Annotated in this window: 54 protein-coding genes (2 of these 54 only partly in view); 32 read left to right on the forward strand and 22 right to left on the reverse strand. The window is 70.4% G+C overall.

Annotated elements, in window-relative coordinates; all coding sequences use genetic code 11:
* Positions 1–52, reverse strand: the 5' portion of a protein-coding gene (locus Ato02nite_RS16495) for an SDR family oxidoreductase (protein ID WP_213007407.1). Its footprint begins 1,403 nt before the window's first position; the window shows 52 of its 1,455 coding nt (coding positions 1–52); its start codon is at positions 50–52; the stop codon falls past the left edge of the window.
* Between the two features lie 77 nt (positions 53–129).
* Here Ato02nite_RS16495 and glyA point away from each other — a divergent pair, with 77 nt between their 5' ends.
* From glyA to Ato02nite_RS16565, 14 genes are all read left to right on the forward strand, one after another.
* The gene (gene glyA, locus Ato02nite_RS16500) at positions 130–1,419 is read left to right on the forward strand and encodes a serine hydroxymethyltransferase (RefSeq protein WP_281419747.1); all 1,290 of its coding nucleotides are present in this window, start codon (positions 130–132) and stop codon (positions 1,417–1,419) included.
* Positions 1,420–1,508: 89 nt separating this feature from the next.
* Positions 1,509–1,919, forward strand: a complete 411-nt coding sequence (locus Ato02nite_RS16505) for a hypothetical protein (protein ID WP_213007472.1) — start codon at positions 1,509–1,511, stop codon at positions 1,917–1,919.
* A gap of 210 nt (positions 1,920–2,129) precedes the next feature.
* Positions 2,130–2,363 (forward strand): AtpZ/AtpI family protein, encoded by a 234-nt coding sequence (locus tag Ato02nite_RS16510; RefSeq protein WP_203801020.1) that lies wholly within the window; start codon positions 2,130–2,132, stop codon positions 2,361–2,363.
* Positions 2,364–2,378: 15 nt separating this feature from the next.
* Positions 2,379–3,173 (forward strand): F0F1 ATP synthase subunit A, encoded by a 795-nt coding sequence (atpB, locus tag Ato02nite_RS16515; protein ID WP_213007409.1) that lies wholly within the window; start codon positions 2,379–2,381, stop codon positions 3,171–3,173.
* 74 nt (positions 3,174–3,247) lie between these two features.
* Positions 3,248–3,472 (forward strand): ATP synthase subunit C-like protein, encoded by a 225-nt coding sequence (locus tag Ato02nite_RS16520; RefSeq protein WP_213007410.1) that lies wholly within the window; start codon positions 3,248–3,250, stop codon positions 3,470–3,472.
* 32 nt (positions 3,473–3,504) lie between these two features.
* The gene (locus Ato02nite_RS16525) at positions 3,505–4,062 is read left to right on the forward strand and encodes a F0F1 ATP synthase subunit B (RefSeq protein WP_213007411.1); all 558 of its coding nucleotides are present in this window, start codon (positions 3,505–3,507) and stop codon (positions 4,060–4,062) included.
* A complete protein-coding gene (locus Ato02nite_RS16530) occupies positions 4,062–4,883 on the forward strand; it encodes a F0F1 ATP synthase subunit delta (RefSeq protein WP_213007412.1) in 822 nt (273 codons plus the stop codon). The genes Ato02nite_RS16525 and Ato02nite_RS16530 overlap by 1 nt, the downstream gene beginning before the upstream one ends.
* A 91-nt stretch (positions 4,884–4,974) precedes the next feature.
* Complete coding sequence (gene atpA, locus Ato02nite_RS16535; RefSeq protein WP_213007413.1) at positions 4,975–6,624, forward strand: F0F1 ATP synthase subunit alpha; 1,650 nt, start codon at positions 4,975–4,977, stop codon at positions 6,622–6,624.
* 3 nt (positions 6,625–6,627) lie between these two features.
* Positions 6,628–7,557, forward strand: coding sequence for a F0F1 ATP synthase subunit gamma (locus Ato02nite_RS16540; protein WP_213007414.1), 930 nt, complete (start codon positions 6,628–6,630; stop codon positions 7,555–7,557).
* Positions 7,557–8,999: a F0F1 ATP synthase subunit beta gene (gene atpD / locus Ato02nite_RS16545; protein WP_246607055.1), complete on the forward strand. Its 1,443-nt coding sequence runs from the start codon at positions 7,557–7,559 to the stop codon at positions 8,997–8,999. Before Ato02nite_RS16540 ends, atpD begins: the two co-directional genes overlap by 1 nt.
* Positions 9,000–9,165: 166 nt before the next feature.
* Entirely contained in the window at positions 9,166–10,257 is a 1,092-nt protein-coding gene (locus Ato02nite_RS16550) for an LCP family protein (RefSeq protein ID WP_213007473.1), read from the forward strand.
* 79 nt (positions 10,258–10,336) lie between these two features.
* Positions 10,337–10,618, forward strand: coding sequence for a F0F1 ATP synthase subunit epsilon (locus Ato02nite_RS16555; protein WP_213007416.1), 282 nt, complete (start codon positions 10,337–10,339; stop codon positions 10,616–10,618).
* Positions 10,619–10,627: 9 nt separating this feature from the next.
* Complete coding sequence (locus Ato02nite_RS16560; protein WP_213007417.1) at positions 10,628–11,101, forward strand: DUF2550 domain-containing protein; 474 nt, start codon at positions 10,628–10,630, stop codon at positions 11,099–11,101.
* A gap of 3 nt (positions 11,102–11,104) precedes the next feature.
* Positions 11,105–11,887: a PhzF family phenazine biosynthesis protein gene (locus Ato02nite_RS16565; RefSeq protein WP_213007418.1), complete on the forward strand. Its 783-nt coding sequence runs from the start codon at positions 11,105–11,107 to the stop codon at positions 11,885–11,887.
* On the opposite strand, the gene Ato02nite_RS16570 is transcribed toward Ato02nite_RS16565, so the two are convergent.
* Complete coding sequence (locus Ato02nite_RS16570; protein WP_213007419.1) at positions 11,878–12,279, reverse strand: VOC family protein; 402 nt, start codon at positions 12,277–12,279, stop codon at positions 11,878–11,880. The two genes, Ato02nite_RS16565 and Ato02nite_RS16570, sit on opposite strands and share 10 nt — an antisense overlap.
* Positions 12,255–12,827 (reverse strand): cob(I)yrinic acid a,c-diamide adenosyltransferase, encoded by a 573-nt coding sequence (locus tag Ato02nite_RS16575; protein WP_213007420.1) that lies wholly within the window; start codon positions 12,825–12,827, stop codon positions 12,255–12,257. Before Ato02nite_RS16575 ends, Ato02nite_RS16570 begins: the two co-directional genes overlap by 25 nt.
* A 42-nt stretch (positions 12,828–12,869) precedes the next feature.
* Between Ato02nite_RS16575 and murA the strand changes: the two genes are divergently transcribed.
* Positions 12,870–14,156 carry a UDP-N-acetylglucosamine 1-carboxyvinyltransferase gene (gene murA, locus Ato02nite_RS16580; protein WP_213007421.1) on the forward strand — a complete coding sequence of 429 codons (1,287 nt, stop codon included), beginning with the start codon at positions 12,870–12,872 and terminating at the stop codon, positions 14,154–14,156.
* 17 nt (positions 14,157–14,173) lie between these two features.
* On the opposite strand, the gene Ato02nite_RS16585 is transcribed toward murA, so the two are convergent.
* Positions 14,174–14,530, reverse strand: a complete 357-nt coding sequence (locus tag Ato02nite_RS16585) for a hypothetical protein (protein WP_213007422.1) — start codon at positions 14,528–14,530, stop codon at positions 14,174–14,176.
* A gap of 136 nt (positions 14,531–14,666) precedes the next feature.
* On the opposite strand from Ato02nite_RS16585, the gene Ato02nite_RS16590 reads away from it, so the two are divergent.
* Positions 14,667–15,515: a 3-hydroxyacyl-CoA dehydrogenase family protein gene (locus tag Ato02nite_RS16590; protein ID WP_213007423.1), complete on the forward strand. Its 849-nt coding sequence runs from the start codon at positions 14,667–14,669 to the stop codon at positions 15,513–15,515.
* A gap of 35 nt (positions 15,516–15,550) precedes the next feature.
* A complete protein-coding gene (locus tag Ato02nite_RS16595) occupies positions 15,551–15,865 on the forward strand; it encodes a hypothetical protein (RefSeq protein ID WP_213007424.1) in 315 nt (104 codons plus the stop codon).
* Between the two features lie 42 nt (positions 15,866–15,907).
* Here Ato02nite_RS16595 and Ato02nite_RS16600 read toward each other — a convergent pair whose 3' ends face one another.
* The 4 genes from Ato02nite_RS16600 to Ato02nite_RS16615 are packed head-to-tail and all read right to left on the reverse strand — an operon-like array spanning position 15,908 to position 21,192.
* Positions 15,908–16,669, reverse strand: a complete 762-nt coding sequence (locus Ato02nite_RS16600) for a hypothetical protein (RefSeq protein ID WP_213007425.1) — start codon at positions 16,667–16,669, stop codon at positions 15,908–15,910.
* Entirely contained in the window at positions 16,656–19,211 is a 2,556-nt protein-coding gene (locus tag Ato02nite_RS16605; protein ID WP_213007426.1) for an FtsK/SpoIIIE domain-containing protein, read from the reverse strand. Before Ato02nite_RS16605 ends, Ato02nite_RS16600 begins: the two co-directional genes overlap by 14 nt.
* 11 nt (positions 19,212–19,222) lie before the next feature.
* Positions 19,223–20,581, reverse strand: coding sequence for a hypothetical protein (locus Ato02nite_RS16610; protein ID WP_246607058.1), 1,359 nt, complete (start codon positions 20,579–20,581; stop codon positions 19,223–19,225).
* Positions 20,578–21,192 carry a DUF4126 domain-containing protein gene (locus Ato02nite_RS16615; protein ID WP_213007427.1) on the reverse strand — a complete coding sequence of 205 codons (615 nt, stop codon included), beginning with the start codon at positions 21,190–21,192 and terminating at the stop codon, positions 20,578–20,580. The genes Ato02nite_RS16610 and Ato02nite_RS16615 overlap by 4 nt, the downstream gene beginning before the upstream one ends.
* 64 nt (positions 21,193–21,256) lie before the next feature.
* On the opposite strand from Ato02nite_RS16615, the gene nucS reads away from it, so the two are divergent.
* A complete protein-coding gene (nucS, locus tag Ato02nite_RS16620) occupies positions 21,257–21,916 on the forward strand; it encodes an endonuclease NucS (RefSeq protein WP_213007428.1) in 660 nt (219 codons plus the stop codon).
* Positions 21,917–21,924: 8 nt separating this feature from the next.
* Here nucS and Ato02nite_RS16625 read toward each other — a convergent pair whose 3' ends face one another.
* From Ato02nite_RS16625 to Ato02nite_RS16640, 4 genes are all read right to left on the reverse strand, one after another.
* Positions 21,925–22,398, reverse strand: coding sequence for an SRPBCC family protein (locus Ato02nite_RS16625; RefSeq protein ID WP_213007429.1), 474 nt, complete (start codon positions 22,396–22,398; stop codon positions 21,925–21,927).
* Positions 22,399–22,628: 230 nt separating this feature from the next.
* A complete protein-coding gene (locus tag Ato02nite_RS16630) occupies positions 22,629–24,131 on the reverse strand; it encodes a DUF6297 family protein (protein ID WP_213007430.1) in 1,503 nt (500 codons plus the stop codon).
* On the reverse strand, positions 24,128–24,772 hold the full coding sequence (locus Ato02nite_RS16635; RefSeq protein WP_213007431.1) for an ABC transporter ATP-binding protein: 645 nt from the start codon (positions 24,770–24,772) through the stop codon (positions 24,128–24,130). The genes Ato02nite_RS16630 and Ato02nite_RS16635 overlap by 4 nt, the downstream gene beginning before the upstream one ends.
* A 9-nt stretch (positions 24,773–24,781) precedes the next feature.
* Entirely contained in the window at positions 24,782–26,275 is a 1,494-nt protein-coding gene (locus Ato02nite_RS16640) for an aldehyde dehydrogenase family protein (RefSeq protein ID WP_213007432.1), read from the reverse strand.
* A 53-nt stretch (positions 26,276–26,328) separates the two neighbouring features.
* Here Ato02nite_RS16640 and Ato02nite_RS16645 point away from each other — a divergent pair, with 53 nt between their 5' ends.
* Positions 26,329–26,655, forward strand: a complete 327-nt coding sequence (locus Ato02nite_RS16645; protein WP_213007433.1) for an Rv1322 family protein — start codon at positions 26,329–26,331, stop codon at positions 26,653–26,655.
* 11 nt (positions 26,656–26,666) lie between these two features.
* Entirely contained in the window at positions 26,667–27,470 is an 804-nt protein-coding gene (locus Ato02nite_RS16650; protein ID WP_213007434.1) for an alpha/beta hydrolase, read from the forward strand.
* Here Ato02nite_RS16650 and Ato02nite_RS16655 read toward each other — a convergent pair.
* From Ato02nite_RS16655 to mce, 4 genes are all read right to left on the reverse strand, one after another.
* Positions 27,451–28,563, reverse strand: a complete 1,113-nt coding sequence (locus Ato02nite_RS16655; protein ID WP_213007435.1) for an AI-2E family transporter — start codon at positions 28,561–28,563, stop codon at positions 27,451–27,453. The genes Ato02nite_RS16650 and Ato02nite_RS16655 overlap by 20 nt on opposite strands.
* 63 nt (positions 28,564–28,626) lie before the next feature.
* A complete protein-coding gene (locus tag Ato02nite_RS16660) occupies positions 28,627–30,018 on the reverse strand; it encodes a Laminin subunit beta-1 (RefSeq protein ID WP_213007436.1) in 1,392 nt (463 codons plus the stop codon).
* 240 nt (positions 30,019–30,258) lie between these two features.
* On the reverse strand, positions 30,259–31,560 hold the full coding sequence (locus Ato02nite_RS16665) for a DivIVA domain-containing protein (protein ID WP_213007437.1): 1,302 nt from the start codon (positions 31,558–31,560) through the stop codon (positions 30,259–30,261).
* 256 nt (positions 31,561–31,816) lie between these two features.
* Positions 31,817–32,284 carry a methylmalonyl-CoA epimerase gene (gene mce, locus Ato02nite_RS16670; RefSeq protein ID WP_213007438.1) on the reverse strand — a complete coding sequence of 156 codons (468 nt, stop codon included), beginning with the start codon at positions 32,282–32,284 and terminating at the stop codon, positions 31,817–31,819.
* A gap of 60 nt (positions 32,285–32,344) precedes the next feature.
* On the opposite strand from mce, the gene Ato02nite_RS16675 reads away from it, so the two are divergent.
* Positions 32,345–33,526 carry an acetyl-CoA C-acetyltransferase gene (locus tag Ato02nite_RS16675; RefSeq protein ID WP_213007439.1) on the forward strand — a complete coding sequence of 394 codons (1,182 nt, stop codon included), beginning with the start codon at positions 32,345–32,347 and terminating at the stop codon, positions 33,524–33,526.
* Positions 33,523–34,476, forward strand: a complete 954-nt coding sequence (gene meaB / locus Ato02nite_RS16680) for a methylmalonyl Co-A mutase-associated GTPase MeaB (protein WP_213007440.1) — start codon at positions 33,523–33,525, stop codon at positions 34,474–34,476. The genes Ato02nite_RS16675 and meaB overlap by 4 nt, the downstream gene beginning before the upstream one ends.
* On the opposite strand, the gene Ato02nite_RS16685 is transcribed toward meaB, so the two are convergent.
* The gene (locus tag Ato02nite_RS16685) at positions 34,477–35,073 is read right to left on the reverse strand and encodes a PadR family transcriptional regulator (RefSeq protein WP_246607059.1); all 597 of its coding nucleotides are present in this window, start codon (positions 35,071–35,073) and stop codon (positions 34,477–34,479) included.
* Positions 35,074–35,126: 53 nt separating this feature from the next.
* Between Ato02nite_RS16685 and Ato02nite_RS16690 the strand changes: the two genes are divergently transcribed.
* Entirely contained in the window at positions 35,127–36,311 is a 1,185-nt protein-coding gene (locus tag Ato02nite_RS16690; protein ID WP_213007441.1) for an FAD-dependent oxidoreductase, read from the forward strand.
* A 614-nt stretch (positions 36,312–36,925) separates the two neighbouring features.
* Here the strand turns inward: Ato02nite_RS16690 and Ato02nite_RS16695 are convergent.
* Complete coding sequence (locus Ato02nite_RS16695; protein WP_213007442.1) at positions 36,926–37,393, reverse strand: hypothetical protein; 468 nt, start codon at positions 37,391–37,393, stop codon at positions 36,926–36,928.
* A gap of 75 nt (positions 37,394–37,468) precedes the next feature.
* Here Ato02nite_RS16695 and icmA point away from each other — a divergent pair, with 75 nt between their 5' ends.
* The 3 genes from icmA (at position 37,469) to Ato02nite_RS53275 (ending at position 41,780) form a co-directional block, all read left to right on the forward strand.
* Positions 37,469–39,142, forward strand: a complete 1,674-nt coding sequence (icmA, locus tag Ato02nite_RS16700; protein WP_213007443.1) for a coenzyme B12-dependent isobutyryl-CoA mutase large subunit — start codon at positions 37,469–37,471, stop codon at positions 39,140–39,142.
* A gap of 154 nt (positions 39,143–39,296) precedes the next feature.
* Positions 39,297–40,229, forward strand: a complete 933-nt coding sequence (locus tag Ato02nite_RS16705) for a tetratricopeptide repeat protein (RefSeq protein WP_213007444.1) — start codon at positions 39,297–39,299, stop codon at positions 40,227–40,229.
* A gap of 12 nt (positions 40,230–40,241) precedes the next feature.
* Positions 40,242–41,780, forward strand: a complete 1,539-nt coding sequence (locus Ato02nite_RS53275; RefSeq protein ID WP_213007445.1) for an arginase family protein — start codon at positions 40,242–40,244, stop codon at positions 41,778–41,780.
* Between the two features lie 18 nt (positions 41,781–41,798).
* Here the strand turns inward: Ato02nite_RS53275 and Ato02nite_RS16715 are convergent, their stop codons facing one another.
* A complete protein-coding gene (locus tag Ato02nite_RS16715) occupies positions 41,799–43,727 on the reverse strand; it encodes a penicillin-binding transpeptidase domain-containing protein (protein ID WP_213007446.1) in 1,929 nt (642 codons plus the stop codon).
* 213 nt (positions 43,728–43,940) lie between these two features.
* On the opposite strand from Ato02nite_RS16715, the gene Ato02nite_RS16720 reads away from it, so the two are divergent.
* Positions 43,941–48,878 (forward strand): NAD-glutamate dehydrogenase, encoded by a 4,938-nt coding sequence (locus tag Ato02nite_RS16720; protein WP_213007447.1) that lies wholly within the window; start codon positions 43,941–43,943, stop codon positions 48,876–48,878.
* 16 nt (positions 48,879–48,894) lie between these two features.
* Here Ato02nite_RS16720 and Ato02nite_RS16725 read toward each other — a convergent pair whose 3' ends face one another.
* Positions 48,895–50,058 carry an NAD(P)/FAD-dependent oxidoreductase gene (locus Ato02nite_RS16725; RefSeq protein WP_246607060.1) on the reverse strand — a complete coding sequence of 388 codons (1,164 nt, stop codon included), beginning with the start codon at positions 50,056–50,058 and terminating at the stop codon, positions 48,895–48,897.
* Between the two features lie 9 nt (positions 50,059–50,067).
* A complete protein-coding gene (locus tag Ato02nite_RS16730) occupies positions 50,068–50,808 on the reverse strand; it encodes an alpha/beta fold hydrolase (RefSeq protein WP_213007448.1) in 741 nt (246 codons plus the stop codon).
* A gap of 56 nt (positions 50,809–50,864) precedes the next feature.
* Here Ato02nite_RS16730 and Ato02nite_RS16735 point away from each other — a divergent pair, with 56 nt between their 5' ends.
* From Ato02nite_RS16735 to mycP, 5 genes are all read left to right on the forward strand, one after another.
* The gene (locus Ato02nite_RS16735; RefSeq protein WP_213007449.1) at positions 50,865–51,491 is read left to right on the forward strand and encodes a TetR/AcrR family transcriptional regulator C-terminal domain-containing protein; all 627 of its coding nucleotides are present in this window, start codon (positions 50,865–50,867) and stop codon (positions 51,489–51,491) included.
* Between the two features lie 13 nt (positions 51,492–51,504).
* On the forward strand, positions 51,505–53,745 hold the full coding sequence (locus Ato02nite_RS16740; RefSeq protein WP_213007477.1) for a heavy metal translocating P-type ATPase: 2,241 nt from the start codon (positions 51,505–51,507) through the stop codon (positions 53,743–53,745).
* A gap of 115 nt (positions 53,746–53,860) precedes the next feature.
* The gene (locus Ato02nite_RS16745; protein WP_213007450.1) at positions 53,861–54,250 is read left to right on the forward strand and encodes a hypothetical protein; all 390 of its coding nucleotides are present in this window, start codon (positions 53,861–53,863) and stop codon (positions 54,248–54,250) included.
* Between the two features lie 50 nt (positions 54,251–54,300).
* On the forward strand, positions 54,301–55,482 hold the full coding sequence (locus tag Ato02nite_RS16750) for a hypothetical protein (protein WP_213007451.1): 1,182 nt from the start codon (positions 54,301–54,303) through the stop codon (positions 55,480–55,482).
* A 47-nt stretch (positions 55,483–55,529) separates the two neighbouring features.
* Positions 55,530–56,612 (forward strand): type VII secretion-associated serine protease mycosin, encoded by a 1,083-nt coding sequence (mycP, locus tag Ato02nite_RS16755; protein ID WP_213007452.1) that lies wholly within the window; start codon positions 55,530–55,532, stop codon positions 56,610–56,612.
* A 301-nt stretch (positions 56,613–56,913) separates the two neighbouring features.
* On the opposite strand, the gene Ato02nite_RS16760 is transcribed toward mycP, so the two are convergent.
* Positions 56,914–57,092: the final stretch of a TetR/AcrR family transcriptional regulator gene (locus tag Ato02nite_RS16760; RefSeq protein WP_213007453.1), read on the reverse strand. The gene runs 526 nt beyond the window's last position; 179 of the gene's 705 nt are visible here — the last part of the coding sequence; its start codon lies beyond the right edge, outside the window; its stop codon occupies positions 56,914–56,916.

The following is a 57,092-nucleotide window of genomic DNA, read 5'->3' on the forward strand; positions in this document are numbered from 1 at the left end:
GGGTGAGCCGGCCCCCGATATAGCCGGTCGCACCGGTTACCAAGCAGCGCATAACCGAAGTGTGCCCGCTACCGGAGTGCTTTACGCCATATGCTCGATTCTGGCAGCGCGGCCTATGGGGGAGGGCACGTGGACACGTTCTGGGGCCCGGACTTCGTGTCGCTTGAACGCGACGATCCGGAGATCGCCCATGTCCTCCTCGACGAGATGGAGCGCCGGCGCGGCGGCCTCCAGTTGATCGCGAGCGAGAACTTCACGTCGTCGGCCGTTCTCGCCGCACTCGGCTCGACGCTCAACGACAAGTACGCCGAGGGCTATCCCGGCAACCGCTACTACGGCGGGTGCGCCCAGGTGGACCGGGCCGAGGAGCTCGCGGTCGAGCGGGCCCGGGGGCTGTTCGGCGCCGAGCACGCCAACGTGCAGCCGCACTCGGGGGCCTCGGCCAACCTGGCGGCGTTCGCGGCGCTGGCCGAGCCGGGTGACACCGTACTGGCCATGGAGTTGTCGCACGGCGGGCACCTCACGCACGGCAGCCGGGTCAACTTCTCCGGGAAGTGGTTCCATCCGATCGGCTACCGGGTCAACCCGGACTCCGAGGAGATCGACTACGACGAGGTGCGTGACCTGGCGCTCGCCCACCGGCCGAAACTGATCATCTGTGGTGCCACCGCCTATCCCCGGCTGATCGACTTCGCCGTCTTCCGGGAGATCGCCGACGAGGTGGGCGCCTATCTGCTGGTCGACGCCGCGCACTTCATCGGCCTGGTGGCCGGCCACGCGGTGCCGTCCCCCGTGCCGTACGCCGACGTGGTCACCTGCACTACCCACAAGGCGCTGCGCGGGCCCCGCGGCGGCATGATCCTCTGCCGGGCCGAGCTCGCTCAGCGGGTCGACAAGGCGGTCTTCCCGTTCAGCCAGGGCGGGCCGATGATGCACGCCATCGCGGCCAAGGCGGTCGCCTTCCGCGAGGCGTCCGGTCCGGCTTTCCAGGCGTACGCCCGGCAGGTGGTCGGCAACGCGCGGGCGCTCGCCGCGGCACTGGCCGACGACGGGATCCGGCCGGTCGCCGGCGGCACCGACACCCACCTGGTGCTGGCCGACCTGCGTGAGCTCGGGGTCACCGGGAAGGCCGCCGAGGCGCGCTGCGAGCTGGGCCGGATCACCCTGAACAAGAACGCGATCCCGTTCGACCCGCAGCGGCCGGCCGTGGCGTCCGGCATTCGGGTCGGGACCCCGTGCGTGACCACGCAGGGCATGCGGGAGGCTGAGATGCGGCGGGTGGCCGGGCTGATCGGCGCCGCGGTGCGGAGTGATCCGGACACCGTGGCCGGTGCGAGCCGGCTCGCCGACGTGGCCGACGAGGTGCTGGAGCTGGTCCGGCGGTTCCCGGCCTACGCCCGACAGGAAGTGATGGCTTGACGAACTCCCAGCCGAACGGCCCCGAACCGGCGGTGACGATTCCCGGCGTACCCAAGCAGGCTTTTGATCTTGCGGATGACGACCGGCCGTTGCCGGACCTCCCGCCGCTGCCGGCGGATCCCCGCTGGCGGGTGGCGCATCTGCCGTTCCTGAGCGCGGTGTCGGCGGCGCTGGTGCTGTGTGCCGCGTCGGCCGGGTTCTTCGCCGGCGGGGCCGCGTCCGCGCTCGGCGCCGCGCTCGGCGTGCTGATCGTGGTGGTCAGTTACACGATGTCGACGCTGGTGATCGCGTGGGCGGACACCGTACGCCCGGCGCTGCTGATGCCGCTGGCGCTGCTGACCTACGTGGTGAAGTACACCGTGCTAGGTGTTGTCCTGGTCTACGGTATTTCTACCGATTGGACGGGAAAAGTAGCGCTCGGCTGGGGGGTCGTGGCCGGGGTAGTGGTGTGGACGGCCGTGCAGGCCTGGTGGTTCACCGCGATCCGTCGCCCGAAGTGATCTATCGCACCGCGTTTTACCTCGGCAAACGCCCCATTCGTGGTTTGTTGACCACGAAACGGTGACGTGAACGGTCGGGTGATGTCCGGTTATGGCGGAGGGGGAGTACCGTGACGTTCCAGTTGCGCGACCCCTGACGCCTGGACAACCTCGGTTGTGCGGGGGGTCCCGCTTAGCCTCGTGTTACCTCCTGATATCGTTCGGGCCGTCATGGCCGGTCAGGAACCCTCCAAAAATCCCCGTGGTGACGACGCCGATAACCCCCCCGACACGGGAATGGGCATGACGGCCGTCGCGTACCTCATCTCGGGCATGTTGGTGTGGGGCGGGATCGGTTGGCTGGTCGACCGATGGGTCGGAACCAGCGGCATCTTCGCCGGAATCGGTGCGGTTCTAGGGATCGGCGGCGGTGTCTACCTCATAGTGCGCCGCCTTGGCGTCTGACAGGAAAGGGCTACGGTGACCGGTCAGTCGATCGTCCTCGCAGCGGATGTTCCGTTCCCGCCGAGTGTCGAGGACTTCTACCTGCCCAGCATCCTGCCGTGGGCCGAGCACGACAACTACTGGTTTACCAAGATCACCGCGTTGGTCTGGCTGACCACGGCACTGATCATCATCTACTTCCTGGTGTCGTACCGGAAACCGCAGCTCGTGCCGACCAAGAAGCAGTGGCTCGCCGAGAGCATCTACGGCTTCGTGCGGAACAACATCGCGGTCGACATGATCGGCCCGCGCGGCGTGCAGTTCGCGCCCTATCTGACGACGCTGTTCTGCTTCATTCTGCTGAACAACTTCTGGGGCATCGTCCCGTTCGTGCAGATCTCGCCGAACTCGCACATCGCCTTCCCGGCATTCCTCGCGGTCATCAGCTACGTGATGTTCATCGCGGTCGGCATCCGGCACCACGGTGTCGTGAAGTACTTCAAGACCGCGCTCATCCCGCCGGCGCCGTGGTTCATCCTGCCGCTGCTGATTCCGATCGAGTTCTTCTCGAACTTCCTGGTCCGGCCGTTCTCGCTCGCCGTCCGTCTGTTCGCCAACATGTTCGCCGGCCACATGCTGCTGCTGGTGTTCACGCTCGGCGGATTCGCGATGCTGAATGCGAATGCGTGGTTCGCGCCGTTCTCGGTCGTCTCCTGGGTGATGACGATCGCGCTGACCTTCCTTGAGTTCCTGGTGATCTGCCTCCAGGCCTACGTCTTCACCGTGCTCACCGCGAGCTACGTCCAGGGCGCGCTCGCCGACGGGCACTGAGCTTGAGTTTTTCCGCACTACCCCGTTTGTCGTCCCGCGTGACAGTCACGCGAGATACCAGGAGGAACTGAGAAATGCTTCTCGCCGAAGTTACTGGTAGCACCGCCGCCATCGGTTACGGCCTCGCCGCCATCGGTCCGGGTATCGGTGTCGGTCTTGTTTTCTCGGCCTACATCCAGTCGACCGCTCGCCAGCCGGAGTCGTCGCGTCTGACCCTGCCGTACGTCTGGATCGGCTTCGCCGTGGTCGAGGCGCTCGCGCTGCTCGGCATCGCGTTCGGCTTCATCTGGGCCGGCTAGACCCACCCTTTAAGCCTCTCTGGGAGGTCTGAATGCTCAACACAATTCTGGCCGAGGCCGCCGCCGAGACCGAACACAACCCGATCATCCCGATCTGGCAGGAGATCGTTCTCGGCCTGATCGCGTTCGTCGTGCTCGTCGTCGTGCTGACGAAGTTCGTCTTCCCGCAGATGGAGAAGACCTTCGCGGCGCGGGTCGACGCGATCGAGGGTGGCATCAAGCGCGCCGAGGCCGCTCAGGCCGAGGCGAACGAACTGCTCGAGCGGTACCGCGCGCAGCTCGCCGAGGCCCGCACCGAGGCCGCTCGCATCCGCGACGAGGCTCGGGCCGACGCCGAGGGCATCCGGCAGGACGTCCTCAACAAGGCTCGCGAGGAGTCCGACCGGATCATCGCGGCCGGGCAGGAACAGCTCGCCGCCCAGCGCGAGAGCATCGTGCGGGAGCTGCGGTCCGAGGTGGGCACGCTCGCCGTGGACCTGGCCAGCAAGATCGTCGGAGAGTCCCTCGCCGACGAGGCGCGCAGCCGTGGCACCGTCGAGCGGTTCATCGCCGACCTCGACTCGGCCGGCACGACCGGCGGGCGGCGCTGATGGCGTCGAGCGTCAGTCAGCAGGCCTACAACGAGGCCGTGGCGAAGCTCGAGGCCGAGACCAGCACGGCCTCGGCCGCGCAGCTGGCCACGGTGGCCGACGAGATCCTGTCGGTGGCCGGCCTGCTGCGGGCCCAGCCCCGGCTGCGCCGGGCGCTGACCGACCCGTCACGGCCCGGTGCCGATCGGGGCGAGCTGCTTCGCTCGCTGCTGACCAGCAAGCTGGCCGCGGCTACCGTGGCCACCCTGGTCGCGCTCGCGTCCGGTCGCTTCTCGCGGCCGGCCGACCTGCTCGACGCCACCGAGCGGCTGGGCGTCGAGGTCGTTCTCCGGTCCGCGGAGAAGGGCGGCAAGCTGGGCGATGTCGAGGACGAACTGTTCCGCTTCGGGCAGATCGTCGGCGGCAGTGCCGAGCTGGCGGTCACGCTGAGTGACCCGGGTGCGCCGGCCGGGCGTCGGGCTAAGCTCGTTGAGGAGTTGCTGAAGGGCAAGTCCCAGCCGGCGACGGTTCGTCTCGTCGAGGTTGCTCTCGAGGGCTTCGGCGGGCGCGGCTTCGAGGCCTCGCTGACCAGGCTGGTCGAGCTGACCGCGGCGAAGCGCGACCGTGAGGTCGCCTACGTGACGGTCGCCAGGCCGCTGACCGATGCCGATGAGCAGGCCCTGTCCGGAAAGCTGGCCGAGATGTACGGCCGGCCGGTCTCGCTGCAGATCGTGGTTGACCCCGCGATCATCGGCGGGGTCAGTGTCCGGGTCGGCTCCGACCTCTACGACGGCACGATCCTGCGCCGGCTCACCGCAGCCAAGCAGGCGTTCGCTAAATAGTTTCTTCCCCTCGGTCCGTCCGCGGTGACGTGACGATCGAGTAGGCCCCTCGGTGGCGGCGACGTCCCGAGCTAGACAGAGAAGGCAGAGGATGGCCGAGCTGACCATCTCCTCGGACGAGATCCGGGGGGCGCTAGAGCGCTACGTCTCGTCCTACACGCCCGAGGTCTCCCGCGAGGAGGTCGGCATCGTCTCCGATGCGGGCGACGGCATCGCGCACGTCGAGGGCCTGCCCTCGACGATGGCGAACGAACTGCTCGAGTTCGAGGACGGCACGCTGGGTGTCGCCCTGAACCTCGACGTCCGCGAGATCGGCGCCGTGGTTCTCGGTGACTTCGGCGGCATCCAGGAGGGTGGCCAGGTCAAGCGGACCGGCCGCGTTCTCTCGGTGCCGGTCGGCGACGCGTTCCTCGGTCGTGTGGTCGACCCGCTGGGCCGGCCCATCGACGACCGCGGCGACATCGCCAACGAGGGCTTCCGCGAGCTGGAGCTGCAGGCGCCGAACGTGATGGCGCGGCAGCCGGTGAAGCAGCCGCTGCAGACCGGCATCAAGGCGATCGACGCCATGACGCCGATCGGCCGTGGCCAGCGCCAGCTGATCATCGGCGACCGCAAGACCGGTAAGACCACGGTCGCGATCGACACGATCATCAACCAGAAGGCCAACTGGGCCTCCGGTGACCCGGAGAAGCAGGTTCGCTGCATCTACGTCGCGATCGGCCAGAAGGCGACCACCATCGCCTCGATCAAGGGCACCCTGGAGGAGCAGGGGGCGATGGAGTACACGACCATCGTCGCCGCGCCCGCCTCGGACCCGGCCGGTTACAAGTACATCGCGCCTTACACCGGCTCGGCCATCGGCCAGCACTGGATGTACGCGGGCAAGCACGTCCTGATCGTCTTCGACGACCTGACCAAGCAGGCCGAGGCCTACCGCGCGGTGTCGCTGCTGCTGCGCCGCCCGCCGGGCCGCGAGGCGTACCCGGGCGACGTGTTCTACCTGCACTCCCGCCTGCTCGAGCGCTGCGCCAAGCTTTCCAACGAGCTGGGTGGCGGTTCGATGACGGGTCTGCCGATCATCGAGACCAAGGCCAACGACATCTCGGCCTACATCCCGACGAACGTCATCTCGATCACCGACGGCCAGATCTTCCTGGAGACCGACCTGTTCGCCTCGGGTGTCCGCCCGGCCATCAACGTCGGCACCTCGGTGTCCCGGGTCGGCGGCTCGGCGCAGGTCAAGGCCATGCGTTCGGTCTCCGGCCGGCTCCGTCTCGACCTGGCCCAGTTCCGCGAGCTGGAGGCGTTCTCGGCCTTCGCCTCCGACCTGGACAAGGCGTCCCGCGCGCAGCTGGAGAAGGGCGTCCGCCTGGTCGAGCTGCTCAAGCAGCCGCAGTACTCGCCGTACTCGGTGGTCGACGAGGTCATCGTGATCTGGGCGGGCACCACCGGCCAGCTCGACGACATCCCGGTCGGCGATGTTCGCCGGTTCGAGGCCGAGTTCCTGCCGTGGATCAAGCGGCACCGCTCGGACACCTACACGGCGATCGATTCGACCGGCCTGCTCAACGATGACAACCTGGAGAGCCTCAAGTCCGGCGTGGACGAGTTCAAGGAACTCTTCAAGTCGGGCGACACCGGCATCAGGATCAACGAGCCCGAGGCCGCGGCACTCGCCGACGGCCGCGAGACCCGCGAGACGGTGACCCGCGAGGTCCCCCGCAGCGGCGACGAAGGCTGAGTCATGGCCGGTCAGGTACAGGCCCTCCGGCGGCGCATCCGCACCGTCCGGTCGACCAAGAAGATCGCCAAGGCGCAGGAGCTGGTTGCCACCAGCCGCATCGCCAAGGCCCAGGAGCGGGTGGCCGCCTCCAAGCCGTACGCGGAGGCGATCACCGAGGTCCTGACCGCGCTGGCGTCGAACGCGAGCATCGACAACCCCCTGCTGGTCCCGCGTGAGCGGGTCCGGCGGGCGGGCGTCCTGCTGATCACCAGCGACCGCGGCCTGGCCGGCGCCTACAACGCCAACGCCATCCGCACCGCCGAGCAGCTGATCCAGCGGCTCAAGGCGGACGGTAAGGACGCGGTGCTGTACGTCGTCGGCCGCAAGGGTGTCGGCTACTACCGGTTCCGCAACCGGCCGATCGAGACCAGCTGGACCGGGTTCTCCGAGCGTCCGTCCTTCTCGGACGCGAAGAAGATCGGTGATGCCCTGCTGGAGGCGTTCATCGCCGGTGCGGACGACACCGACTCGCACTACGGCCCCGACGGCATTCAGGGCGTCGACGAGTTGCACATCGTCAGCACCCAGTTCAAGTCGCTCATGACCCAGAGCGCCGAGGCGCATTTCCTGGCCCCGATGCAGGTCGAGGAGCGCGAGGTCGAGGCCGGTCTGCGCCCGGCGTACGAGTTCGAGCCGGACGCCGACGAGCTGCTCGACGCGCTGCTGCCGAAGTACCTCAACACGCGGATCTACGCGGCGTTGCTGTCCTCGGCGGCCAGCGAGTCGGCATCCCGGCGGCGGGCGATGAAGAGCGCGTCGGACAACGCGGACGACCTGCTCAAGCGGTACACGCGCGAGATGAACTCCGCGCGGCAGGCTGCGATCACCCAGGAAATCAGTGAGATCGTCGGCGGCGCCAACGCGCTGGCCGCGGCGGGAAGTGATGTGTGATGACTGCTGTTGCTGAGCCCACCAAGACGGAGACCGGCGTCGGCCGCGTCGTCCGGGTCATCGGCCCGGTCGTCGACGCCGAGTTCCCCCGCGACGCCATGCCCGAGATCTACAACGCGCTGCACGTGGAGGTGACCCTCTCCGAGGGCACCAAGAAGCTGACCCTGGAGGTCGCCCAGCACCTGGGTGACAACCTGGTCCGCGCCATCTCGATGCAGCCGACCGACGGCCTGATCCGGGGCGCCGAGGTCACCGACACCGGCGGGCCGATCTCGGTGCCCGTCGGCGACGTGACCAAGGGCCACGTGTTCAACGCCCTCGGCGAGGTGCTCAACGTCGACCCGTCGACGCTGAACATCACCGAGCGGTGGGGCATCCACCGCAAGCCTCCGGCGTTCGCCGACCTCGAGCCGAAGACCGAGATGCTGGAGACCGGCATCAAGGTGCTCGACCTCCTGGCGCCGTACGTCCGCGGTGGCAAGATCGGCCTGTTCGGCGGCGCGGGCGTGGGCAAGACGGTGCTCATCCAGGAGATGATCATCCGGGTTGCCCGCAACTTCGGCGGTACCTCGGTGTTCGCCGGCGTGGGTGAGCGCACCCGCGAGGGCAACGACCTCATCCTGGAGATGGAGGAGGGTGGCGTTCTCGACAAGACCGCCCTCGTCTTCGGCCAGATGGACGAGCCGCCGGGCACCCGCCTTCGGGTCGCCCTGTCCGCGCTGACCATGGCGGAGTACTTCCGGGACGTCCAGAACCAGGAGGTGCTGCTCTTCATCGACAACATCTTCCGGTTCACCCAGGCCGGTTCCGAGGTCTCCACCCTGCTCGGCCGCATGCCGTCGGCCGTGGGTTACCAGCCCACGCTGGCCGACGAGATGGGCGAGCTGCAGGAGCGCATCACCTCGGTCCGGGGCAAGGCCATCACCTCGCTCCAGGCGATCTACGTGCCCGCCGACGACTACACCGACCCGGCGCCGGCCACCACGTTCGCCCACCTGGACGCGACCACCAACCTCGAGCGGTCGATCTCCGACAAGGGCATCTACCCCGCCGTGGACCCGCTGGCCTCCAGCTCGCGGATCCTCGCACCGGAGTACGTCGGTGCCGAGCACTACTCGGTCGCCCGTGAGGTGCAGCGCATCCTGCAGAAGTACAAGGACCTGCAGGACATCATCGCCATCCTCGGTATGGACGAGCTGTCCGAGGAAGACAAGGTCACGGTGCAGCGGGCTCGCCGCATCGAGCGCTTCCTGTCGCAGAACACCTACGCCGCCGAGCAGTTCACCGGCGTTCCCGGCTCGACGGTCCCGCTCAAGGAGACCATCGAGGCGTTCAAGAAGATCAGCGAGGGCGAGTACGACCACTTCCCCGAGCAGGCCTTCTTCATGTGCGGTGGCCTCGAGGACCTCGAGAAGAACGCACACGAGCTCATGAAGGGCTGACCCTTCTCGCGACAAATGAGCCGCGCCCGCCGTCAGGTGGGCGCGGCTCATCGCGTTTCCCGGCCTTCGCACGGGCGTTAGGGCTTTCGCGGCCTAGGTAGGCTGGCGGTGTCGCCTTTGATTGTTGGGAGTGGATGTGGCCAAATCCAGCAAACGCCGTGCCCCGATGTGGGCCCGGTTGTGTGCGATCTTCGGCTGCATTCTGATGGTCCTCAGCGGTGGTGCTCTCGTGACCGGCCAGGTCGTGCTCGCCCGCTACGCCGGCGCGGTCGAGAACAAATCCCTGCTCGGCGGCAATGACGCGGCCGCGGCCGACAAGGTCTCCGACATCAAGGGTGCGCAGAACATCCTGCTCGTCGGCATCGACCCGCGGACCGACACGCAGACCCCGCTCTCCGACTCGATCATCGTGGTGCACGTGCCGCAGTCGATGGACCAGGCGTACATCTTCTCGGTCCCGCGCGACCTGCTGGTCGACATCCCGTCGTTCGACAAGACCGGATTCCGCGGTGGTCGCTCCAAGATCAACGCCGCGATGGGGTACGGCAGCGCGATCGGCAACGGCAAGCACGACGCGGCCCAGGGGTTCGAGCTGCTGGCCAAGACGGTCCAGCAGCTCACCGGCATCGACGGCTTCGACGCCGGCGCCATCATCAACTTCGGCGGCTTCAAGAAGATCGTGGACGCCATGGGCGGCGTGACCATGAGGATCGACCAGAACGTGAAGTCCGAGCACCTGCAGCCCAACGGCAAGCCCCGGCCCCGGCTGTCCCGGTGCGCCGACAACACCTGCGAGCACCCCTACTACGGGCCGCAGGCCGAATACAAGGTCGGCACCTACCACCTGCAGGGCTGGCAGGCCCTCGACTACGTGCGGCAGCGCTACGGCCTGCCGAAGAGCGACTACGACCGCCAACGCCACCAGCAGCAGTTCATCAAGGCGATGGCGTCGCAGGCGCTGGGCAAGGACGTCATCACCAACCCGGTGAAGCTCGACAAGGTGCTCAAGGCGGCCGGCGACGCGCTGGTCTTCGACGGCAACGGGCACGACGTGGTCGACTGGGGTTTCGCCCTGAAGAACGTCCGGGCCAACAACATGACGACGATCAAGCTGCCCGGCGGGGGAATCATCGAGAACGGGAAGTACCAGGGCGAGGCCCTCGACGAGAGCGCCGGCGAGTTCTTCAAGGCGGTCAGCCAGGACCGGTTGCCCAAGTTCCTCTTCGACCACCCGGAGTATGTCAACAAAGAGAGCTGAGCCACCCCGTACCACGGGGGCCGAGCTCGCCGTTTAGACTTCACCCATTCGGTAGTACTTAGCTGAGCAGGGAGACAGCGTGGCCAACCAGCTGCCCGTCAAGGTCGTAGCCGTCGAGGAGCGCATCTGGTCCGGCGAGGCCGAGATGGTCGTCGCACGCACCACCGAGGGCGAGATCGGCGTGCTGCCCGGCCACTCGCCGCTGCTGGGCCTGCTCAAGGAGCCCTCGCAGGTGCGGGTCAAGCTGGCCGGCGGCGAGCAGTTGACCTACGACGTGAGCGGTGGCTTCCTCTCGATCGACGCGGACGGCGTGACCGTTCTCGCCGAGAGCGCCACGCCCGCCACCCCCGAGTCGCACTGACGTCCGGCGATGCGGATTCTGGAGGTCTTCGGAATCTGCTTCGCCGTGTTCTTCGCGCTGCTCTTCGCCATCTTCTTCCGGCAGCGGCTGCTCAATCTGGGCGGCGGCACCATCCGGCTGCAGGTGCGGGTGAGCACGATGATGCCCGGCCGGGGCTGGTCCACCGGCATCGGCCAGTTCGTCGGCGACGAGCTGCGTTTCCACCGCATGTTCAGCCTCGCGTTCCGGCCTAAACGGGTGCTCGACCGCGAGGTCCTCGTGGTCGAGGAGCAACGCCGGCCGGACGGGCCGGAGCGGCTCACGATGCCCGCGCAGTGGGTGGTCCTGCGATGTTCCAACGGTGAGGCCGGCCAGATCGAGATCGCGATGGCCGAGTCCACCGTCACCGGCTTCCTCTCCTGGCTCGAGGCGGCGCCACCGGGCCAGCCGGGCAGTGTCAGCCCGCGCCCGACGATCCGCCCCCGCCCCACCATCGAGCACTGAGCAATGCGCATCCGGATCGTCGACGCCTTCACCGCCACGCCGTTCCGCGGCAACCCCGCCGGGGTCGTCGTGCTGGACGAGTTTCCCGAGGCCGAGTGGATGCAGCGGGTGGCGGCCGAGGTCAACCTGTCCGAGACGGCTTTCGTGCACCCGGTCGGCGACGACTTCGCGCTCCGCTGGTTCACCCCGGCCGTCGAGGTCGCGCTCTGCGGGCACGCCACCCTCGCCACCGCCCACGTGCTCGGCCGTGACAAGGCGAGCTTCCACACCCTCAGCGGCGTCCTGACCGCGGTGTCCGGCGGCGATGGGTGGTACACGCTCGACTTCCCGACCGCTCCGCTGACGCCGGTTCCGGCGCCGCCCTGGCTGGCCGAGGTGCTGGGTGCTGAGGTCGGCGAAGTGCACCACACCGGGCCGAACACCGACGACCTGCTGGTCGAGCTGGCCGACGAGGCCACCGTCCGCGGTCTGCGCCCCGACTTCGCCACCCTGGCCCGGGTGGAGAACCGCGGCGTGGTGGTGACCGCCCCGGCGGCGGAAGCGGGCGACTACGACTTCGTCTCGCGCTTCTTCGGCGCCGCCGCGGGGGTGGCCGAGGACCCGGTCACCGGCAGCGCCCACACGGCCCTCGCCCCGTTCTGGTCGGCCCGGCTCGGCGGCCGCACATCGCTGGTCGGCTACCAGGCCTCGCCGCGCGGCGGTTACGTGCGGGTCGAGCTGGCCGGCGAGCGCACCCACCTGACCGGCCAGGCCGTCACGGTCGTCGACGGCGAGCTCTACGCCTGAAGCTCGACCTCGTAACCCCAGTTGTCCTCAAGATAGGCCGCGTAGGAATCGGGCCCTCCCGCGTGCGGATGCCGGTCCGCGAAGAGCAGTGACCAGCCGTTCTCCTGCGCCAGGCGGGTCAGCCGGTCCACCTCGTCCCGGCCGCCCACCGCGAACGCCACATGGTTGAGACCGGGCGCGAGCCGGTCGTGCACGTCGCCGGAGAGCGCCGGCGACTGCTCCAGCACCAGGTAGACCTCGCCGTACTTCCAGGACCGGCCACCCGGCCAGTCCTGGAAGACGGTCCAGCCCAGCTCGCCCAGCAGCCACCCCCACGGCCCGGACGAGCCGGCCAGGTCCGGCACCCACAGCTCGACGTGGTGCAGCACTAGGCCGCCCCGCCCGGGACCCACTTCACGTCGCCGCCCGGGTTGGCCGCCCGGGACAGGATGAAGAGCAGGTCGGAGAGCCGGTTCAGGTATTTGGCGGGCAGTTCGCTGGTGCGGTCCGGGTCGTACTCGATCAGGGTCCAGGCCGCCCGTTCCGCGCGCCGCGCCACCGTGCGCGCCACGTGCAGCAGCGCCGCGCCCGGAGTGCCACCCGGCAGGATGAAGCTGTCGAGCGCCGCGAGGCGCTCGTTGAACTCGTCGCACCAGCCCTCGAGCCGGGTCACGTAGTCCTCGGTGATCCGCAGCGGCGGGTAGGGCGGGTTGTCGGCGAGCGGGTTGCACAGGTCGGCGCCGACGTCGAACAGATCGTTCTGCACGGCGGTGAGCACGACGCGTACGTCTTCGGGCAGGTCGCCGAGGGCGAGCGCCACGCCCAGAGCGGCGTTGCACTCGTCGGTGTCGGCGTACGCGACGATGCGCGGATCGGTCTTCGCGACGACCTCGTTGTTGCCCAGGCGGGTCTCGCCGGCGTCGCCGGTGCGGGTGTAGATGCGAGTGAGGTGAACGGCCATGGGGACACCCTACGGAGCCGGCGGTAGGTGGCGGCCCATACCATGGCGCGCGTGGATGTGATCAGGGTTAAGGGTGGTGCGCAACTCACCGGTGACGTCACCGTCGGCGGCGCGAAGAATTCGGCGCTCAAGCTGATGGCCGTCGCGTTGCTGGCCGAGGGGCGCAGCGTCGTGGCGAACGCGCCCCGGATCACCGACATCGCGATCATGGCCGAGGTGCTGCGCCGGCTGGGTTGCCAGGTCACCCTGGACGGCGGCCGGGCCACCATCGACGTGCCCGCCGAGCCGGGCAGCGAGGCCGACTACGACCTGGTCCGGCGGCTGCGGGCGTCGATCTGTGTGCTGGGCCCGCTGCTGGCCCGCCGCGGTTACGTGCGGGTCGCCCTCCCCGGCGGTGACATGATCGGCTCGCGCGGCCTGGACATGCACTTCTCCGGCCTGACCCGGATGGGTGCCGAGATCTCCGGCGAGCACGGCTTCGTGATCGCCTCGGCGCCCGGCGGCCTGCGCGGCAGCAAGATCTGGCTGGACTTCCCGAGCGTCGGCGCGACCGAGAACCTGCTGATGGCGGCGGTGCTGGCCAAGGGCGTCACCGAGATCGACAACGCGGCCCGCGAGCCGGAGATCGTCGACATCTGCGACATGCTGACCGAGATGGGTGCCCACATCGAGGGCGCCGGCAGCTCGACCCTCACCATCGAGGGAGTCTCCGAGCTGTCCCCGGTCACCCACACCACGGTCGGCGACCGGATCGTCGGCGGCACCTGGGCGTTCGCCGCCGCGATGACCCGGGGCGACGTCACCGTCCACGGCGTCCGGCCGGAGTTCCTGGACATCGCGCTGGACAAGCTGGTCACCGCGGGCGCGACGGTCACGCCGGGCGACAACCAGTTCCGGGTGCGCATGGACCAGCGTCCCCGGGCGGTCGACATCGTCACGCTGCCCTACCCGGGGTTCGCCACCGACCTGCTGCCGATGGCGATCGGGCTGGCCGCGGTGGCCGAGGGCTCGTCGCTGATCACCGAGAACATCTTCGACGGCCGGTTCATGTTCGTGAACGAGATGGTCCGGCTCGGCGCCGACATCCGCACCGACGGGCACCACGCGGTGGTGAACGGGCGGGAGCGGTTGTCCGGGGCGCCGGTGCGGGCCACCGACATCCGGGCCGGTGCCGGTCTGGTGATCGCCGGCCTGTGCGCCGAGGGCGTCACCGAGGTCGGTGAGGTGCACCACATCGACCGTGGTTACCCCGACTTCGTGACCGACCTGGCCAAGTTGGGCGTCGAGGTGGAGCGGGCCGACGTGCCCGAGCCGACGTACGACTTCTGAGGTCGCCAGGACAGGCGCTACACCGCCGGGGAGCCACCGACCAGGCGGCGGGCCTCCTCGACCTCCTCGGCGAAGACCAGCACCGCGGTGTGGCCCTCGCGATCGGCGGCCTGGGTGGCCCGGATCCCGGCGTCGCCGAGCAGCCGCTGGATCTCGTCGGCCAGGTCCGCGTCGTCGGTGACCGCGGCCGGGCAGAGCAGGCCGTAATCGTCCGGGTCGCCGAAGATGGCGAGGCCGGCCGCGTACGCGTCGTGGCCGTCCTCGCGGGCGAAGGTCCAATGAAGTCCCATGCGCCAGAACACCGCACCGAGGAAGCCGACAAGTCCGACGGCGATCAGTGGCCCGATGAGGTACCAGCCGTTGCCCGACGCCATGGGCACAGTCTCGCACCGTTGCGCGAGGCTTTGCGGAGATTTGACCCGATAGGGACGCCACCTCGGCCTGAGTTTCCGTTCAGTAACAACGGTAGGGTGAGCCGAGGAATCCGGGTACGGCAGAAAGGGAACGCACATGGCGGGTCGACTCGCGGTCATCGGCTCCGGGTTGATGGGCTCCGGCATCGCGCAGGTCTCGGCGCAGGCCGGCTGGAAGGTCACCATGCGCGACGTCGACGACGCCGCGACCAACCGGGGCATGGCGGCCATCCGGGCCTCCCTGGAGCGCTTCGTCAACAAGGAAAAGATCACCCAAGAGGACGCCGAGGCGACCCTGGCCCGGATCACTCCCACCACCGACCTGGACGCGGCCGCCGACGCCGACGTCGTGGTCGAGGCGATCTACGAGAAGGTCGAGGCCAAGCACGAGGTCTTCCGCACCCTCGACAAGATCTGCAAGGCCGGCGCGGTGCTCGGCACCAACACCTCGGCCATCCCGATCACCCAGATCGCCACGGTCACCGAGCGGCCCGAGTCGGTCGTCGGCATCCACTTCTTCTCGCCGGTGCCGATGATGAAGCTGGTCGAGCTGGTCCGCGGTTACCAGACGTCGGACGAGACGCTCGCGGCCGCCCGCAACTTCGCCGAGGAGGTCGGCAAGACCTGCGTCGAGGTCAAGCGGGACGTCGCCGGCTTCGTCTCCAACCGGCTCTTCTCGGCCCTGCTGGTCGAGGCGATCAAGCTGGTCGAGTCGGGCGTGATCTCACCGGCCGACCTGGACACGGTCATGAAGCTGGGCTTCGGCCACGCCATGGGTCCGCTCGCCACGGTGGATCTGACCGGCCTCGACGTGATGCTGAACGCGGCCGGCAACATCTACCGGGACACCGCCGACGAGAAGTTCTTCCCGCCGGAACTGCTCCAGCGCATGGTCACCGCGGGTGACCTGGGCCGCAAGACCGGCAAGGGTTTCTACACGTACTGATCACGGGTTCTCCGGAGCTGCCCTACGCTGTCGCTGTGGCGAGGGCAGCACCGGACCCGGAAGAGATGCAGTGGGCGCTCGCCGAGGCGAGCGCGGAGGCGCTGTCCGTGGCGCCCGGCTGGTTCCGGGCCTGGCCGACGGCCGACGAGAAGTGGTCGGCGGTCAACGTCCGAGCCGCCACCCAGGTGATCGTCAACCACAGCCGCGAGGACGACCGGCACCCGAACAGCTGGACGGTCCGGGCCCTGTTCGGCGGCCACGCCGTCGAGCTGCACGTCGGCCCGTACGAGACGAAGCACCACGCCCTGCTGGTCGCGCACGCCGTGCTGAGCATGGCCTACCGCGACTAGGGCCTGCCCTGCCGATCACGGAGGAGCGAGGCGAGGCAGGCCCTAGTGGGTGGCGGCGAAGGCCAATGACAGCAGCGTTGCCGAGATCATCCCGCCGAGCAGGGTCAACCCGACGCCGCCGATGTCCAGCCGGGCCTGCAACTGCCGGTGGGCGAGCAGGGCGGCCACCGGTACGCCGGCCGAGGGCGCGAGCAGGAACACCGCCCACCCGAGACCGCGCACCACGGAACCGCCCCAGATGCCCGTACTCCCGATCGTCACCAGGCCGGACGCCAGCAGACCCGCCAGTGCCGCGATCAGCGCGCCCACCAGCGGCAGCAGCGGCAGTGCCCAGCGCGGCAGCGCGCGCCGGCCCGCCGGCCGGACGGTCACGTCGATCCGTTCCGCCACCCGGGCCAGCAGCACCCGCGGCGATTCCGGCGTGAGCGGGCCGCCCGGCTCGTCGAAAGCGTCGGCCGGGTTGCGCGGCAGCGCGACCCGCGGCAGGGCCTCCACCGGCGCCGGCTCGGGGATCTCGCCGAGCGTCCGCACCCGCACTCCGCGCGCCCGCCGCAGCTGATTCCAGAGGCGTTCGGCCTCCCGGTCCACGTCGAGCACCTGAGCCGCGGCCGCACCGGCCCACCGGTCCGCCGACAGCGCGTCCCCCTCGGCCCGGGCGAGTTCGCCCGCCGCCTGCTCGGCACTGTCCTGATAGGCCCGCTCGGCCCCGCCCAGCTCGGCCTCGCGGCGCCGGGTCGCCTCGGCGAGAGCGCTGACCATCAGCTGGTAGTCGCGGCCGAACGGCTGCCGGTCACGTGTGGTCACTGTTCACCTCGTACGGGATGATCACTTCGGGGGTTCGGTGCACCGAGCGGTCGAAGAAGAGTGCCCGGCGGGCGCGCGGATACCAGGCGGGCCCGCCCGGCTGGGGATAGAGCGGGGCCAGGTCGGCGCCCTGCACGTCGAGAGCGACCCACGCGCCGATCGGGTCGAGCCGGGCGCCGGGGCCGCCGAGGCTGTCGCGCAGCCGGGCCACCGACCGCCACCAGCCGAGCACGTGGGTGCGCTGCTCGGGACCGTCGGTGAGCAGCCGCCGCAGCCCGGCGGCGTCGGTGCCGGCATCGAGCGCGTAACCGAGCACGTAGTGCGGGATGTCCAGCAGCGGCAGCTCGGCCAGATCGTCGTACCAGTCGGCGGAGGGCAGTTCGGCGACCAGCCGGGCCGCCGCCCGACCGGCGTCCGGGTCGAAGCAGACGACGCTGAAGTGCGCCGGCCCCTGGGCGGCCAGCGACAGCGCCGCCGCGGCCAGCACGTCGCACGCCTCATCGGTGCGGGTGCCGAGAACGGCGAGGTTGCGGCCGGGCATCCGGCCGAGCCGCAGCCGGGCCGGGCGGGCGGCCACGTCGATCCGCTCGCCGAGGACGGCGCCGGGGGAGGACCCCACCGGCGTGGTCGCGTCCGGCACCGGTCCGGCCGGGCGGCAGGACGGCGGAAGCCGGGGTACGGCGTCCCCGTCGAACAGCCGCGGCTCCTCACAGCCGTCCGGCCGCATCCGCCACAGCCGGCGCTGGAGGGTGCGCCAGACCAGTCGATCCCCGGCGTCCGGCAGCCGGACGACCACGTTGGCCCCGGCCGTACCCGACTCGGTGTTGACCACCGCGTGATGCCGCGGGATGACCGCGGCGGCCAGGTTGTTGTCGGCCAGGATGCGCCGGGCCTTGGGCAGCGCGATCCGCAGGGTGAACTGGCCGACCAGCCCGGACCGCCCCCACAGTGCCTCGATCCCGGAGACGTCCTGGGACGCGAGGATCAGGTGGATGCCCTGCGAGCGGCCGCGCCGGGCCAGGTCCTCGAGCAGGGTGACGGCCTCGTCGGCGACCGCGTCCCGCCCGCCCAGCAGCACCTGGAACTCGTCGATGACCGCGACGATCCTGGGCCAGACCCCGGTCGGGTCCTCGGCCCGCAGTTCGGACAGCTTGGTCGCGTCGACCCGCTTGGCGGCCTGGGCCCGGGTGCGCAGTTCCTCGGCCAGGTGGCGCAGCATGGCCAGGCCGAACTCCCGGTCCCCGTTCACGTTGATCCCGGCCAGCCGCACCTGGGGCAGCCAGCTCGGGTCGCGCGGCCCCGGCACGAAACGGGCGAACGACACGCCCTCCTTGAAGTCGAGCAGATAGAACGCCAGCTCGGACGGGCCGTACCGGGTGGCCAGTGCGGCCAGCCAGGAGTAGATGAGGTTCGTCTTGCCCGAGCCGGACGGGCCGCCGATCAGGGCGTGCGGCGGGTCGTCGCCGAGCGGCACGTCGACCAGGGAACCGTCGGTGCTGTCGCCGATCGGGGCGGTCAGCCCGTCCTTCGACGACTCGGCCCACAGCGTCGCCGGTTGCAGGTCGGCGAGCTGGGCGGGCGGTGGTCCGGCCCGCATCCGCTCGGCGGTGGCCCGGCAGAACGCGACGACCTGGTCGGTGGGCGGCGGCGGGTCGAGCCGGATCTCCAGATCGCCGGTGACGTCGCAGCCGGCCGTCTGGTCCGTCGTCAGCCAGAGGCGCAGCACGCTGGGGTGGTCGGTCAGCCGCAGGCCGCGGGCGATCAGATGGACCCCGCAGGCCACCCCGGTACGGGTGATCCGGTCGAGCTGGGCCCGCTGCCCGTCGGTGAGGTCGTCGACGTCGGCGAGCAGCACCACCACCCGCCACGGATCGGTGCGGGGAGCGTCGTTCAGGACGGTCTCGTTGACCCGGCAGATGTGTTCGACCACCTCGTCCAGCATCGGGCCGAGGCCGCCCGGCCCGACGAACGAGATGCCGAGCGGGGCGAACGACGCCAGGGTGCCGCCGAGCGCCTCGGGGTCGTAGACGGTGAGCTGCACGTCGCCGGGCCGGGTGCTGCCGAGCGAGCGCAGCAGCAGACCGGTGATGATGCCGTCGACGATCGGGGCCGGCCCGGTGAGTTCGAGGTGGGCGGCGTCGAGCAGGGGGATGAGGGCGGGCAGTGGGGCGCTGTCGTCCAGGGCGAGGGTGCCGACCCTGATCAGGCCCGGCCGGCTGCCCCGCTCGGGTTCGCTGGGTGCCCACAGCCGCCAGGGCGCTCCGGCTGCCCCGGTGGCGCTCAGGGCGGCGAGGCGGCGGACGTTGCCGGCCAGCTTCGCGGTCTCGTACTGGTAGCGGCGCTGGATGTCGCGGCGGGTCGAGTCGCGCGCCTCGGCGAGCTGGTGCAGGCAGGTGGAATAGGCGTCCCGGACCAGTCGCCGCCGATGCTGTGCCTCACCGCGCGCCGTCTCGGCCGCGGCCAGCACCGCACGGGCCGCACCGCGCGCGTCGGCCAGCTCCTGCCGGACGACGGCAACGAGCGCGTTGCGGTAGCTACCCACAATGGGGCATTTTACCCATTTCGTCCCGTGGAAAGAGGTTTTGTGCTGCGTGTCGTCGGCCAGCGCGGATCGGTGTTGCTCAGGTCGTCCCACAACCGGCGGGCCACGATCGTCGCCGCCTCCCGCTGCCAGCGCCGCAGCGTGCGCCGCGGAACGTACCGGCGCATCCAGTCGAGCGCCCGGCGCGCCTCCCGATCCAGCCCGTCGGTGCGCGGCCGTCGCTCGTACGGGTCGAGGCCCAGCACCACACAGAAGTACATCGCGTTGTAGTGCCGCCACTCGTCCGACGTCGCGAACGCCCCGGCCGGCCGCAACCGGTCCACGCTCTCGGCCAGCACCGCCCGCAACTCCATGGCCCGGGCCAGCGGTTGCTGACCGGCCGGCCCACTCAGCCGCCGATCGACCGCCGGCAGGTGAGTGAGCGGGCTGCGCATCAGCCGGCCCAGGTGCCCGTAGTTGTCCAGCACCTGCCGGGTGAACCGGAGAAAATCCGGCTCGCGGGTGGTGATCAGGCGATGCCGCTGCCGATGCCGCGGCAGCGCCTCGGCCAGCTGCAGCAGCGCGCCGCGGTCCGCACGCAGCCGCTCGTCGTCGCGGAACGCGACCCGGTCGAGCAACCGGCGCAGCTGCCCGCTCAGCCCGACCCCGGTCATCACGACCGCGACCAGCACGAACTGCAGCAACGTCACCGCGGTCGAATTGGCCGCCGCGACCGAGAACGCCGCCGGCGTGCCGACCGCGACCGCGGCGACGACCGCCGCGGTGAACGACCGGATCAGGTCGGGCCGCAGCCGCTCACCGACCTCGAGCGCGTTGGCCACCGCCACCAGGAAGCCCAGCATCGTCAGGTCGAGCCCGATCGCCGCGATCACCAGCACCGGCGAGCCCAGGTCGATCGGCAGCAGCAGCGCCACCAGCCCGGCCGCGTACAGGCCGGCGACCACGATGAGCGCGGCCGGCACCAGCGGCGGCTGCACCTGATCGCGGAACCGCCACAGCAGCACCAGCCCGCCGACCAGCGGCGCGAGCACCACCAGCCGCCCCGCCGACGGCAGCGCGACCACCATGGCCAGGAAGAGCACCGACAGGATCAGCCAGCCGACATCGATCTGGCGACGCTCCGGCAGAGTGCGGGGGAGAAGAGCCACGGCCGTGCCGGCCCAGAACAGCGCCGGCACGCAGAGCAGGATCTGGGCGAGACGCGAGTCCGGCCAGGCGGCCCATCCGGCCACCCCGATGGCGTACGCCGTGAGCGCGGCCGCCGCCCGCCACAGTGCACCCCGCGCCGGGTCACGGCCGATCAGATAACAGGCGGCCCACCAGGCGAGGGCGAAGACGGGTACGGCGAGCGCGGGCACCGAAGCAGTCAACCAAACGAGTGAGGTGCGCCGGAAGCGGCGATCAACCTCTTCCGTCGGCGCCGGCGCATCACGGCGAACGCCGCCCAACCCAGCAAACCGAGTCCTACCAGGACCAACACCGGCATCAGCACCGCCAGGACGGACATCAGCACGCTGCCGATATCTTCCACCGTGCTGGCCACCGGAGCCCCGAACCCGGCCGTGCTCACGTTGACCACCGGCCGGGCCGCCGCCTTGAACCCGTGCACACAGAGCGCGATCAGCACCCCCGCCGCCACCGGCACCCACTGGTGCGAGGAGAAGAACGACCCCGGGTCGCTGACCGTGACCGTCTGCGACGAGGAGCCGGCCCCGAACGCCAGCCCGCCCGCGGTCGGCCGCACCACGGTCTGCACCACGTCATTGACGTGGTCGACCACCGGCACCTTGTCCGCCACCACCTCGACGGCCAGCAAAATACCGAGAATGACCAGCACCCAGCCGTTGGACAGCCAGGACCAGCCACTGGGCAGATCGATGAGGGAGGAGAACCGGGCGAGCAGGCCCATCACGAGCAGGGGGATGTAGGCATTGAGACCAGCCGATGCGGCCAGTCCGGTGCCGGTCAGAGCTTCGAGCACAAATCCAGGATGGCATCCGCACGCTCGTTCCGACCGGGACGACCGAGTCCGCTACTGTCGTCCGGTGCGTCTGGTCATCGCGAAATGCTCCGTCGACTATGTCGGCCGGTTGTCCGCCCACCTCCCGCCGGCCACGAGGCTGCTGATGGTCAAGGCCGACGGCTCGGTCTCCATCCATGCCGACGACCGCGCCTACAAGCCACTGAACTGGATGAGCCCGCCCTGCAAGCTGCAGGAGGCGCCCGGCGTCTGGAAGGTGGTGAACAAGGCCGGCGAGGAGTTGCGGATCACCCTGGAGGAAATCTTCCAGGACACGTCGTACGACCTGGGCGTGGACCCGGGCCTGCAGAAAGATGGTGTGGAAGCCCACCTGCAGGAGCTGCTGGCCGCCCACCCCGAGACGTTCGGCGAGGGCTGCACGCTGGTCCGCCGAGAGTTCATGACCGCGATCGGCCCGGTCGACCTGCTGCTGAAGGACGCGAACAACGCCTCGATAGCAGTGGAGATCAAACGCCGAGGCGAAATCGACGGCGTCGAGCAGCTGACCCGCTACCTCGAACTGATGAACCGCGACCCCCTGCTGGCTCCGGTGGCCGGCGTCTTCGCCGCCCAGGAGATCAAGCCCCAGGCCAGGGTCCTGGCCACCGACCGGGGAATCCGCTGCGTGGTAGTCGACTACGACAAGCTACGAGGCATGGAACGAGACGAGCTCACCCTCTTCTAGCCGCCGCGTCAGCGGGTTTGCCGCTCCACGTCCCGGGCCATCGCTCGGAGGGTAGCGCCGAAGCCGATACGACCGGCGAGTGACAGCAACGGCCCGGCGAGCCGTGTGATGCGGTGCGGGATCACGGTCACGTCCTCGTCCCAATCGACACGGGACCGGCCGCCGGGCAGCGGCACCACCGAGAACCCGGCTCGGCCGAGCACCACCCTGCCCCGCTTGACCACCTCGCAGCGGCCTGGCCCGTCGCTCGGGGCGTTCCCGCCCGGCGGCTGCCACAGCTCCACCGTCATCGGGTCGTCGAATGCCAACGCACCGAGCCCGGTGCGGGCGACAAACTCCGCACCCACTCCCTCGGGCGGGGATGTCGTCACCCGTACGACCGTCAACGGCGCCCAGTCGCCGTGCCGGCGCCAGTCCACCATCGCCGCCCAAACCGAGGTGGCGGGTGCACGAACCTGCTGGGTAACGGTAAACCGGGCCATCCGGCGACTCCTGTCTCGGATGAGGCGCGAGGTCAGTCGGCATACCTGGTCGACCGCCTCCAGCAAAACATACGAACACCACGGCTGGGCTCGCTCGCGCCAAGTCCGTTCCCGCTCGCCCTTACGTCGGCCTTCGGCGAGCATCCGCCGCGGAGAACCCGGGAGGAGTTCGGCGACTGCCGGCCAGACCGCGCGCGGTGGGGGCGGGACTCGAACCCGCGGGTGGTCGATCAGCGGGTCGCGTGCAGCTCGACCCGGTCGGTGGCGGTCGTGCCGGCCACATACGCGCGGGCGCCCAGCACGCCCACCGTGGCCTGGACCAGGACGGTCAGCCAGGACAGCTCGTTGTGCTGGGCGATCGCTACCAGGGCGGGAATGCCCAGCAGCAGCGCGTCGGGGCCGACCAGGGCGTTGACCAGCGGGCCGGTGGAGACGGTGCCCATCGGGGTGTCCAGGGGCAGCAGCTCGTTGCGGACGAAGCCGACCCTGGCCCGCCGGACCGCGGCTACCGCGCCCACCGGGCTCAGGACCAGGCCGAGCGCCCACCACGGGCCGGGTGGCAGGTCGTCCAGGGCCGATAGCAGGCCCAGCGCCAGCGCCGACCACAGCGCGGCCAGCGCGCCGGGGACCCACATGCGTTGCAGGATCGCGTCGCGGGAGGTCAGGCCGAGCAGGCGGAGCAGTACCGGGTTTCCCGCGTCGGTTTTCACGTTGCCGCCGGCGGTCGACGCGGACAGCAGCGCGCCCACCAGGATGGCCAGGCCGATCAGCCAGTGCGGCGCCTCGGTGAGCAGGACCGGCAGGGCGGCGGCCAGCAGCAGCCACAGCAGGCGGCGCCGGCGCCGGGCCACCAGCAACAGGTCTTGGCCGACGAGTACGGGCAATCGGTCCGGCAGGCGCACCGAGCGCAGTTTCCGGTGGGCCCAGTAGCGGCGCTCGATCATGTCGGTGAGGAAGGACGGCTCCATGCCGAACGCCGAGTCGAACAGGGTGCCGGCGGTCTTCGCGGCTTCCAGGATGCGTTCGTTCGGCGTGCGCGCGAGTCCCCGTACGGCCAGGGCGAAGAGCAGGGCGACGACCAGCGCGACCGCACCCACCAGCGGAACCAGCGTCCCGGCCGAGGGCCACCCGGTGGCCGCGACCGGATGGTTTCCGGTCGCGTCGGCGACCAGACCGGCCAGGCCGGCCGCCAGCAGCAGCGAGACCACCGCGTCCAGCCGGTCGCCCCAGCGGCCGCCCGCCTGCGCGGCCAGCGCGACCAGCAGCAGCGCGATGCCCACCAGGCCGGCGCCGGAGGCGAGCAGCGCCACCTCGGAGCCGTCCAGCGTGCGCGGTGCGCCGTGGCCGACGATCGCGATGCCGGCCAGTGCCCCGATGATCGCCGCGACGATCGCGGTGAGCCGGAGGGAGGGTAGGAGCAGGGCGCGGCGGCTCACCGGTGCGGGCAGCAGCCAGGCGGCGGCGGGGCGGCTCAGCGCGAGCGGGCCGAACCGGCGTAACGCCAGGTAGAGCAGGCCGAAGAGGATCGGGACCAGGGACGCGGCGGCCAGCCGGGACGCGTTGGGGTGGGTCGGCCAGAAGACCACGGCCAGTTGTTTGTGCAGCATGCCGCCGACCACCGCGATGAACAGCACGGTGAAGTAGATGTTGCCGGCGGTGGCGCCGCGTTCGCGGTGGGCGGACTGGGTGCGGAGGATCCAGCGGCGGACCGGCGTCAGCGGTACGGCGGTCACGGTGCTACCGCGCTCAGCGACTCCATCGTGGTGACCTCGGCCCCGGAGGCTTCCGCGAACGCCTCGTCGTGGCTGGCCATCAGCAGGGAGCCGCCGTCGGCGACGTATTGGACCAGCAGGGCGGCCACCTCGGCCCGGCCCTCGGGGTCGAGGCGCTGTTCGGGTTCGTCGAGGATGAGCAGCGAGCTGGGGCGCAGCAGGGCCACCGCGAGGGTGAGGCGCTGTTTCTGGCCGGAGGACAGCGACGGCGGGATCGCGTCGGCGTGCCCGGCCAGGCCGAACCGTTCGAGGGCCTCGTCGATGCCGGCGTCGGACGGGTCCTGGCCGTGGGCGCGGCAGACCAGTTCGGCGTGCTCGCGGACGGTCAGGCCGGGGTACCAGGTGGGCGGCTCGACCGTGGTGACCACGGCCCGCCAGAACTCGGGGGTGGCGCCGGGGGTGCCGCCGAAGACCAGGATCTCGCCGTCGTCCGGCTGCTGGAGACTGCTCACGCAGCGCAGCAGGGTGGACTTGCCGATGCCGTTCTCGCCGGTCACGCACACGCCACTGCCGGCCGGCACGGTCAACGAGACGTCGACGAGCACCGGCGTCGAGCCGTAACTGACGTGCAGGCCTGTTGCCTCGACGGCGGGATGATCCACCCGCCCAGCTTAGGACCGCCGTCCGTAGAGCAGACGCACGGCCTTGACGATCTGGCTCACCTGGGCCGGAGTGCGCTCGAAGGTCATCGACGGCAGCAGGGATTTCGCCCGGCGTACGGTGATCGACTTGGCCCGGGCGAACTCGCGCAGGCCGTCCTCGCCGTGGATCCGGCCGAAGCCGGAGTCACCGACCCCGCCGAACGGCAGGTTGCCCATGCCGACGAAGGTGAGCGTCCCGTTGACGGCCACCATGCCGGAGCGCAGCCGGCGGGCGATCCGGATCGCGTTCTTCTTGCCGAAGACCGCCCCGCCCAGGCCGTACGGCGTGTCGTTGGCCAGCCGGATCGCCTCGTCGGCGTCGGCGACCTTGGTGACGGTCAGGGTCGGGCCGAACGTCTCGTCGCTGATCTCGCGGGAGTCGGCGGGCACGTCCACCAGCACGGTCGGCGAGACGTAGGGCGGCTGCACGGCGTCGGCGCCACCGAGCACCGCCGTACCGCCCTTGGCCAGCGCGTCCTCGATGTGATCGCGGATGATGTCGATCTGCTTGGGCATGGTGATCGGGCCGATCTCCTCGCCGGTGCGCAGCTTGCCGGCCTTGGCGACGATCTGGGCGACCAGGGCGTCGTAGACGGGGGCCACCGCGTACACCCGCTCGATGCCGATGCAGGTCTGGCCGGCGTTGGTCATGCTGCCCCAGACGGCCGCCTCGGCGGCCGCGGTGACGTCGGCGTCCGCGTCGACGATCAGCGCGTCCTTGCCGCCGGCCTCGATCACCACCGGGATCAGGTTTTCCGCGCAGGCGGCCATCACCTTCTTGGCGGTAGCGGTGGAGCCGGTGAACGCCATCTTGTCGGCGCCCGAGCGGCAGAGCGCGGCCCCGACGTCACCGAGCCCGTGCACCGCCTGCAGCACCGGCTGCTCGGGCACCACCTCGGCGAACGTGTCGACCAGCCACTGGCCGACGATCGGGGTGTACTCGCTGGGCTTGAAGACGACCGCGTTGCCGGCGGCGAGCGCGCCGCTGATCGGGCCGATCGGGGTGACGATGGGGTAGTTCCACGGGCCGATGACGCCGACCACGCCGTACGGCTGGTATTCCAGGTGGCCGGCGTGCTCGGCGAGCAGCAGGCGGGTGCGCACCTTGCGCGGGCCGAGCACCCGTTTCGCGTTGCGGCCGGCCCAGTCCAGGTGTTCGACGGCGGCGACCGCCTCGACGATCGCGTCGGCGTTCGGCTTGCCGGTCTCCAGGGTGGTGAGCTGGGCCAGCTCCTCGAAGCGCTGGACGATCAGCGAGCGCCAGCGCAGGATGCGGTCCTTGCGGCCGTCGAAGCCGAGGGACTGCCACCAGAGGCCGGCCTCGCGGGCGCGTTCGACGGCGACGACGACGGCTTTCTCGTCGGCGACCGGAACGCGGCCCGCCTCGGCTCCGGTGGCGGGGTTTGTCGAGATCAGCACGCCGTCTTCGATCACCGGCACACCGGGAACGTGAGTAGCCGTCATGTCGGGAGTCTATGACGCAAGTTACCGAGCAGTCACTACGTACTCTTGATGATGTGAGCCCCCGCCGTAATCACCCCCGCCGAGACGCACCGAAACCATTGACGGACGAGGGCGTCCGCAAGGGCATCGAGGGCGTCCAGCAGTGGCAGGACGGCGAGTGGATGGTGCGGTCGATCTTCGGCGGGGCGGCCACCAAGACCTACCGGTGCCCGGGCTGCATGCAGGAGATCCGGCCGGGCGTGGCGCACGTGGTGGCCTGGCCGATCGACGGCCGCGGCGACGAGAGCGACCGCCGGCACTGGCACACGGGTTGCTGGAAGGCCCGTGACCGCCGGGCACCGGGCGTGGAGCGGTCGCGCAACGCACCGCGCTATGGGTAAAAATCATGTCCATGAGCAATCAGATCCGGGCCAACTCGATCCTCCCCGCACGCCGGGAGGACATCGAGCTGCAGACCGCCGACGGCCTGACCCTGGTCGGTGAGCTGGCCCGCCCGCTCGACCGGGAACCGGTCGCCACGCTGGTCTGCCTGCATCCCCTGCCGACGCACGGCGGGATGATGGACAGCCACGTCTTCCGGAAGGCGGCGTGGCGGTTGCCGGCCCTCGCGGGCCTCGCCGTACTGCGTTTCAACACCAGAGGGACCAGCAGCGTACGCGGTACCAGCGGCGGTTCCTTCGACGGCGGCAACAGCGAGAAGTACGACGTGGCCGCCGCGATCGAGTACGCGGAGTTCGCCGAACTGCCCAACATCTGGCTGCTGGGCTGGTCGTTCGGCACCGATCTGACCCTCATGCACGGGCTGGACCCGGCCGTGGTCGGTGCGATCCTGCTGTCGCCGCCGCTGCGCTTCTCCGAGGAGTCCCACCTCGACGCGTGGGCCGGCAGCGGGAAACCACTGACGGCGCTCATTCCCGAGTTCGACGACTACCTGCGCCCCGAACAGGCCGCTATCCGATTTGCCGACAAGGCGGAAGTTGTCCCGATGGCCGGGTCGAAGCACCTCTGGGTCGGCGACGCGGAGAAGGTGCTCGACGAGGTCGTCCGGCGGGTGGCGCCGGACGTGCCGATCCCGCTGCCGCGGACCTGGGACGGGCCGATGGAGAGCGGCGACATGAACGCGTACGCCGATCGCACGGTCGCCGCCTTCGCCGACGTGCCCGTCCCCGGTCAGCTCAGCGAGTCTCCTGACTAGGCACCAGGACCTCGCGGATGATCAGCTGGATGCCGGCCACCATCGGGATCGCCACCAGCGCGCCCACCACGCCGAACAGCGCCACCCCGAGCAGGGCCGCGACCACCGCCGCCACGTCGCTCACCTTCACCGAGCGGCGCATCACGGCCGGGTAGATCAGATAGTTCTCGACCTGCTGGTAGACGATGAAGAAGACCACGCAGACCAGGCCGTCGGTGAGCGAGGAGGCGAAACCGACCAGGCTCACGATGACCGCGCCGAGGGTGGCGCCGATCTGCGGGATCAGGTCGCAGACGGCGACCACCACGGCCAGGGCGAACGGATAGGCCAGCCCGAGGATCATGGCGAGCACCCAGGTGCTCGCGCCGGCCAGCACCGCGATCGCCAGCGCGCCCACCATGTAGGCGCCGACCTTGGTGAGGATCTCGTCGGTGAGCAGCCGCACCCGGCCCCGCCGGGACGCCGGCACCAGGGAGTAGGCCGACTCGCGCAGCCGGTCGAACGCCGCCATGAAGTAGATGGTCAGCACCAGCACGGTCAGCGTGTTGAAGATCGTGCCGAAGAGCAGCTTGGCCCCGCCGACCACGCCGCCCACCGTGTTGCCGACCGTGCCGGCGTTCACCGCGCTGGTGATCTTCTCCATGATGTCGTAACGCTCGACCAGCTCGTTGATGGTCTTGTTGCGCTGCAGGCTCTGGATGTAGTCGGGGACGTTCTGGATCAGCTGGTTGGTCTGGGTGACCAGCGGCGGGATCAGCGCGATGACGCCGCCGACCAGCAGGCCGAGCACGACCAGGGCAACGATCGCCACGGCCGCGCCGCGCGGGACGTGCCACTTGCGGAGCCGCTCGACCGCCGGGTTGAGACCGATCGCCAGGAACAAGGCGATGAAGATGAGCACCAGAATGGACGCCGCGTTGCGCACGCCCAGGAAGATCGCGTACGCGACGATGACGCCGAGCCCGCCCAGCAGGCCGATCATGAACGGGTTACGCCGGTCCAGCGGCGGCCCGGGCGTGCCGAACCGGGGGCCTTCGTCGACCGCGTCCTCAGCGGGCGGGTCCTCGATCTCAGTCTTGTCGTCTGCGCTCACCGGGCAACGCCCTCCCCGCCGATGGATTCGGCGGGGACGTTATCGCACTCGGGCTACGAGCGACTACTCGGCGTCGGCTCCGACCCGGCTGGTCGGCGGCACGGTGACCTTGGCGGAGGCGGTGACCTTGGGCGGCGTGGCCGGTTCCGCGGCGGCGTGCGCACCCACCGGACCGCCGGCCACCGCGGTCTCGGCCAGGTCGTCCTGGTCGTCGGGGGAGGCCGCGGCCGCCATCACCGCGGCGGCGGCCAGCTCGGCGACCCGCTTCGCTTCCCGCTGCACCTGGCGACGGACCTCGACGGCCCGCCGCTCGGCGGCCTCGCCGTCCCGCTTGGCCTGCTCGACCCGCTTCAGCTCGGCCTCGAGCTCGGTGCGGACCTCGGCGAGGCGCTTGCCGGCCGCGTCGGCCTCCTGCTCGCTGCTGCGGGCCCGGTCCTGGGCCAGGGCGACCTGGCGTTCGGCCTCGGCCACCTTGGCCTGCGCGGCCTCGAGGTCGGCACCGGCCTGCGCGATCTTCTCCTGCTGCGCCTCGATCTCCTTGCGGACGGCGGTGGCCTGATCGTCGGAGCGGCGGAGCACCTCTTCGGCGTACTTGTCGGCCTCGCTGCGCAGGTCGGCGCACTGCTTCTCGACCCCGGTGCGCAGCTGCGCGAGCTCCTGCACCACGGCCTGCCGGCGCTGGGCCAGCTCGTTCTCCACAGTGGCCTTGAGCTCGCTGTGCTCGCGGTCGGCGCCGGACCGCTGGGCCGCGATCTCGAGCTGCGCCTTCTCCCGCAGAGCCTTGATCTCCTGGTCGGCCTGCATGCGGGTGGACTGCACGTAACCGTCGGCCTCGGCCCGGACGCGCTGCGCCTCCCGGGCCGTCTTCTCGGTCAGCTGCTGAGCGTCGGCGCGGGCCCGGGTCAGCGTGCTCTCGGCCTCGGCGCGCATCTGCTCGGCGGACTGGCGGGCGGCGACGAGGGCTTTCTCCGCGGCGGCGCGCTTGCCGGCGTCGGCCCGTTCCTCCTCGGAGCGGCGGGCGGCCAGCGCGATCTCGAAGTCGCGCATGGCGTCGTGCGCATGCGCGTCGGCCTCGGCGCGGATCCGCTCGGCCTCGCCGAGCCGGGCGGCGATGTCGTCGGTGGCGGACGCCTTGATCGCCTCGGCCTGCTCCTCGGCGAGGGCGAGGATCTGCTCGACCCGCGGGCCCAGGTGCCGGAACGAGACCTCGGGGCCGATGCCGCCCTGGCGGCGCACGTGGGTGATCTCCTGCTGGAGGCGATCGATTTGCGCGGACATGGCCTGCATCTGCGAGTAGGCCTGCTCGCGCTCGGTGGCCAGCGCCGCTATCTCGTTCTCGGCGCGCGCCACATAGCGCTCGACCTGCTTCCGTTCGTAACCCCGCAGGGCGGTCTCGAAGTTGGGCTCGGTGGCCGCGTCTCCGCCGAGACCGAGAATTTCACCGCCGTGCGACATGCTGTCCATCCTCACATACGCATCGTCCTGTGACGGACCGGTACACACCGTCTTGGCCGGAGTATGCGTCTAGTTGTGATTTGTCTGAGCCGGGCTTGGCCAAAGCTAGGCTACGGGCGCAAAACGAGTCAGGCCGTACCGGAGAAACTCCGATACGGCCCAAACGTTGCGCTAGGCCGACCGCTTAACCGTTGCGTAAGAGACGGGAACACGCAACCGGAGCGGACGGTGTCGAGAAACTCAGGAGTTCGACTTGGCCGGCTGCGGCTTGTCGGCCGCGCCGTTCTTCTCCGCCGCCGGCGCCTCGGCCTGCTTGGCGACCGCGGCGGCCACCTCGGCGACCGCGTTCGGCTTGGCGGCGCCGCCGACGCCCGGCACCAGGCCGGACAGGCCGGACAGCATCTGCCCGAGCTGGTTGGTGACCTGGTCCTTCTGGCGGGTCAGGTCTTCCACCTCGCGCTTGGCGGCCTGGGTGGTCAGCTCGGCCTCGGTGCGGGCCTCGCTCATCAGGCGCTGCGCCTCGGAGCGAGCCTCGGTGACCGTCTTCTCGGACAGGGCCCGGGCCTTCTCGGTGACCTCGATCGCGTTGCGCTCGGACTCGACGCGGCGCTGCTCGGCCCGCTGCTCGATCTCCTTGGCCCGGTCTTCCGCGGCGCGGGCGCGCTCCTCGGCCTCGGCCACCATCTTCTGCGTGGCGTTGACCTGGGCGGCGTGCCGCTGGGACTCCTCGCCCTCAGCCTTCTCCCGGCGCTCGGCGATCTCCAGCGCCAGGGACTGCAGGTCCTTGTCGCGCTTGTCGCGGGCGTCGGTCAGCAGTTTGGTCGCCTCGGCGCGCTTCTCCTCGGCCTCGCGGGACGTCTTCGCCCGCAGCTGGGTGATCTCCCGCTCGGCGGTGGCGCGCATCGACGCGACCTCACGCTCCACGGTCGACTTCAGCTCGGCGACCTCGTGCGAGGTGACCGTGCGCAGCTGCTTGGTCTCGCGGTCGGCGTCGGACCGCAGCGTGTCGGCCTCGCGCCGGGCCTGGACGCGGGCCTCGGCCGCCTCCCGCTCGGCGTGCGTGCGGACCTGGCCGGCCTCGCGCTCGGCGGTCGCCTTCATGGCGGCGGCCTCGGCGCGCGCCTTGTCGGTGATCTCGCGAGCCTCGAGCCGGGCGGCCGAGAGGATGCCCTCGGACTCGCGCTTCGCCTCACTGCGGTGATCGTTCGCCTGCTCCTCGGCCAGCCGCAGGATCTGCTCGACCCGGGTGCCCAGACCGGAGAGCGTCGGCCGGTTGTTCTCCTCGAGCAGCTTGTTGCTGTCGGCGAGCTTCTGCTCCACCGCGTTGAGCCGCTGCTCGGCCTGGCGCAGCCGGCGCTGCGCATCGTTCATCCGCTGCTCGGCCTCACCACGGGCCTGCTCGGACTGGTTGAGCGCGGCGACCAGCCGACCCAGGTGGGCGTCCACCTGGCCGCGGTCGTAGCCGCGGAGGACGACGGTGAAGTCGTGCTGTGAGTTGGCGCCGTCGAAAAATGCCAAATTCTGATCCTGCTGCTGAGGCATTGGGCCATCCTGGCGAAGACGCACCAGCCACGCAAGAGCGGACCGGCATCAGAAAAGACACGTAGATCAGCTTTGAGCTGCCCGGAAGCTGAGGCGTCCACCGTTCGGGCAGCCGGTCCGGACCGTCCGGGCCGCGCTGTCACCTGCTACATCCCCGGTGCGGGTGAGCGGCACCATGGTCGAGCCGCTCGATATTCCCGATCCTGCCAGGCCACGGCGCTGCCGGTAAGGAGGATTCACCCGGAAGGCGGATGAATTAGGCAGGCTCCACCAATTCCACCAGAACACCGCCGGCGTCCTTGGGGTGCACGAAGTTGATCCGCGAGCCGGCCGTGCCCCGGCGCGGAGTGTCGTAGAGCAAGCGCAGGCCACGGCCGCGCAGGATCGCCGAGGTGGCCTCCACATCGGCCACCGTGTAGGCCAGTTGTTGCAGGCCAGGACCGCTGCGGTCGAGGAACTTGGCGATCGCCGAGTCGGGGCGCAGCGGGGCCAGCAACTGGATACGGGGACCGGTGCCGTCGCCGACCGCGAGCATGGCCTCCCGTACGCCTTGATCCTCGTTCGTCTCTTCGTGCACAGAGTGAATGTCGAAGATCTCGGCGTAGAACTCGAGGGCGGCATCCAGGTCGGCCACCGCGATGCCGACGTGATCGATGCGCAGCAGCCCGGCCCCGGCGAATGTGACATTGTCAGGTCGGGCGGCACTAGGTGCGGTCTCCGTCATTTCACTAGTCTTACTTGAACCACCGTTCAGGGCGCGAGCCCTTCAAGAAAGCGATTGACCGTGACCACTTCGGTGATCGTGAGTGGGGCCCGTACACCCATGGGCCGCCTGCTCGGTAACCTCAAGTCCCTGTCCGGCACCGCGCTCGGCGGCCACGCGATCGAAGCGGCCCTGACCCGTGCCGGCGTCCGTCCCGACCAGGTGCAATACGTGATCATGGGGCAGGTGCTCCAGGCCGGCGCCGGTCAGATCACCGCGCGCCAGGCGGCCGTGGCGGCCGGCATCCCGATGACCGTGCCCGCCCTGACGGTCAACAAGGTGTGCCTCTCCGGGCTCGACGCGATCGCCCTGGCCGACCAGCTGATCCGGGCCGGCGAGTTCGACATCGTGGTGGCCGGCGGCATGGAGTCGATGACCAACGCCCCGCACCTGGTGCAGCAGCGGGCCGGCACCAAGTTCGGCGACGTCACGATGCGCGACCACATGGCGCTCGACGGCCTGAGCGACCCGTGGGAGGGCATCTCCATGGGCGAGGCCACCGAGCGCAGCGGCGCCAAGCTCGGCATCAGCCGCGCGGAGCAGGACGAGTTCGCCGCCCTGAGCCATCAGCGCGCCGCCGAGGCACAGAAGAACGGCCACTTCGCCGAGGAGATCACCCCGATCACCATCGCCCAGCGCGGTGGTGACGTGGTCGTCGACACCGACGAGGGCGTCCGCCCCGACTCGACCGCCGCGTCGCTGGGCAAGCTGCGCCCGGCGTTCGCCAAGGACGGCACGATCACGGCCGGCTCCGCCTCGCCGATCTCCGACGGCGCGGCCGCGGTCGTGGTGATGAGCAAGGCCAAGGCCGAGGAACTGGGTCTCACCTGGCTCGCCGAGATCGTCGCGCACGGCAACGTGGCCGGCCCGGACAGCTCGCTGCAGTCCCAGCCGGCCAACGCCATCCGGCACGCGCTCACCAAGGCCGGCCTGGCCGTCGACGACCTCGACCTGATCGAGATGAACGAGGCGTTCGCCCAGGTCGTCATCCAGTCGACCCGTGAGCTGGGCGTCTCCGGCGACATCGTGAACGTCAATGGCGGCGCGATCGCCCTCGGCCACCCGATCGGCATGTCCGGCGCCCGCCTGGTGCTCACCCTGGCGCTGGAGCTCCAGCGCCGCGGTGGTGGCCTCGGCGCGGCCGGCCTGTGCGGCGGTGGCGGCCAGGGCGACGCCCTGATCGTTCGAGTTCCGGCCACGTGAGTCGACGCCATGACGTGCCCACCCTCGTCGCCAAGGCGCGGGAGGGCGACCCCCGCTCGGTGGCCCGGCTGATCAGCCTGGTGGAGAACGGCGACCCGGCCCTGCCCGAGGTCGCCGCCGCCCTCGCGCCCTACGCCGGCCGCGCCCAGGTGGTCGGCCTCACCGGCTCGCCCGGCGTGGGCAAGTCGACCACGACGAACGAGCTGGTCAAGGCGCTGCGGGCGGCCGGCCGCCGGGTGGGTGTGCTGGCCGTCGACCCGTCCAGTCCGTTCACCGGCGGTGCGATCCTCGGCGACCGGATCCGGATGCAGGAACACACCACCGACCGCGGCGTCTACATCCGCTCGATGTCCAGCCGCGGTCAACTCGGCGGCCTCTCCGCGGCCACCCCGCAGGCGGTCCGGGTGCTCGAGGGCGCGGGCTGCGAGGTCATCCTGGTCGAGACGGTCGGCGTCGGCCAGGCCGAGGTCGAGGTCGCCTCGCTCGCCGACACCACACTGGTGCTGCTGGCCCCCGGCATGGGTGACGCGATCCAGGCGGTCAAGGCGGGCGTCCTGGAGATCGCCGACGTCTTCGTGATCAACAAGGCCGACCGCCCCGGCGCCGACGCCACCTACCGCGACATCCAGGGCATGCTCGGGCTGGGCGAACGCGCCGCGGGCGACTGGCGGCCGCAGGTGGTGCGGGCCACCGCGGTGCGCGGCGAGGGCATCGACGACGTGGTGGCGGCCATCGAGAAACACCGGGCCTGGCTGGAGACCAGCGGCAACCTGACGGCCCGCCGCGAGCGGCGGGCCGCCGTCGAGGTCGAGGCGATCGCGTTGGGCACGCTGCGTGCGCGCATCGGCGACCTCAAGGAGGGTACGGCGTTGAGCACGCTCGCCGCCGCGGTCGCGGCGGGCGAACTGGACCCGTACGCCGCCGCCGAGCAGCTCATCAAGGGCCTCTGATCAGCCGAACAGCCGAGCTGTCTGCTCGATCATCTCTCGGTCCCACGTGAAGCTTCCGCTGTCCAGGTCGCTGATGACCTGTCGCAGCCAGCCGATCTCGGCGGTGAGCATGGCCGCCCGATACTCATCCTCGATCAGGAAGAGCCGGGGCAGGCCCGGCGGCGCCTGCCGGTGGATCGTGGCGAGCCGTTCGTCCTGCTCGGCCAGGCGCCGGCCGAGCAACTCGCGAACCTGGCCCGGCGCCAGCACCGCGATGAACGCGAGCGCCGCCGGAAATTCCGGAAATTCCCGGGCCGGCGTCGGCAGCATGGCGATCAGCCACAGCCGCATGGTCGCCTCGCCGTCCGGCGTGATCTCGTAGACCGTCCGCTCGGGCCGCCCCGCCTCTCGCGCACTGCCGCCCGGCCGGGCCAGGCCGTCCCGCACCAGCCGGTCGAGTGCCTGGTAGACGCTGTTGCGCTGGGCCACGTTGACCAGTTGGTCCTGGCCGCGCTCCTTGATCATCTGCTGCATCCGGTAGGGGTGCATCGGCGCCTCCATGAGCAGCGCCAGCAGGACCATGCCCAGCGTCGACCGGCGGGGATTGTCCGATGTCACGCGCCCAGCCTACGGGGTTGACGATTCTTAGTCATGTTATGCATAGTCATCTTATGACTAAGACAGCGCTGATCGCCGGTGGAGGCATCGCCGGCACCGTCGCCGCCCTCGCCCTGCACCGGGCCGGCTGGCAGCCCCGCCTCTTCGAGTCCCGGCCCGAGGGCGTCGCCGACGAGCGCGGCGCCTTTCTCACGGTCGCCGTCAACGGCCTGACCGCCCTGCGCGCCCTCGACCTCGACCCGGAAAAGGTGCTGGCCGCCGGCTTCCCGACCCCGTCCATGACGATGACCTCGGGCAGCGGCCGCAGCCTGGCCGTGCTCCCGCTGGGCGGTCCGGCCGCCGACGGCACGGTCACCACGACCATCCGCCGCGCCGACCTCTACGGCTCACTGCGCGAGATCGCGGCCGAGCGCGGCATCCCGATCGAGTGGGACCGCCGCCTGACCGGCTGCACCGAGCGGCCGGGCGGCATCACCGCCACGTTCTCCGGAGGTGCGCCGGTGGACGGTGACCTCCTCGTCGGCGCGGACGGCCTCCGATCCCGCACCCGGGAGATCCTCAATCCCGGCGGTCCGGCACCGACGTACCTCGGTCTGCTCAACGCCGGTGGTTTCACCACCGGGCCGATCGACGCCGAGCTGGACCGCACGCCCGGCATGATGCACATGGCCTTCGGCCGGAAGGCCTTCTTCGGCTGGGCCCCGGCCCCCGACGGCTCGGTGTGGTGGTTCGCCAACCCGCCGAGCGAGAACCCGGCCGCCCCCGGCGACTTCACCCCGGAGTCCTGGCGGTCCTATCTGATCGACCTGTTCCAGGACGACGGCTTCCCGGCGGCCGCGATCATCCGGGCCACCGACGTCGCGATCGGCCCGTGGAACACCGACGACCTACGGCGCGTCCCGGTCTGGCACTCCGGCCGGGTGGTCCTGGCCGGCGACGCCGCCCACGCGGTGGCCCCATCCGCGGGCCAGGGCGCCTCGATGGCCATCGAGGACGCGGTCGTCCTGGCCCGCTGCCTGTCCGACACCGACGACATTCGCGCCGCGCTGGCCGACTACGAGCGCATCCGCCGCCCACGGGTGGAGAAGGTGGTGCGGGCGGGCCGCCGCAACGGCAGCGGCAAGGCGGCCGGCCCGGTCGGCGCCGCCATCCGCGACGCGCTGCTGCCCCTGATGATGAAGATGCTCTACCGCAAGGGCGCCAACCCGCAGGCATGGATCCTCGACCACCGGATCTAGAGATCTTCCGGGGTCCCGCCAATCCAGAAGGAACGGAACCCCGGCCCAGGCTTCCTCGAAACGGAGGGCGGGAGGCTTTCGAGCGGAAGATCTTTCGGTACGCGCCGGTTCACTCCCGTGGCACGCGGTCCCGGCAGGTGCAACGCACCCTCCACGCGCCCGCTGCGGGCGGGCCCGGCCCAAGCCCGCAACCCCGACCCGCCCACCGAACAGTCCCGGGCGACGGCCATCGACCTCCCGCACGATGGTCGCCGCTCTCGGATACCCGGGGCGCCGTCCCGCATCCCGGCATGGTCTCGCCTGATGAGCAGCGCTTCCACACCGTGGGCCGGCGGCGGTCAGAAGAACGGGACGTACCGCCTATGTCCGACGCCGACAGCTCGACCAGACACGATCTTGTGGACTTGTCGTGCCGACAGAGCAGCAACCCCACAAGATCGCGATGCCGGGCGCCAAGAATGCGTGTGTCGTTGCGCGAGAGTCGCGGCACGTGCCGGTGTGGCACGCCGCTTGCGGGGTGGCGGCGGTCGGGGGATGTTGCGGTTGGCGACGGTGTCTTCCGTACCGGAAAGTGGGTTTGATTCTCGCGACCCTGACCTCGAAAGGTGTCTAGATCACTGCTCCGCGTCCGGGCCGGGCCGTGCCTGGCGTAGGGCGTCCAGGCGGTCCTGGGCGCGCTTCACCGCGGCCCGGGAGCGCTCCAGGAAGTCGTCGCTGCGGTCGAGCCGGGAGATCTCGCGGGCGAAGGCCTCCTTGATCCGGGCGACCGGATCGGCCGGCTCGGCGGTTCCGCCCACTTCCCGGCTGTCCAGGACACGCTCGCGGGCCGTCGCGCTGACCTCCCGGTTGTCGGCGCGGGCCTCGCGCTCGTTCGCGTCGCGTTCCCGTTTCTCGGCCGCGGTCTCGCGCTCGGCCAGCAGGCGTTCCCGTTCCTCGAGGCCCTGCCGCCGGGCGGCCAGGTCATCGTCGACGGCGGCCAGCCGTTGTTCCCGCGCGTCCAGAAGGCGCTCCCGCGAGTCGAGAGCGAGCTCGCGCTCGTTCAGGTAGCGGTGCCGCGCGTTCCAGCGGTCATCGGGAAACACGCCGGGAAGATTTCCGGCGGCCGGAGCGGCCAAACAAACTTAGGGATCGTTCAGTCTTGCCTCTACGATGACTGCATGGATGCTGCCGACATCGCCGCCGGCCGGGAGCGCTGGCAACGTCGTTACGACGCCGCCCGCAAGCGGGACGCCGACTTCACCACCCTCTCCGGGGCCACCGTCGACCCGGTCTACGGGCCGCCCGACGGGGTCACCTATCCGGGCTTCGAGCAGATCGGCTGGCCGGGCGAGTTTCCCTACACCCGAGGGCTCTATCCGACCGGTTACCGCGGGCGCACCTGGACCATCCGGCAGTTCGCCGGGTTCGGCAACGCGCAGCAGACCAACGAGCGCTACAAGATGATCCTGGCCGCCGGCGGTGGCGGGCTCAGCGTGGCCTTCGACATGCCGACGCTGATGGGCCGCGACTCCGACGACCCGCAGTCGCTCGGCGAGGTGGGCCACTGCGGGGTGGCGATCGACTCGGCCGCCGACATGGAGGTCCTCTTCGGCGGCATCGATCTGGAGAAGACCACGACCAGCATGACGATCTCCGGGCCGGCGGTCCCGGTCTTCTGCATGTACCTGGTGGCGGCCGAGCGGCAGGGCGCCGACATCTCCCGCCTGGACGGCACCCTGCAGACCGACATCTTCAAGGAGTACATCGCGCAGAAGGAGTGGCTCTTCGCGCCGGAACCGCACCTGCGCCTGATCGGCGACCTGATGGAGTACTGCGCGCGCGAGATCCCGAAGTACAAACCGCTCTCGGTCAGCGGTTACCACATCCGCGAAGCGGGCTCGACGGCCGCGCAGGAGCTGGCATACACGCTGGCCGACGGCTTCGGGTACGTCGAGCTGGGACTGTCCCGGGGGCTGGACGTCAACGAGTTCGCGCCCGGGCTGAGCTTCTTCTTCGACGCGCACATCGACTTCTTCGAGGAGATCGCCAAGTTCCGGGCGGCCCGCCGCATCTGGGCCCGGCACCTGCGCGACGACTACGGCGCCACCAGCGAGAAGGCGCTCTGGCTGAAGTTCCACACGCAGACCGCCGGGGTCAGCCTCACCGCGCAACAGCCGGTCAACAACGTGGTCCGCACCGCCGTCGAGGCCCTGGCCGCGGTGCTCGGCGGCACGAACTCGCTGCACACCAACGCTCTCGACGAGACGCTCGCGCTGCCCACCGACGAGTCGGCCGAGATCGCCCTGCGCACCCAGCAGGTGCTGATGGAGGAGACCGGGGTGGTCAACGTGGCCGACCCGCTCGGCGGTTCGTGGTATGTGGAGGAGCTCACCGACCGGATCGAGGCCGAGGCGGAGGAGATCTTCGCCCGCATCCGCGAGCTCGGGCACGACGGCAGCGTCACGGCCGGCATCCTGCGCGGCATCGAGGACGGCTGGTTCACCGCCAACATCGCCGAGGCGGCGTTCGTCTACCAGCAGGCGCTGGAGAAGAACGAGAAGCGGATCGTCGGGGTGAACGCGCACACCGGCACGGTGGCCAAGGAACTGGAAATTCTCCGGGTCTCGCACGAGGTCGAGGTGATGCAGAAACGCGAGCTGGGCGCTCGGCGAGCTTCCCGAGATTCCGTACGGGTGAAGGCCGCCCTCGACCGCATGATCGCCGCGGCCCGCACCGGGGAGAACATGATTCCCTCGATGCTCGAAGCGGCGCGCGCCGAGGCGAGTCTCGGGGAGATCTGTGATGCGTTGAAGGGCGAGTGGGGCATCTATCGGGAGCCCGCTCGATTCTGACCGGATAAACCGGATAAAGGGCGCAGGTGGCCAATGGATATTGCGCGCGGGAGCGGCGGGGTCGAGTATCGGCAGGACGTGCGGTTGTGACGTCCGATATCGGCCGCCCCGCGGCACGGCGAACCGCCTTGTCAGCGTGCGAGACTAGGTAACCATGAGCGACCCACGGACCACTCCGTCGATCTTCACCCGCGGCGCGGTCGATCTCAGCGCGCTGCGAGCCCCGGCCCCTGCCCCGTCGGCGGACCCGAGCCGCCCGGCCGCCCCGAGCGGCCCCGACGGCGGCGCCCCGGCCGCGGGCTTCCCGGGCGGCGCGCCCGAAACGATCATTGACGTCACCGAGGCCAATTTCCAGACGGCGGTTCTCGAGCGATCCCTGTCGACCCCGGTCATCATCGACTTCTGGGCCGACTGGTGCGAGCCGTGCAAGCAGCTCTCACCGGTGCTCGAGCGGCTCGCCCACGCCGGTGGCGGCTCCTGGGTGCTCGGCAAGGTCGATGTGGACGCCAATCCCCGGCTCGCCCAGGCGCTCCGCGTGCAGGGCATCCCGATGGTGGTCGCGGTGGTGGGCGGCCAGCTGGTCGAGGGCTTCACCGGCGTGCTCCCCGAGCACCAGGTGAAGCAATATGTCGACGCCGTCCTCAAGGCCGGTGGCATCTCGGTCGAGGAGCCCGCCGACCCGCGGATCGACGCGGCCGACGACGCGCTGATGGTCGGCGACCTCGACGCGGCCGAGGCGGCCTACAAGAAGATCCTCGCCGAGACTCCGACCGACGCGGCCGCCGAGTCCGGCCTGGCCCAGGTCGCCCTCTACCGCCGGGTGGAGGGGGCCGACCCGGCCGCCGTGGTGGCCAACGCGGCCGCCGACCCCGACGACCTCGACGCCCAGCGCCTCGCGGCCGACTTCGAGGTGCTCAGCGGCGAGGCCGACAAGGCCTACGAAAGGCTGGTCGCGCTGGTCAAGCGCACCTCCGGCGACGACCGCGACGCCGTACGCAAGCATTTGCTGTCGCTGTTCAGCGTGGCCGGCCCGGACGATCCGGCGGTGGCCGGGGCCCGACGAGCGCTGGCCAGCGCACTCTTCTAGGCGGGAGGCTCCGTGCGCCGCATCGCAGTCCTCGACGCACCGTCCAATCTCGGTCTGCGCCCGCCGACCGCGACCTCGGTGCCCGGCTGTGCCAAGGCGCCCGGAGCCCTCCGTGACCACGGCCTGCTGACCCGGCTGCACGCCCGCGACGCCGGCTGCCTGACCCCGCCGCGCTACGACCCGGGCGACTGGCGGCCGGGCGACGGGGTGGCGCACGCCGAGCAGATCGCGGCCTATTCGCGGGCCCTGGCCGACCGGATCGGCGGCATCCTCGACGCCGGCGAGTTCCCGGTGATCCTCGGCGGCGACTGCTCGATCCTGCTCGGCTCCGGCCTGGCCATGCACCGGCTCGGCGAGGCCGTCGGCGGCCGCATCGGCCTGGTCTTCGTCGACGGCCACTCCGACTTCCGGCACCCCGGCAACGCGTCCTACGTGGGCGCGGCGGCCGGCGAAGACCTCGCCCTGGTCACCGGTCGCGGCCAGCCCGACCTCGCGTCGATCGAGGGCCGCCGGCCCTACTTCCGCGACATCGACGTGGTGGTCCTGGGCATCCGCGCCCAGGACGAATACCGCCTCGACCTGCAGGCGGCCGGCATCGTGACCCGGCCGGTGCCGGCGCTGCGGGCCGAGGGCGCGGCGCGCAGCGCGCAGTGGGCCCGCGACCAGCTCGTCGACTGCGCGGGCTACTGGCTGCACGTGGACGTCGACGTGCTCGACCCGGCGGTGATGCCGGCCGTCGACGCGCCGTCGCCGGGCGGCATCGCGTTCCCCGAGCTGGAGATCCTGCTGGCCGGGCTGGTCGAGTCACCGCACTGCCTGGGCGTCGAGATCACCGTCTTCGACCCCGACTACGACCCCGACGGCTCCTACGCCGAGGAGATCACCAACGCGGTGGCGGCCGGCCTGGCCGCGGCCCGCACGGTGACCTCGCGCCCCGACCTGATCGCGGCCCGGGCCGACCTGGCCGCCCCCGGCCGCCGTGCCCCCCGGCCGGCGCCGGCCGACGAGCCCGAGGCACCAGCGGCGCCGCCCTTCAGCCCGCTCGCCGCGGCCCTAGCCGCTTCGGCGCCCGAGGCGGAGGAGCCGGAGGCGAAGGAGCCGGAGGCCGAGGAACCGAAGGCGCCTTCGTTCGATCCGCTTGCCTTGGCTCGGGCGGCCTCGGCTCCGAATTCGGAGGCCCCGGCCGTCGCGGAGCCGGAGTCGGCGCCTTCCGTCAACCCGCTTGCCCTTGCTCTGGCCGCCTCGGGCCCGGCTTCCGTGGCCCGCGCGGCCGATGAGGCGGAGGCGGAGTTCGAGGAGGAGCCGGAGGCCGAAGCGGCCGCGGAGCTGGATCCCGAAGAGGACGGCGACGAGGAGCCCGAGGAGATCCGGCTGGCGCCTCGGCCGCTCGGTCAGGCGCCGCTGCTCGACTCCAAGCCGCTCCCGGCCACCCGGCCCGGCATGCTGCGCCCTCGCCAGTCCGACGACCACCCGGCCGGCGAGGGCTTCTCGCTGCCGGTTCAGCGGCCGGCGTTCGATCTGGGTTCCGGCTCGCCGGCCGACATCGCCTGACGAGCCGGGCCCGGTTTCCTACTTGTTCAGGGTGTTCAGGAACGTCGCCACGAGCGGGACGGCGGCCTCGGCGCCGGCGCCGCCCTTCTGGACCATCACCGCGAAGGCCACGTCGCCCTGGTAACCGATGAACCAGGAGTGCGTGTCCTTGCTCTTGTCGTCGAACTCGGCCGTGCCGGTCTTGCCGAACACCGGCTTGCCCTTGACGTCCGCCAGCGCCGCCCCGGTGCCGTCGGTGACCACCTCGCGCATCATCGACCGCAGCGCCGCGACCGCGGCCGGGTCGAGCTGCGCCCCGTCCGCGGCGGCCTTGGCCGGCGCCGGGTCGAGCACGAGTTTCGGCTGCTTGAACTGGCCGCGGGCGACCGCGGCGGCCACCGAGGCCATCGCGATCGGGCTGACCGCGGTGGCACCCTGCCCGAACGTGGCCGCGGCCAGCTCGGTCGGGGTCTCGGCCGCCGAGATCTTGCCGCTGAACGCGTCGACGCCCAGGTCCCACTGGGTGCCGAGGCCGAGCGCGGTGGCCGCCTCGTTGAGCCCGGCCGCGCCGAGTTTCGGGGCCAGCCCGACGAAGGCCGTGTTGCAGGACTTCGAGTAGTCCTCGTGGAACGGCACGCTGCCGAGCACCTCGCCGCCGGAGTTCTTGAACTCGCGACCGTCGACGTTGGCGGTCTTCGGGCAGTTGACCGCGGTGTCGGCGGTGACGATCTTCTTGGCCAGCAGCCCGTACGCGGAAACGGTCTTGAAGGTGGAACCGGGCGGGACCTGCCCGCTCAGCGCGGTGTCGACGGTGCCGCCGTCCGGGCCGTTGGCCACCGCCAGCACGGTGCCGTCGCTGACCTTGATGGCCACCAGCGAGCTGGGCTGTTTCTGAGTGGCCAGGGCGGTGTCGGCCGCGTTCTGGGTGGCGGTGTCCAGGCTGATCTTGATCGGCTTGCCGTCGACTGCCTTGGTGCTGAACAGCTGGGTGTCGGTGACCGTGCCGTCGGCGGCCTCCCGGGCGATCACCACGGAGAGTCCGGCGGTGCCGCGGAGGGCCGTGTCGTACCGCTGCTGGAGGCCGCCGTGCCCGACGACGTCGCCCTGGGCGACCGAGTCGGGGTTGGCGTCGATGTCCTCCCGGGTGGCCTCGTCGGCCGTGCCGAGCAGCGCCCGGGCGAAGGCCCGGGTCGGCGCGAGGTTGCGGGTGCCTTCGATGAAGGAGGTGCCGAGCAGCGGCCGGACCTTGTCGCGGATCTTGTTGTAGTCCGGCCGGCGTAGCGTGACCAGGTCGACGAAGTCGGTGGGGTCGGCGTTCTTGACCCGGTCGGCAAGGTTCGACATGTCGACCGTCACCTTGATCGACTTGAAGGCGGCGTCGAGATCCTTCTGCAACTGTGCCAAGTTTTTGATCTTCTGCGGTTCGACGCCGACCGTGACCACGTCACGCGGCGTCACCAGCGCGGTGCCCTTGGCGTCCAGGATCCCGGCCCGTTTCGAGGCGACCCGGCGGACCTTCAGCTTGTCGCCGGTCAGCAACTCGCTCTGCACGATCGCCGGCTCCCAGACCACCCGCCAGCCCTTGGTGTTCTGCTTGGTCAGGCGGACCGTGCTGTCGTACGACCAGGGGGTGCCACCGGGCAGCGTCCAGTCGAGCTTGATCTCGGCCGAGGCGATGTCCCCGGTCGTCTTCGGATCGCCGACCGGGGTCAGCACCAACGACTGTTTGGCCAGGTCACCGGAGAGTTCCTGGAGCTGGGTGACCACGTCGTTGGCCGCGACCTTGCCGCCGTCGGCGCCCACGAAGCCCACGGAGCTGAGGTTTCCGCTGCGCCAGCCGGCCAGGAAATCCTTGAGCGTGCCGTCCGGTCCGTCCTTCGAGCACGCCGTTAAACCGGCGGCGACCAGTGTCAACGCGGCCGCGAAAGCAACCCGTCGGTAGCCGGTCAGTTGCCGTCGGTAGAGCATGAAGCACCTCTTTCTGGGTACGCCGTGAGGCGATGCTACGGAACGGTAATAAAGATGCGCTCGTCCCGTGGACCCGGATGGGGTGACGTGGAGCAAATTCGGCGACGATCGGCCCGAACCCACCACGCGTGTGATCCGGCGCGGTTAGTCAGCCGTAGGCTGTGGGCGACTAGTTCGAACCCACAGTGTCGTGGGTGAGGGGAGCGCCTGGCCATGTCTGTCGCCGACGAGGCTGCGACGGAAACCGACTCGAATTCCGATGAGTTGGATCTGTCTCAAGGTCCCGGGCTGGCCCTCACGGGCCGCCTCGGTGCGTCCGAGGACGGGGAGATCGACGAACCGCTACCGAACGGGGAGCGCCTGGTGGCGCAGGCCGTCGAGGTGGCGGGCAACGACCACGCGACGGCGTCGCTGGTCGGCCGGTTCTGGCGGTTCGCGCCGGATGAGGAGCTGGTCGGTCTTTCGCCGCAGGAGATGCATGACGCAGCGGTCGCCCATCGCGAGCTCGCCGCGGTGCGGTTGCCCGGCGAGTTGAAACTGGCGATCACGCCGCCGGTCGGCGAGCAGTGCCACACCATCCTGCAGATCGTCACCGACGATATGCCGTTCCTGGTCGACTCGGTGATCGCCCTGCTCACCGCGCATCAGTTGCAGGTGCACCTGATGGTGCACCCGTTGATCGTGGTGCGCCGGGAGCCGCTGGGCGCGATGGCCGAGCTGGCCGCCGACGTCGAGCCGGACGACGCCATCGACGGCGACCTGGTGGAGAGCTGGATCCGGATCGAGATCGACCCGATCCGCCGCGCGGAGGCCCGCGAGCAGCTGCACAACGAGGTCCGCCGGGTGCTGACCGACGTGCGGGACGCGGTCGAGGACTGGCCGCGGATGCGCCAGCGGGCCCTGGTGATCGCCGACGAGCTGGCCGCGGCGCGCGGGTCCGAGGTCAAGCTGCCGGTGCCGGACAAGGACGTCACCGACTCGATCGAGCTGCTCAAGTGGCTCGCCCACGACCACTTCACGTTCCTGGGCTACCGCGAATACCGTCTGGACTCCGACGTGCTCAATGCGGTGCCCGGCACCGGCCTGGGCATCCTGCGTGGCGACTCGACCCCGCGGCGGCTCTCCACGATGACCCCCGAGGCCTACCAGCGGGCCCTCGAGAAACGCCTGCTGGTGATCACCAAGGCCAACTCGCGGGCCACCGTGCACCGCTCGGCCTACCTGGACTACATCGGCGTGAAGGTCTTCGACGGCCACGGCAACGTCGTCGGCGAGCGCCGCTTCCTGGGCCTGTTCAGTTCGTCCGCCTACCGCACCAGCGTGCGGGAGCTGCCGGTGGTCAAGCGCAAGGTCACCGAGGTGCTGGACCGCTCGGGCCTGTCCCCGCGCGGCCACTCCGGCAAGGACCTGCTGCAGATCCTGGAGACGTACCCGCGGGACGAGCTCTTCCAGATCAAGACCGACGACCTCTACGAGGCCGTCATCGGCGTGCTGCGCATGGCGGGGCGTCGTCAGCTGCGGCTCTTCCTGCGGCGTGACGGGTACGGGCGATTCATCAGCTGCCTCATCTACCTGCCGCGCGACCGCTTCACCACCGGTAACCGGCTGCGCATGCAGGAGATTCTGCTGCGCGAGCTGAACGGCATCGGGGTCGACTACACGACCCGGGTCACCGAGCGGATGCTCGCCCGGGTGCACTTCATCGTGCGCACCGACCCGGCCGACCCGCCCGGCCAGGTCGACCCGAACGAGCTGGCCGAGATGCTGGCCGACGCCACCCGCATGTGGGACGACGACTTCTCCCTGGTGCTGGAGCGCAAGCTGGGGGAGGAGCCGGCCCGCGACCTGTTCACCCGGTACTCGCACGCCTACCCGGACAGCTACAAGGACGGTCACACGCCGTACGAGGGCATGCAGGATCTGGCCAAGCTGGAGCTGCTCGAGGAGCCCGGCCAGCTCGAGATGCATCTGTACCGCAAACGGCACCTCGGTAAGACCGGCGAGCCGGTGCCCGACGACCACGACGTGCGGTTCAAGGTCTACCGGTACGGCGAGCCGATGATGCTGTCCGCCGTCCTCCCGGTGCTGCACTCGCTCGGCGCCCAGGTCGTCGACGAGCGGCCGTACGAGATCCGCCGCACCGACGGCACCGTCTACCTCTACGACTTCGGGCTGCTCCCGCCGGCCGCGCACCGCGAGCTGGCCGAGGTGCGCCCGCAGGTGGAGAACGCGTTCGCGGCGGCCTGGCGCGGTGAGGCCGAGGTCGACGGGTTCAACGAGCTGGTGCTGCGGGCCGGGCTCACCTGGCGGCAGGTGGTGGTGCTCCGGGCGTACGCGAAATATCAGCGCCAGACCGGCGGCGTCTTCTCGCAGCGCTACATCGAGTCGACCTTCATCGCGTACCCGGAGATCGCCCGCTCGATGGTGATGCTGTTCGAGACCCGGTTCTCGCCCCGGCTGGAAGCCGGGGAGGCCGAGCGCGGCCGGCTGGCCGGCGAGATGGTCGACAAGATCACCGAGCTGCTGGACGGGGTGGACAGCCTCGACCAGGACCGCATCCTGCGCTCCTACCTGACGCTGATCAACGCGACCCTGCGCACCAGCTTCTTCCAGCGCGGCGCGGACGGCCGGCCGAAGTCCTACGTGGCGTTCAAGCTCGACCCGCAGGCCATCCCCGACCTTCCGCAGCCCCGCCCGAAGTACGAGATCTTCGTGTATTCCCCTCGCTTCGAGGGCGTGCACCTGCGGTTCGGCGCGGTCGCCCGCGGTGGTCTGCGCTGGTCGGACCGGCGCGAGGACTTCCGCACCGAGGTGCTCGGCCTGGTCAAGGCCCAGATGGTGAAAAACGCGGTGATCGTGCCGGTCGGCGCCAAGGGTGGCTTCGTCCTCAAGCAGAAACCGGGCGACCGCGACGAGGCCGTGGAGTGCTACAAGCGGTTCATCACCGCCCTGCTCGACGTCACCGACAACATCCACAACGGCAAGATCGTGCCGCCGCGCGACGTGGTCCGGCACGACCACGACGACCCCTACCTGGTGGTGGCGGCCGACAAGGGCACCGCGACGTTCAGCGACATCGCCAACGAGATCTCGGTGGCCAAGGAGTTCTGGCTCGGCGACGCGTTCGCCAGCGGCGGTTCGGCCGGCTACGACCACAAGAAGATGGGCATCACCGCGAAGGGTGCCTGGGAATCGGTCAAGAAGCACTTCCGCGACCTGGGCACCGACACCCAGACGGAAGACTTCACGGTGGTCGGCGTGGGCGACATGAGCGGCGACGTCTTCGGCAACGGGATGCTGCTCTCCCGGCACATCCGGCTGGTCGCGGCGTTCGACCACCGGCACATCTTCCTGGACCCCGATCCCGATTCGGCGACGTCGTTCGCCGAGCGGCAGCGGCTGTTCGACCTGCCCCGATCCTCCTGGGCCGACTACTCGGCCGAGCTCATCTCGCCGGGTGGCGGTGTCTATCCGCGCACGGCCAAGTCGATCCCGATCTCGCCCCAGGTGCGGGCGGCGCTCGACCTGGGCGATGCCACCGCGATGAGCCCCACCGACCTGATGCGGGCGATCCTGCGGGCACCGGTCGACCTGCTCTTCAACGGCGGCATCGGCACCTACGTGAAGGCGGCCGGCGAGACCCACGCCGACGTCGGCGACAAGACCAACGACGCGATCCGGATCAACGGGTCGCAGCTGCGGGTCCGGGTGGTCGGCGAGGGCGGCAACCTCGGCCTCACCCAGCGCGGGCGGATCGAGTTCGCCCGCACCGGCGGCCGCATCTACACCGACTTCATCGACAACACGGCCGGGGTGGACTGCTCCGACCACGAGGTCAACATCAAGATCCTGCTGGGTGCGGCGGTCACCGCGGGCGAGATGACCCTGCCCCAGCGGGACGAACTGCTGGCCACCATGACCGACGAGGTCGCCGGGCTGGTCCTGCGGGACAACTACGAGCAGGCGTTCGCGCTCGGCAACGCGCGGGCGCAGGCCCACTCGCTGCTGCCGGTGCACCGGCGCATGCTCAACGACCTGGAGGAGAGCGGGCAGCTCAACCGCGAGCTGGAGGCCCTGCCGACGGACGCCGAGCTGGCCGCCCGCTACGAGGCGGGCGAGGGGCTGACCGCTCCCGAGTTCGCGGTCCTCCTCGCGTACGTCAAGATTTCGCTGGAGCGCGAGGTCCTCGTCGACGAGTTGGTCGACGAGGCCTGGACCAGCGACGTCATGGCCCGCTACTTCCCCACGCCGCTGCGCGAGCGCTTCGCCGGCCGGATGGCCGGCCACCGGCTGCGCCGGGAGATCATCTCCACGGCGCTGGTCAACGAGGTGGTCAACCGCGGGGGTACGTCGTTCGTCTACCGGGCGATGGAGGAGAGCGGCGCGTCGGCGGCCGACGTCATGCGGGCGTACGTGGTGGTCCGCGAGGCGTACGGGCTGCCGGACATCTGGGCCGCGGCCGAGGCCTTGGACAACCGGGTGCCCACGTCCGCGCAGACGCTGGTCTTCCTGGAGTCGAGGCGCCTGCTCGACCGGGCCGTCCGCTGGCTGGTCAGCACCCGCCGCTCGCCGATCGATGTGGCCGCCGAGATCCCCAAGCTCCAGCCCGGCATCCGCGCGTTGCTTCCCGAACTCCAGAACGTGCTGATCGGTGTCGAACGCCGCTCGATGGACGAGCACGTGGCCACGCTGATCGACAAGGGTGTGCCGCTCGACCTGGCCGAGCGGGTCACCTGGTGCAACTACGGTTTCGGCCTGCTCGACGTGCTCACCGCGAGCGCGTCGTCGGGCCGGGACGCGACCGAGGTGGCCCAGGTCTACTTCGTCCTGTCCGAGCGCTTCCAGATCGACCAGTTGCTGTCGCACATCTCGAAGCTCCCGCGCGGCGACCGCTGGCAGACGCTGGCCCGGATGGCGTTGCGCTACGACCTGTACGCCGCGCTGGCCGCCCTCACGGTCGAGGTCATGGAGTCGACCTCGTCCGAGTCGCCGGCCCCCGACCGGGTGTCCCAGTGGGAGCACGTCAACGCGGCCTCGATCGCCCGGGCGTCGAACGCGATGGGCAACGTCGACGACACCCCCGCCGAGCTGGCCGCCCTGTCGGTCCTGCTCCGGCAGATCCGCACCCTGGTCAAGACCGCGGCGAGCTGACGGCCGGGCCGGCCCCTCACACCGAGGGGCCGGCCGCCGGCTGCCATTCGCGGCCGAACCAGCGGCGGATCCGCTCGGCGCCGAACGTGCTCTTGTCGGCCATCAGCTCGGGTGACGGTCCCTGCAGGCCGCCGACCGGACGCTGCCCCGCGAGGAACGTGACCTCTACCTTCGCCATCTGCCCGGCGCCCATCTCGAGGTAACAGACGCCTTTACCGCCGTACTCGCTGGTTGCGGTCCTGCCTTTGATCGTGTCGACGATGCGGGCGGCGGCCACGGCGGCCTGCCCCTCGGCGAAGACCCCGGCCTTCGGCGTGCCGACGCTGGTCACGTCGCCTACCGCGTAGACCCCCGGGAAGGACGTCTCCAGGGTGAGCGAGTCGGCCGGGATCCAGCCGTCGACGGCCAGGCCGGAATCGGCCACGACCTGCGGCGCGCGGTGCACCGGCACGCCGAGGAACAGGTCGTACGGGATCTCCTCGCCGTCGCTCAGCACGGCGACCTTGCGTGTCGGGTCGAGCGACCGCACCAACGTCTCCGGGCGCCAGGCGATGCCCCGCTCGGCGAACGCGGCCAGCACCGCCTTCGACGCGTCCGGCGACGGCGGGATCGGCGCGCCCAGCGGCATGACCAGGGAGATCTCCGAGGAGTCGCGCAGCCCTCGCTCGGTGAGGAACTCGTGCACCAGCAGCGCGGTCTCACTCGGCGCGGGCGGGCACTTGAACGGCGTCGAGGTGACCGCGACGACCACCTTGCCGCCACTGAAGTCGTGTAGTGCGTCCCGGGCCGCGAAGGCGCCGGGGACCGTGTAGAACTCGTTGCCGCCCTCGAGTAGGCCCGGCGTGGCCTCCGGGTGCAGGTCGGCGCCGAGCGCCACCACCAGGACGTCCGCCTCGAACGTGCCCGCGCTGGTCTCCACCCGCTTCGCGGCCGGGTCGATCGCGGTGATCGTCGCGCGGACGAATCGCACCCCGGGGTTGACCATGTCGGCGTACCGGTGCAGCACATGCTCGGCGCTCACCCGGCCGAACATGACGTCCAGCTTGGAGAAGCCGAACACGAACCCTTCGCTCTTGTCGATCAGAGTCAGCTCGACGTCGTCACCGCACTCCGCGGCCACGACGGTCGCCAGCTCGAGCCCGCCGAACCCGGCCCCCAGCACCACCACATGTGTCGTCACCTGCGGAGACTAGCCTGCCTCCACCGACGCGGCGAAGCCTGCGATCGCCTCGGCCAGCCGATCGGGGGCGTCTCGCTCGGCCGTGTGGCCGGTGCCCGCGAGAGTGACCCGGCTCGCCCGGGGGAGCACGGCCTGCAGCGCGTCGAGCCGCTCGATCAGGTGCTTCGGGCTGCGCTCGCCGGCGATCAGCAGGACCGGAACGTCGATCTTCCGGTACGCGTCGAGGCGGTTGCCCAGCGCGTCGATCGCGTCGTTGTCGTCGAGCTGGCGTTCGACGACCGGACCGATGGTGCGGTTGCGGTTCATCGTGAACTTCGCCAGCGTGACGATCGGGGAGCGGATCCCGGCGATCTCCCGTAGGAAGATCGCGAAGGCGGTGCCGGGTTTGCCGGCGGCCAGGGCCGCGCGAGCCCGGTCGATCCGGCCGCCTCCGCCGAGCGGCTGGTCGATCACCAGGGGTGGCTCGTAGAGGACCGCGGCCGCATAGCGGTCCGGCTCGGCGACGAGTGCCTCGAGCGCCAGCACCGCGCCGGAGGAGTGGCCGACGATGATCGGCCGATCGAGCTCGGCGGCCGCCGCCCGCACCTCGTCCACCTCGTCGGCCATGGTCACCTTGCGGGGCACCTCCAGCCGGTATTGCCGGCGGTGCAGGCGCACCGTGCGGAAGCGGTCGTCCAGGCGATCGGTCACCCGTTTCCAGCTCGACCGATCGCCCATGCCACCGTGCACCACCAGGATCACGTGGTTCATCGCGCCCCTCCTCCTTAGCACCGCTAAGGCGAATTTAGCACTGCTAAGGTGAGGTCGTGAAGGGCTTGTCGCGTGAGGTGCTCATCGAGACCGGGTTGCGTCTGCTGGACGAGGTCGGGCTCGACGGCCTGAGCGTCCGCCGGCTCGCCGCCGAGTTGGGTGTGCAGTCCCCGGCGCTGTATTGGCACGTGAAGACCAAGCAGGAACTGCTCGACGGCATGGCGTCGGCGATCATCACGGCGGCCGGCATGGGCCCGCCCCGCGACGGGGAGCCGTGGCAGGAATGGATCCGGCGACGCGCCCGGGCGTACCGAAAAAGCCTGCTCTCGCACCGCGACGGCGCCCGCCTGATCACCTCGGCCCGGCGCGCGCCGGGCGCGCTCGCCGGTTTCGAGGGTGAGCTGGCGGCGATGGTCCGGATCGGGTTCTCGCCGGCGCTCGCGCTGCGCACGATCATGACGGTGGGTGACTACACAAACGGTTTCGTGCTCCAGGAGCAGGCCCGGATCGGTCCGCCCGGCGAGGAGGAGCTGGCGATCCTGGCGTCGCTGCCGACGCTGAGCGAGGCGTTCCGGTCCGGCGGCTACCGGGAACCTGCGGAGGCATTTGAGCACGGGCTGAACGTGTTGGTCGCCGGCACCGAGGCGGTCCTCGGTTCTGTACCCCAGGGGGGTATAGACTAGGCCCGTGCCTCAGATGATCGAGCTGGAGATCGGCGGGATGACGTGCGCGTCGTGCGCCAGCCGCATCGAGAAGAAGTTGAACCGGCTCGACGGCGTGACCGCCACGGTGAACTACGCGACCGAGAAGGCCCGGGCCACCGTTTCGTCGTCGCTCACCGCGGCCGACCTGATCGCCGTGGTGGAAAAAACCGGCTATACGGCCACCTTCGAGAAACCCGCGGAGACCCGCGATGCACTCCGCGACCGCCTCCTCGTCTCCGCCGTGCTCAGCCTGCCGGTGATCGTGCTGGCGATGGTCCCCGCCCTGCAGTTCGACTACTGGCAGTGGCTGTCGCTCGTGCTGGCCGCACCCGTCGTCGTCTACGGCGGCTGGCCCTTCCACCGGGCGGCGTTCGTCAACCTGCGGCACGGCGCGGCCACCATGGACACCCTGGTCTCGGTCGGCACCCTCGCCGCGTTCGGCTGGTCGGTCTGGGCACTGTTCCTCGGCGACGCCGGCATGCCCGGGATGACCCACCCGTTCTCCCTGACCGCGAGCGACGGCGACGCCATCTACCTGGAAGCCGCCGCCGGGGTGACCACGTTCCTGCTGGCCGGCCGCTACCTGGAGGCAAGAGCCAAGCGCCGCGCCGGCGACGCCCTGCGCGCGCTGCTCGAACTCGGCGCGAAGACGGTCACCGTGCTGCGGGACGGCACCGAGAGGGAGATCCCGGCGGCCGACCTGCGGGTCGGCGACCATTTTCTGGTACGCCCCGGCGAGAAGGTAGCCACCGACGGCGTGGTACTCGACGGCGCGTCGGCCCTGGACCTGAGCCTGCTGACCGGCGAATCGGTGCCGGTCGAGGTGCGCCCCGGCGACCCGGTGACCGGCGCCACGGTGAACGCCGGCGGCCGCCTGGTGGTGCGAGCGACCAAGGTCGGCGCCGACACCCAGCTGGCGCAGATGGCCCGCCTGGTCGAAGAGGCCCAGGACGGCAAGGCGGCCGTGCAGCGCCTGGCCGACCGCATCTCGGCCGTGTTCGTTCCCGTAGTGATCGTCCTGGCCATCGGCACCCTGGGCTTCTGGCTCGGCACCGGCCGCGGCACCACGGCCGCCTTCACCGCCGCCGTTGCCGTCCTGATCATCGCCTGCCCGTGCGCCCTGGGCCTGGCCACCCCGACCGCGCTGCTGGTCGGCACCGGCCGCGGCGCCCAGCTGGGCATCCTGATCCGAGGCGTCGAGGCCCTGGAGTCGACCCGCCGGGTAGACACGATCATCCTCGACAAGACCGGCACGGTGACCACCGGCCGGATGTCGGTGGTCACCATCGTCCCCGCCGCCGGCATCACCGAGGCCGAACTGCTGCGATTGGCCGGCGCCGTCGAGTCGGCGAGCGAGCACCCACTGGGCCGAGCAATCACCGCGGCGGCCCGCGACCGAGGCCCGCTGCCCGAGGTAACGAACTTCCATGCGACCGCCGGCGTCGGCGTCCAAGGCCAGATCGACGGCGTCCCCGTCGAGATAGGCACCGGCACGCCCCCGATGTCCCTATCGCCCACCGTCCGTCTCACGGGCGCGGCTTCTCCCACAGCGCGCCTGTCGGGCGCGGGCAACTCGTCGCTTCTTGCGGATGCCGATTCGCACACCGTGCGCCTGGCGGGCGCCGCCGGCCCGGCCGCGGCGACCTGGGTCGAGGTCCGCGTGGACGGCACGGCCCGAGGGTGGATCGCACTGGCCGACACCGTACGGCCGACCAGCGCCGCCGCCATCTCATCCCTGCGACGCCTGGGCCTGGAACCGATGCTGGTCACCGGCGACGCCCCGGCGGTGGCCGAGGCCGTGGCCGCCGAGGTGGGCATCGACCAGGTCTTCGCCGGGGTGCTCCCGTCCGGCAAGGTCGACGTGGTCAAGCGCCTGCAGGCCGAGGGCCGTTCGGTGGCCATGGTCGGCGACGGCGTGAACGACGCGGCCGCCCTGGCCCAGTCCGACCTGGGCCTGGCGATGGGCGCCGGCACCGACGTGGCCATCCAGGCCTCGGACCTCACTCTGGTCCGCGACGACCTGACCGCAGCGGTCGACGCCGTCCGGCTGTCCCGCCGAACCCTGGCCATCATCCGCGGCAACCTCTTCTGGGCGTTCGCCTACAACGTGTCCGCCCTGCCCCTGGCCGCCGCCGGCCTGCTGAACCCGATGATCGCCGGCGCGGCGATGGCCCTGAGCTCGATCTTCGTGGTCCTCAACAGCCTCCGCCTCCGCCGCTTCGCCCCGCACTGATCCGCCCATCCGTCGAACCCGTCCGCCCTCACCGTCGTGTGTAGATGGCAGGGGTAGGGCGTGATTGCCTCTATCGATACGATGGGGAGTCGCGGTTCGGGAACGGGGAGGAATCGTGCCGGACGGAGTGCAGATAGACACCGACGGAGTCAACGACTTCGGACGGGGCATGCAGCAGCAGACGGGTGACGGCTTCGCCGACATCGCGGGCCGAGGAGCCGACCTGCATCGACAGGGTGTCGGCTTCGGTTCCCGCATGACGCCGAGCGACATCGTGACCGAGGCGAAGGCTCGCTACGCGCAAGCGCTGGCGCACGCCGAGGCCAACCTGCGCGCCTATCAGCAGGCCGCCGGCATTTTGTCGACTGTGGCGGAGCAGATCGCCAGAGACTTCGCGTCCGCCGACCTGAGTTCTGCGCAAGCGCAGCAGCAGGTGGAGAGCATGATCAACTCTGCAATGGTGGAGGCGAACCGCGCTCTCGGTCTCCAGGACGGGGCTGTGTGATGGCTGGGACCACAAATTGGGATCCATACAATCTGCCTGCCATCTGGGCAATGTTGTCACCGGACAACGTCTGCACGGGTGCCGACCAGGTGCTCGCCTGGGACTCGCTGGCCACTGCGGTCGGGGAGCAGCGGAAGCGATTGCTTGCCGCGGGTCAAAAGTTGGCCGACGCCTGGCCGCCGGAGCGGAACGTCTCGGCGCAGGTTTTCCTCACGCAGGTCGACGGATTGCTCGACTCGATGCAGGAGACGATGACCTGCGCCGAGAACACGCATGCCGGCTTGCGCGGTGTTATGGCGGCGATCAGTACGGCCCAAGCTGATGTTCGAGAGTGGGCGTCCGGCCGCGAGGCAGTCAGCGGCGACCTGATGCCGCGGTTCATCGACCATGCCGAGGATGAGTACGACGTCAAGGCGCAACAGGCGATGCGCGATATGGAAGCGGCGATCTCGGCCCACAGCCAGCAGATTTCGGCGCCGTCGCTCTATCAGATGAAACCGGTCGAGCGGCAGCCTCCCGTGATAACGGAATTCGGGGGAGAAGGCCCGTCGGCAGACGGTTCGAATTCTGGCTCGTCCGTGCGGGCCACTCCGGTGCCGGTCCCGGTGCCGCACGACCCGGTTCTTCCAGGTCCGGTCCCCGGCGCGGACCCGGGAGGGTCCGGGTCGGTGCCCGGCTCTGTGTCCGGCTCTGGACTTGACCCGTCGTTAGGCATCGGCCCCGGTCTTAGCGGCGTCATCGCCCCGCAGATCACTCCGCCGCTTACCAGTTCGACCGCCACGTTGGGTTTGCCGAGCGGTTCGGTTCCTGGCAATGGCGGATTGCCCGGTGGTCTGCCCAACGGAATGGGCTTGATCGCGGGTGGTGGCCTGGGTGCGGGTGGTGGCTTGGGCGCGGGCGGTGGGCTTGGTGTCGGTGTGCCCGGGATGACTGGTGGCCGGGGTGCGTCGAGCGCCCGGCGTGCGGTGCCGATGCGCCGAGGTCTGCCGTCGGGTGCAGTGCTCGGCGAAGGCGAGCTCGGCGGCCGCGGCCGCGGCGGCGGTGCGGGGCAGATGCCGATGGGCGGCCAGCAAGGCCGACGGGGAAAGCACGGCGAGGACGGGGAGTTGTTGATCGGCGGGGAAGCGGACGAGCAGTGGGGTACCGCCGAGGGAGTGGCCCCGGTGATCGCTCCGGACAACGCGCCGGTGCGACACGACCCCGGACCCGGCGTCCTTGGGCTCGGCCGATGATCGGACGGTCTCTGGTCGGTGTCGCAGCTGCTCTGACCATGGTGGTTGTGACCGCGGCACCGGCCCTGGCCGACTCGACCCGCGACCAGCAGTGGTACCTGGCTGATCTGAAGATTGCCGAGGCCCACAAGCTCAGTCGTGGTGAAGGTGTCATCGTTGCCGTGATCGACACCGGTGCGAAATCGAACCACCCCGACCTCACCGGTGCGCTCTTGCCCGGCCTCGACACCACGGACAGCAACCTGGCCGGCCGTTCCGGTACCGAGGATATTGACGGGCACGGCACGGCCATGGCCGGACTCATCGCGGGCCGTGGGCACGGGGACGGGGATGGAATCCTGGGCATTGCTCCGGCGGCGAAGATTCTGCCCATCGCGACCGGCGGCAACGGCTACACCTCGACGGCCTTTATGACCAAGGCGATAGATTTCGCGATCGAGAAGCACGCCGGTGTGATCAACATGTCGTTCGCCACGGGTGACGACGACGTGATGCACGCGGCGATCCGTAAGGCCCAGGCGACCGACATCGTTCTTGTCGCGTCGGCCGGCAACGACAACGACATCAGCAACCTGGTTGACAAGTTTCCGGCCAAGTACCCGGAGGTTCTGGCGGTCGGGGCTTACGGCAAGGATCGGAAGGTCGCGCCGATCTCCGTCACCGGCCCCTACATCGGGCTCACCGCGCCTGGCGATCAAGTCATCAGCACCGACATCAACCCTCCCGGCTATCAGGTAGCCGGGGGTACCAGTGACGCGACCGCGATTGTGAGTGGTGCGGCCGCTCTGTTGCGGGCCAAATATCCCGACATGAGTGCTGCCGAGGTCGTTCATCGGCTTACCGCCACCGCTGATGACGCCGGTGCGGCCGGGCGGGATGACACCTACGGCTATGGGCTGCTGAATGTCGTCAAGGCGCTCACGGCCGATGTGGCTCCGTTGCCCGCGGCCGGCGCGTCGGCGGCTCCGTCGGGTGGCGCGGCGCAGGATGCCCCGGCCGACACGTCGGCGTCCGATGATCTGCCGGAGCCGGTCAACGTGCTGGTGCCGGCGTTGATCGTGGCTGGGCTGGTGGTGCTGGCCGGGGTTTTGGTGGCTGTGCTCGTGGCTCGGCGGCGTCGGTCGGGCTGACCGGAACGGCGTGAGCCGGCCTTGGCGAGGCTGCTCCCGAAGTCTCGCTGCGGCCGGCTCACCGTTGCTGTCGCGAGCGCTCGGACTGGTCCCGTTAGGCCGAGTCCTCGCGACGTCCCCAGATCCACCTGCGCACATCACGCTACGTGCCGACTTGGTCGGGTTGGAAGCGCTCTGTGCGCAAAATGGCCGTTCGGCCAAGGCTGCTTAGGCGACAGATCCGGAAATTACCGGACAGAGGTCTGCATAGCGGGTTTCGGCGTGACTCAGTGTGAGGGGACCGGACTGTTACTTGTGGTGATCAGTCGTCTCGGCGGACGGATTCGATCAAGGCCAGGATCTGGCGCAGGGCGGGGCGCAGCACCCGCAGCCGGGAGAGGCCGACCAGGCGGTCGATCAGCGGGACCGTGCCGTCGATCAGCCGGCGGGTGCGGCGCTGGCCGGGCGACTTGTCGTGCACCCAGAACAGGATCACGCCCA

This window comes from Paractinoplanes toevensis, assembly GCF_018332695.1.
In the GTDB taxonomy this organism is placed as follows: Bacteria; Actinomycetota; Actinomycetes; order Mycobacteriales; family Micromonosporaceae; genus Actinoplanes; species Actinoplanes toevensis.

Bases quoted from the DNA above. Each gene is read 5' to 3' on its own strand.
- atpA (WP_213007413.1), top strand. From the start codon at position 4,975: ATGGCCGAGCTGACCATCTCCTCGGACGAGATCCGGGGGGCGCTAGAG.
- Ato02nite_RS16530 (WP_213007412.1), top strand. From the start codon at position 4,062: ATGGCGTCGAGCGTCAGTCAGCAGGCCTACAACGAGGCCGTGGCGAAG.
- Ato02nite_RS16740 (WP_213007477.1), top strand. From the start codon at position 51,505: ATGATCGAGCTGGAGATCGGCGGGATGACGTGCGCGTCGTGCGCCAGC.
- Ato02nite_RS16520 (WP_213007410.1), top strand. From the start codon at position 3,248: ATGCTTCTCGCCGAAGTTACTGGTAGCACCGCCGCCATCGGTTACGGC.
- Ato02nite_RS16540 (WP_213007414.1), top strand. From the start codon at position 6,628: ATGGCCGGTCAGGTACAGGCCCTCCGGCGGCGCATCCGCACCGTCCGG.
- Ato02nite_RS16715 (WP_213007446.1), bottom strand. From the start codon at position 43,727: ATGCTCTACCGACGGCAACTGACCGGCTACCGACGGGTTGCTTTCGCG.
- Ato02nite_RS16565 (WP_213007418.1), top strand. From the start codon at position 11,105: ATGCGCATCCGGATCGTCGACGCCTTCACCGCCACGCCGTTCCGCGGC.
- Ato02nite_RS16590 (WP_213007423.1), top strand. From the start codon at position 14,667: ATGGCGGGTCGACTCGCGGTCATCGGCTCCGGGTTGATGGGCTCCGGC.
- Ato02nite_RS16650 (WP_213007434.1), top strand. From the start codon at position 26,667: ATGAGCAATCAGATCCGGGCCAACTCGATCCTCCCCGCACGCCGGGAG.
- Ato02nite_RS16575 (WP_213007420.1), bottom strand. From the start codon at position 12,827: ATGGCCGTTCACCTCACTCGCATCTACACCCGCACCGGCGACGCCGGC.
- atpD (WP_246607055.1), top strand. From the start codon at position 7,557: ATGACTGCTGTTGCTGAGCCCACCAAGACGGAGACCGGCGTCGGCCGC.
- Ato02nite_RS16585 (WP_213007422.1), bottom strand. From the start codon at position 14,530: ATGGCGTCGGGCAACGGCTGGTACCTCATCGGGCCACTGATCGCCGTC.
- Ato02nite_RS16705 (WP_213007444.1), top strand. From the start codon at position 39,297: ATGAGCGACCCACGGACCACTCCGTCGATCTTCACCCGCGGCGCGGTC.
- Ato02nite_RS16640 (WP_213007432.1), bottom strand. From the start codon at position 26,275: ATGACGGCTACTCACGTTCCCGGTGTGCCGGTGATCGAAGACGGCGTG.
- Ato02nite_RS16525 (WP_213007411.1), top strand. From the start codon at position 3,505: ATGCTCAACACAATTCTGGCCGAGGCCGCCGCCGAGACCGAACACAAC.
- Ato02nite_RS16510 (WP_203801020.1), top strand. From the start codon at position 2,130: ATGGCCGGTCAGGAACCCTCCAAAAATCCCCGTGGTGACGACGCCGAT.
- Ato02nite_RS16660 (WP_213007436.1), bottom strand. From the start codon at position 30,018: ATGTCGCACGGCGGTGAAATTCTCGGTCTCGGCGGAGACGCGGCCACC.
- mce (WP_213007438.1), bottom strand. From the start codon at position 32,284: ATGACGGAGACCGCACCTAGTGCCGCCCGACCTGACAATGTCACATTC.
- Ato02nite_RS16690 (WP_213007441.1), top strand. From the start codon at position 35,127: ATGACTAAGACAGCGCTGATCGCCGGTGGAGGCATCGCCGGCACCGTC.
- murA (WP_213007421.1), top strand. From the start codon at position 12,870: ATGGCGCGCGTGGATGTGATCAGGGTTAAGGGTGGTGCGCAACTCACC.
- Ato02nite_RS16720 (WP_213007447.1), top strand. From the start codon at position 43,941: ATGTCTGTCGCCGACGAGGCTGCGACGGAAACCGACTCGAATTCCGAT.
- Ato02nite_RS16560 (WP_213007417.1), top strand. From the start codon at position 10,628: ATGCGGATTCTGGAGGTCTTCGGAATCTGCTTCGCCGTGTTCTTCGCG.
- Ato02nite_RS16750 (WP_213007451.1), top strand. From the start codon at position 54,301: ATGTTGTCACCGGACAACGTCTGCACGGGTGCCGACCAGGTGCTCGCC.
- Ato02nite_RS16625 (WP_213007429.1), bottom strand. From the start codon at position 22,398: ATGGCCCGGTTTACCGTTACCCAGCAGGTTCGTGCACCCGCCACCTCG.
- Ato02nite_RS16550 (WP_213007473.1), top strand. From the start codon at position 9,166: ATGTGGGCCCGGTTGTGTGCGATCTTCGGCTGCATTCTGATGGTCCTC.
- icmA (WP_213007443.1), top strand. From the start codon at position 37,469: ATGGATGCTGCCGACATCGCCGCCGGCCGGGAGCGCTGGCAACGTCGT.
- Ato02nite_RS16665 (WP_213007437.1), bottom strand. From the start codon at position 31,560: ATGCCTCAGCAGCAGGATCAGAATTTGGCATTTTTCGACGGCGCCAAC.
- Ato02nite_RS16730 (WP_213007448.1), bottom strand. From the start codon at position 50,808: ATGAACCACGTGATCCTGGTGGTGCACGGTGGCATGGGCGATCGGTCG.